The organism is Serratia sp. NCCP-200, assembly GCF_059697885.1.
The window spans coordinates 795,487-853,157 of sequence record NZ_BAAKUJ010000001.1; the positions used below are offsets into that span (position 1 = coordinate 795,487).

Consider the following 57,671-nt stretch of genomic DNA (forward strand, 5'->3'; position numbering starts at 1 on the left):
ATACTCGGTATCAATACCGATCGGGTGATCTCGCTGGTGTTTGTGATTGGCGCGGCGATGGCCGGGCTGGCCGGGGTGCTGGTCACCATGAACTACGGCACCTTCGATTTTTACGTGGGCTTTATTATCGGCGTCAAAGCCTTCACCGCAGCGGTGCTGGGGGGCATTGGCTCATTGCCCGGCGCGATGCTCGGAGGCTTGCTGCTTGGCGTGGCAGAGGCACAGTTCGCCGGCATGGTGAACTCGGATTACAAGGATGTGTTTTCATTCGGTCTGCTGGTGGTGATCCTGATTTTCCGCCCTCAGGGCCTGCTGGGGCGGCCAATGGTCGCTAAGGTGTGAGGGAAACTATGTCTCAATCCACAGTTCATCAAGGGCTGAGTATTAAACGCAGCCTGTTGGATGCCGTTCTCGCGGGCCTGATCGCGCTGATTGTGTTTGGCCCGATCGTCGGTATTGTGCTGGACGGCTACAGTTTCAACTTTGAGCCACACCGCCTGGTGGTGATTATCGCGGTAGTGATGGTGGGGCGACTGTTACTCAGCCTGTTTTTGCAAACGTCGTTGGGGCGCAGGGTGTCGGCGCGTTTTGAAGGGGGCAATGACGGTGTCTATGTTCGTCCAGTCGGAGCCAGGACGAGCCTGCGTTGGATCCTGCCACTACTGGTGGTGTTGGTATTACTGTTCCCATTTATGGCGACCAAATACCTGCTGACCGTGGCGATCCTCGGCCTGATTTATGTGTTGTTAGGGCTAGGATTGAACATTGTGGTGGGGCTGGCCGGGCTGCTCGATCTGGGTTACGTGGCGTTTTATGCCATTGGTGCCTACGGCCTGGCGCTGGGCTATCAGTATCTTGGCCTGGGCTTTTGGGCGATGTTGCCGCTGGGGGCGTTGATGGCGGCGCTGGCTGGGGCGTTGCTGGGATTCCCAGTGCTGCGTATGCACGGTGACTATCTGGCGATTGTGACGCTGGGTTTTGGTGAAATCATTCGCCTAGTGCTGAATAACTGGGTGTCGTTGACCGGCGGGCCAAACGGCGTTTCGGTTCCTGCTCCGACCCTGTTCGGCCTGGAATTTGGCCGCCGAGCCAAGGAAGGGGGAGTACCGATCCACGAGTTTCTTGGTATTACCTACAACCCCAACCTGAAGTTTATCTTTATCTACACGGTGCTGTGCCTGGTGGTGTTGCTGGTGCTGTTCGTCAAACATCGGTTGACGAGGATGCCGATAGGGCGGGCATGGGAAGCGTTACGGGAGGATGAAATCGCTTGCCGTTCGCTCGGGCTTAATCATGTGCTGGTCAAACTCTCGGCGTTTATGATGGGAGCTTCCACCGCGGGTATCGCCGGGGTGTTCTTTGCTACCTATCAAGGGTTCGTCAATCCAACATCGTTTACCTTCTTTGAATCGGCGCTGATCCTGGCGATCGTGGTGCTGGGGGGAATGGGATCGACTATCGGCGTCGTGCTGGCTGCCTTTGTGCTGACGGTGGCCCCGGAACTGCTGCGCAGCTTTGCCGAATATCGAGTGTTGCTGTTTGGCGTACTGATGGTGTTGATGATGATCTGGCGCCCACGCGGCCTGGTGCGTATCAGCCGTAGCAGCTTTACGCCACGCAAGGGGGTAGCACCATGAGCGATGCCATTTTGCGCGTTGAACATTTGATGATGCACTTCGGCGGCATCAAAGCGCTGAACGATGTGAACCTGGAAGTGGAACGTGGGTCGATCACCGCGTTGATCGGCCCGAACGGCGCGGGGAAAACTACGGTGTTTAACTGCCTGACGGGTTTTTATCATGCCAGCGGCGGGGCGATCCTGCTCAATACTCACAAACGACCCATCGATGTGATCCGTATCCTCGGGCAGAAATTCCGTGCAGGGGATTGGATTAACCCCGCGCAACTGGGGTCGCGCCTTTACTACAAAATGTTTGGTGGCACACATCTGGTGAACCGTGCCGGGCTTGCCCGCACCTTCCAGAATATCCGCCTGTTCCGTGAGATGTCGGTGGTGGAGAACCTGTTGGTGGCGCAACACCGTTTGAGTAACCGAAACCTGATTGCTGGCGTGCTCAATACGCCAGCCTATCGCCGGGCAGAAAATGAAGCACTGGACCGCGCATTTTACTGGCTGGAGGTGGTCGAGTTGGTGGACTGTGCCAACCGCCTGGCGGGGGAGATGTCCTACGGCCAGCAGCGGCGGCTGGAGATCGCCCGCGCGATGTGCACTACCCCGGAAATGATCTGCCTGGATGAGCCCGCCGCCGGGTTGAACCCGGTGGAAACCGCCACCCTGAGCCGGATCATCCGCTTTTTGCGCCAGCATCATGATATTACGGTGCTGCTGATCGAACATGATATGGGCATGGTGATGGAGATTTCCGACCGGGTGATCGTACTGGATCACGGCAATGTGATCGCCGAGGGGACGCCGCAGGAGATCCAACACAATGACAGCGTGATCGCCGCTTATCTGGGCGCAGACGAAGAGGAGCTGGCGGGATGAGCGAGGTGATGCTGGAATTTCGCGAGGTAGATGTCCATTACGGCCCAATCCAGGCGCTGGAACAGGTGTCATTACAGGTCAGGCAAGGGGAAACCGTAGCGTTGATCGGGGCCAACGGGGCGGGGAAATCCACCTTGCTGATGTCAATCTTTGGCCAACCCCGCATCAGCGGTGGGCAGATCCTGTTTCAGGGGACGGATATCAGCCAGCGGTCGACGCATTTTGTGGCCAGCAGTGGCATCGCGCAGGCCCCAGAAGGGCGGAGGATTTTCCCCGACATGAGCGTAGAGGAAAATCTGCTGATGGGCACCATCACCCTTGGTAACCGCTATGCCGCTGAAGATATGCAACGTATGTATGAGCTGTTTCCGCGCCTGAAAGAGCGGCGTAACCAGCGGGCGATGACCATGTCCGGCGGTGAGCAGCAAATGTTGGCGATAGCCCGTGCGCTGATGAGCCGGCCAAAGTTGCTGTTGCTGGATGAGCCGAGTCTGGGGCTGGCACCGATCATCGTCAAACAGATCTTCAGCATTCTGCGCGAACTGGCCAACGGCGGCATGACAATTTTCCTGGTGGAGCAAAACGCCAACCATGCGCTGAAGCTGTCCGATCGGGGCTATGTGATGGTCAATGGGCAAATCCGCCTGAGCGGCAGCGGTGCCGAACTGCTGAGCAATCAGGAGGTGAGAAAGGCTTATCTGGGAGGCGCATAAAGGTAACCGCCCCGATGAGGGGCGCATTGAACATCCTCGATCCTAGGGGCGTCAAATATGGCGCTCCTACTGTTGAAAAAAACAGCACTACAAAAACGTGATCTAGGTCGCATTCTGGTTACGGGTTAGTTAAAATGGCGCCACTGCCAGCCCCTGTTCCGGAACACCTACAATGGATGAAATCAGCACTTCCCGCTCGACCGCCTGGATGCGCGTGGTCGTCTTGGCCATTTCGGCATTTATCTTTAATACCACCGAATTTATCCCCGTCGGGTTATTGAGTGATATTGCCCAAAGCTTTGGGATGCAAACCGAGCAGGTGGGGCTGATCATCACGATTTATGCCTGGATCGTTGCCACGATGTCGCTGGTCTGTATGTTGCTGACCAGCAAGATTGAGCGGCGTAAGCTGCTGATCGGGGTATTTATCCTGTTTATTGCCAGCCATGTGCTCACCGCGGTGGCCTGGAACTTTACCACCTTGGTGATCTCGCGTGCCGGTGTGGCGCTGGCGCACTCGGTGTTCTGGTCGATCACCGCGTCATTGGCCATTCGTGTTGCACCCGCAGGCAAAAAGGCACAGGCGTTGAGTATGCTGGCGGGGGGAACCGCGCTGGCGATGGTGTTGGGTTTACCGTTAGGGCGAGTGGTGGGGCAGCTACTCGGTTGGCGTATGACGTTTATTGGCATTGCCGTGTGCGCCACCCTGGCGTTGGTGATGCTGTGGCGCTTGCTGCCGGTGCTGAAAAGCGAGCATTCCGGTTCACTGGCCAGCGTTCCCCTGTTGTTCAAACGCCCGGAGCTGGTCAGCCTGTATATGTTGACCATCATTGTGGTGACGGCGCACTTTACTGCCTACAGCTACATCGAGCCCTTTATCCAGACCGTGGCCGGGTTATCCGCCAACTTTACCACCTTGATGCTGTTACTGTTTGGTGCTGCGGGCATTGTCGGCAGCCTGCTATTCAGCCGCTACAGCGAACGTTTCCCGTCGGGTTTCTTCATGGGGGCAATTGGTCTGCTGGCCCTCAGCCTGTTATTGCTGTTGCCCGCTTCCGGTAATGAAACGACCTTGACGTTGCTGTGTGTGGTCTGGGGCATGGCCATCATGGCGATTGGTCTTTCGATGCAGGCGAAGGTGCTCAGTCTGGCACCGGATGCGACCGATGTCTCGATGGCGATCTTCTCCGGCTTGTATAACTTTGGGATCGGCGGCGGGGCGTTGCTGGGCAACCAGGTCAGCCTGCATCTGGGAATGCCAAACATTGGCTTCGTCGGAGCGCCGTTGGCCCTGATCGCCCTCGGCTGGTGTATCTTGAGTTTCTATCGTAACGAACGCTTGCAGCACCATCGGGCTTGATAGCTCTGGCAAACACCTCGTAGATACTCTCCATGCTGACAAACTTCAACCGGTTCTGAACGTAGGGGCGCTGCACGCTGCGCCCCTACGGTTGGACATGGTGTTGTTTTTAGGGACGCTGCAATGTGTGGGTATTCCCTCCTAGATGCTCACCGCACAGCCTGGTTATAGGTTTGCACCTATATAGCATTTAACCTATATTGGTCTAGGTTCAACGACAAAAAAGGAGTAGGCCATGGGCAGAACACTCGAACAAATCCTGGCGGAAGAAAAACCCGAGGTAGTGGCCAGCGCTGAGCGCATTGCGGCGGATACGCTGCTCAATATTCACCTGGCCGAACTACGTGAGCGGGTGCAGAAAACCCAGGTCGAAATGGCGCAGGCACTTGGCATCAAACAACCCACCGTGGCGGGCATGGAAAAACCTGGCCGCGATCTGAAGCTCTCCTCGCTCAAACGCTATATCGAGGCCGCAGGGGGCAAGCTGCGTCTGGATATCGAGCTGCCAGATGGTTCACACTATGGGTTTGTTATTTAATCAACTGGCTCGATGATTCAACCCTAAATCAATCGTGCATCGGTTTGAACGCTGTAGCTTGCCAGGCGACGGGTATATATTGTTTGCCTATCGTCGGTAACAGCAGCGTCTGAACTTTGCGCCATCTTATTAGGAGTTTGAATATGTCCAGCACTCATCTGTCAGGTACCTTTGCGCTCGGCACGCATACCGTCAAGCGGCTCGGCTATGGCGCCATGCAGCTCGCCGGGCCGGGGGTTTTCGGTCCGCCGAAGGATCCTGAAACGGCCATCGCGGTTCTGCGTGAAGTGGTTGCCAACGGGGTCAACCATATCGATACCAGCGATTTTTATGGCCCGCATTACACCAATCAAATTATTCGCCAGGCACTGCATCCTTATGCCGACGATCTGGTCATTGTCACCAAGATCGGCGCTCGCCGCGATGAGCAAGGCGCATGGTTGCCTGCATTTTCTCCGGCGGAGTTGACCCAGGCCGTGCATGACAACCTGCGTAATCTGGGGTTGGATGTGCTTGATGTGGTCAATCTGCGCTGCATGTTTGATGCACATGGTCCGGCAGAGGGGTCGCTTGAAGAGCCACTCTCCGTGTTAGCCGAGCTACAGCAGCAGGGGCTGGTCCGCCATATCGGGCTGAGCAATGTCACCTCGGCTCAGGTTGCGCAAGGGCAGAAGATTTGTGAGATTGTCTGCGTACAGAATAATTACAACCTGGTACATCGGGATGACGACGCACTGATCGACGAACTGGCTGGCAAGGGCATTGCCTATGTGCCGTTCTTCCCGCTGGGTGGATTCACGCCGTTGCAGTCTACGACGTTGTCGGAAGTTGCGCAGCAGGTGGGAGCCTCGCCTATGCAAGTGGCACTAGCCTGGTTGCTGCAGCGTTCACCCAACATTCTGCTGATCCCAGGGACATCCTCCTTGGCACATCTGAAAGAGAACCTTGCCGCAGCCCAACTCAAACTGCCGGGCGAAGCTATTGCGAAGTTGAATGCGATCTAAGGCAACGCGGCAACTGTAACCTCTGCGGGAGCCCTGGGTTCCCGCTAAAAATACATCCTCCCAGCATTCTCAGCCCTCTGCGTTTCAACGCCAGCCCTGTTTTCTTTAATGTATTAATAAAATCCATTCTCGTCAGGAAAGAGACAAATGTTGTCTTAAATGTGTCCATTTTATAAGATGATTGTTAATATGTTAACGAATGATCACCAAGACTCACGCCCACAACCGCTGAGGCGTTATTGATGATAAAGGAGCCGCTATGCCACCTGCCTTTACTAACCGGCCGCCACGATGGTTGATCCCGCTACTGGGATCGCTGGTGGCTTTTGGCCCACTGTCGATTGATATGTATCTACCTGCGTTACCCGCGATGGGGCAACAACTGCATGCCACACAGGGGCAGATGCAGCATACATTGGGGTCATTCTTTGCCGGTTTTTGCATCGGCATGTTGCTGTACGGGCCACTTAGCGATCGGCTAGGCAGGCGAAAGCTGTTGCTGAGCGGCATGCTGCTGTTTGTGATTGCCAGCGTGCTCTGTACGCAGGTCACGCAGGTTGAGCAACTGGTGATACTGCGGGCGTTACAGGCATTTGGTAGCGGGGCCGCTGTAGTGATGGCGCGCGCCATTGCCAGGGATGTTTATGCCTCGGATGAGCTGCCCCGAGTGTTATCGCTGATGACGCTGGTTACCATGATTGCACCGCTGCTGGCCCCGTTGTTAGGCGGTGCTTTGCTGACTATCTTCGACTGGCAAGCCATCTTCATGCTGTTGGCGGTGGTGGGTTGTATCAGTGGGTTATTGGTATTCTGGGTACTGCCGGAGACGTTAAAGACCCCGCCAGGGCAGTCAGGCAGCATCCTGAAAGCGTTTCATAACTATTGCCTGTTGGTCCGTGACAGAGAAGCAATGGGCATTATTGCTACCCTGGCGTTTTCCTTCGCGGGCATGTTTGCCTTTATCAGCGGTTCTCCCTTTGTCTACATCAGCTACTTCCAGGTTCCCGCTCAGTATTACGGGCTGCTGTTTGGCTGCAACGTTATAGGCATGATCGCCGTGCTGCTGCTGAACGTGCGGATGCTGAAGGTCTACAGCCTGCCGCGCCTATTGATGATACAAAGCAGCGCCCAGGTGTTGTTTGGGTTGTTGCTACTGGTGTTCCACCAGCAGAGCCTGTCCATCCTGGTGATTCTGGTGGTGTTGTTTATGTCGCTGGTGAATGCCATTGGCACCAACAGCCTGTCGCTATTGTTGCAACAGCGTGGCCAACAGGCTGGGAGCGCCAGTGCCTTGGCGATCTCTTTGCAGTTTGGTATGGGAGCGTTGGCAAGCCTGGCCGTTTCCTGGTTGCAGGATGACACGCCGTTTGCCATGACGTTGGTGATGGCCGTTTGCGCGGCGCTAGGTTGGGTAGGGCAGAGGGTATCTGTGGCGCGAATAGGTTCACGGCTGCATGAATAGGTAGGATGCGGTGGTGAGGTTTTCATGCGCATTGCCGTTGCTGACAATGCGCATGAGGTTTACCGATTTAAATTACTGACTATTGGCAATAATACCGCGCAACAGCTTCTTCAAAATGCCCACTTCGTCAGCCGAGAAGGCGGACAGGACCTGTTCTTGCTGTTTGGCGGCAATATCTCTCAGCACGCTGGCCTGGCGTTCGCCTGCCTCGGTCAAGTGATGGCCATTCTCGGTGCTGGACACCAGGCCTTTACGGTACAACGCTTCCTGCGCCTCTTCGATCTCTCTGGTTGGCATCGCCATTTCTGCCAGCAGGCAGGCCTTATCAAGGCAGGCGTCGCTGTCCAACACCAGCAGCATTCTGGCCTCGCTGGCCCGCAACCCGGTGGAGAGCTGCTTGGGCTGGTAGCTGCTTTGATAGCTGCGCAGCGCCTGGGTGAGCAAGTAGAAGACGTTGTTATTCAAGCGTTCCTGCCTGGCGCTGCCTACTGCATTCTGTGCAACGCGCTCCGCCACCTGCGGGTAAGGCAGCACCATGGAATAGGATCCCTGGTGATACACCAGCGGTGCGCGGCCCAGGTCGTCAAACGCGACCACTTTGCCAATCAGGATCCAATGGTCACCGCCGTCAACCTGCTGATATTTCTCACACTGAAAGCGCGCGGCACAGTCGGTAAGCAAAGGCACGTCACCCGCGCCGACCTCCACCTCAATCCCGGCAAATTTATCCTCGCTGGGGCGGGCGAAACGATTGGAAATATCCATCTGATCGGCGGCCAGCACGTTAATGGCGAAGTGGCTGGCTTGCTCAAAGATCGCGTAGCTGCCGGAGCGTTTATCAATGCTCCACAATACCAACGGCGGATCCAGTGATACCGAGTTAAAGCTGTTGGCCGTGACTCCCACGCGGGTGCCATCTGCGGTTGCTGCCGTCACTACCGTCACGCCGGTGGCGAAATTACCCAGCGCACGGCGAAATGCGCGGGGATCCAGGGCTGGTTCTGTGTGATGTGTCATTAAATAGGAACTCCTGCTCGTTACACCATCGTCGGATCGGGTTCTAACCCCATCAACTCGCGGCCTAATATCTGTGCGCAGACATCGTAATCGGTATAGGCATGTGCCCCGGTCATGTGTGAGTCGCGGAACAGGCGCTGGATCTCATTGCTTTCCATCCAGCTGGTTGCCCCAGCGGCGCTGAACAAGCGATCAACCGATTCGATGCACATTTTGACTGCGTAAGCCTGGTTGGTGCGCCAGAACGTCAATGTCTGATGAGAGGGATATTGGTGCTTACGGCCGTGTTCGGCATGTTCTTGCCAGGTTTTCTCCAAAAAGGCACGGGCGGCAGCAACCTGATGGGTGGACTCAGCCAGACGCATCAGCGCCGGGGTGGCCGTTCCCACGCTGGCTCCGGTATAGGCTCGCACGCGGTTTTGGGTTTTTTCTTTAAAGGCGACCAACATACGCTCCGCAACGCCAAGGCTGATGGCGGCAAAACCGCAGGCGAAATAGGGGCGATAGGGCGAGTAGAAGATATTACTGTCCGGGTAGAGGCCGAAACCTGCAGAGCGCCCATGCATCATATCCTGAGCGGCTTCAATGCGGTGGTTCGGTACGAAGGCATTTTTAATGACCAGCGTTTTGGAACCGCTGCCGCGCATGCCAACCGCAAACCAGTCATCACGGATTTCGTAATCGCTGCGTGGGATCACGCCAAAGCTGTAGAGCAGCTCACCTTCGGCGTTTTTGCGGCGAAAGCCGACAATTGCCCATTCGGCGTGGTCACAACCGCTGCTCCAGCCCATTTCACCGCTCAGATAGACACCGCCTTCGGCTTCCTCAATGCGGCCAAACGGGGCAATACTGCTGCTGGCGGTGGCGTCTGGATTTTCTCCCCAGATCTCTTGTTGCAGTTTGGCAGAAAACATCGCTATCTGATGGCTGTGGGTGCATAGCAGGCTGAAAGCCCAGGCCGTTCCGCCACAGGCTCCGGCCAGCGCGGCGACACAGTCGGTGAATTCTGGCAGGGAGATTTCCAGGCCACCGAATTTTTTCGGTTGGAATACCCGGTGCATACCTATGCTTTTTAACAAACGGATATTCTCATCCGGTACTTTTCGTTCGCTTTCCGCCTGTGCGGCGTTGGCAGCGATAAGTGGCAGAATGGGCAGTAATTTTTCCAGCATCGGGTTGCTAGTTTTCATCAGTTGGTTCCCTCGGTAGGGGTGGGCGTGGGATGAGTATGGGGGAAGGGTAATTTAATGGAATGTAACATTCAGGTAAAAAATTGTACTTTTCATGTTAAATGTTGAGGGTGTGATCTGGAGGCAGGTTTGAGGGGCTGGGTGTGAGGCTCTTGGTTAGCCACCTGATATGCGCTGGTTGAGATTGCATAAATTTTCTGCTCTTTTTTGGGGCGATTAGAATGGTGTTAGTTGAATAATTAAAAAGAGAGGCAGTGCATGCCTTTTTATCTTAACTACCTCCCTAATTTGGCTGTTTTTTAGTCTTGTTTATACATGGCCCCTGTATTTTCTTCATGGCGTACTAAAAGGAGATCGGTTGCTAGTTGTTTACTGTCCCGATTAAAAAGAGATAGAGTACCTATCGCTGTCTTCAGATCTTTAGTCTTGGGAGTTATTCCTTCAGTAGGTAAATTGGATTTATAACTGACAAAAGAAGATAACGTTTCTAATCTCGACCAATAATCTTTGCGCAATTTACGGCCGGCCAAAGGAGAACGAAGTAATACATGCATCGCCTGACCATAAAATGAAAGGGGATGAGAGCATGAGGTCATAAAGTAATCAGGGGATAAGAGGGAGGTGACCACATCCTGGACATGATTACGGCCACATGCATAAGTGGTCAGACGGAGGTCAAGACTCCCATGTAAGCGACAGTTAAGCTCGACTAGTGCTGGGCCATTTTCAGTCAGAATAACCTCAAGATGTGAAGGGCCATTACGGACGCCAAGAGCATTTAAAACAGCTGTTGCATACTCCCGAATTACAGTGTATTTCGGCAAGGTGTGATCAACTGTTTCCATATTATCAAGAAACGGCGATGACCCGTTGTCACGTTTGACAAGCCAAATACTGGTTAAGTAGTGTTTTCCATTTAACGATACGCTATCAAGAATATATTCCTTCCCAGCTAAGAAGCTTTGAATTAAAACAGTTGTATTTGGCTCTTCATAGTATGAAGACGAGTTCATTACCTTATTAAAGTACCGGTGTACTTCCTTAATAGAGCTACATTTAAAGACACCTTTTACTCCTGCGCTTTCAACTGGCTTTATAATAACAGGATACTGATTTCTGTTCCCGACCCAATTTAAGATGACTTGTATGTTATCTGATAATATCTGTTCTGGGGCTCGTAATCCTGCTTTTCTGACGGTTTCTATCATTTCAAACTTGTGCCGCCTAGCTAGATTTAACTCCGGCTCATTGACATATGTCAGATTCAACGCGTTGGCGATGGCTCCTGCCACTGCTAACGCTGAGTCCAAACCATGTAATACAGCTGAGATTTGCCATTTGGATAGACGCTCAAGGGTTTGCGTTATGTCACCCTGATGGGTCAAACATGCCACGTAATCTTGCTGATTGATCATTGCTCCAAAGTGACTGGCTATAACAGGATCGCTAAACAGATGGATGCAAGGAATGCCATAAGCTCGGAATAAAGGAGCATAACTTGCAGAAGTAGAAGCCCCATCGACAATAAGAATATAACTGATATTCATCTTAAACCCTCTTGATTTCAGACTCATAAAACATTGCATAGGTAAGGAGTGCTGTTATCAGCATGGTAAAGGCTGCAATAAGAAAGCCGGTGGCAGCTCCGACGTTTACTGGGAAATGTACGCCGGAGACAAGAAGCCCAAGCAACGCTACGCCAATAGCACCACCGATTTGACGCATGGAGTTAATCGCTGCTGAGGCGGTTGCCGTCTTATCGGCAGGTGCTGCATGAATGAAAGCCGAAATAAGCGTGGGCAAGGCAATTCCGCCACCTATCGGCATAAGAAATAGGAAACATACAAAAGCAAGATAACTCGCATCGGTATACGTAAGAAAAGCCAGAATAGTGTAGGTCACAGAGGCAGTAACCAGTCCGGTCGTGATGGTTAGGCGGGGGCCAAAGCGTTCAGACAAGTAACCGCTGGCAGTATTGGCCACAGCAATAATAGTGAAAGTCAGCAGAGCTAACCCTGTCATAACGGGTGAAAATTCGCGATAAACCTGAAAATAAATGGTTAATATAAAGATAGAACCATAAAATGAAAAATTCATGGTGGCGCCTAGAAGCAATCCCATTGAGAAAATGGGGGTTCGCAGTAAAGTTGGAGGTATAAAAGCATATTCATTATTTCTTAGGTGCCGAATTAACTGTGTCGCTGAAATGAAAAATAATATTATAAATGCAAGGTCAGAAAGGGAATATACGGATTTTTTTCCAAAATTGATAAGTAAAAACACCAGTGAAAAACTGGCTATAATAAAAATCACTATCCCTTTTGTATCGACTTTTTGGCGATGATGACATGGGGGTTCCTTGATAATATAAAGAGTAAAAATTAAACCAGCAAGACAGAACGGGATATTTATCAGAAAAAGTGCGTGCCAAGATAAATATTTTAATATAAGCCCTCCAATAAAAGGCCCTGCGGCACTAATAATGCCACCAATAGCACTCCACCATCCAATGGCTTTTGTACGGAGTACTGCATCGCCTTCGCTGACTGCAGAGAGCAATGCGAGTGATGAAGGAAGAATAAGGGCTGCACCTACCCCTTGTCCGATACGGCCAACAATCATAATATCAATTGAGGTAGCGGAAGCACAAATTAGCGATGCAAACAGGAAAATGACCATTCCAACGAGGTTGATTCTCCGACTGCCAAATCGATCGCTCAATCCGCCTGCTGCAAGCAGAAGGGCTGCAAAAACGATGACATACGCATCTGGGATCCACTGTAGCCCAGACATGTCAGCTTGGAATATTCTGGCAAAGGTCGGTAGGGCAACGTTGACGATAGTGACATCAAGCTGAACCACGATATAGCCAAGTGAAGTAACAAGAGCAGCTTGAAGAAGTGAAGGTCGATGTGCTTTCATTGCTCACTCCACCACAAGATAAACATAGGCTCGGCGCTCCCTTTCCGGAATGAACTGCGGTGCATATATCACTTTGATTTTAGAGTCCGTCAGTTGACTTGCTACAGGGACTTGCCATGATTCAGGATCACAACCAAGAAAAAACATTACTTGAGCAAATTTTTTTGGCTCACGTCGTCTAAAAATTTCAACGTGCTTCCCACTCAAGCGTTTTAATAGTGCATCCGCGATATCAAACATCCATGCATCTCGAATGATAGCGGTAATAAAGCTTCCGGCAATGCGCGGGTTAATTTCAATGATATATATCTGCTCTTCATTAATAATACAGTCTATATGTATAGGGCCCCACATCAGATTCAGTGAGGCTGTAATTTTCTCTGTCATGAGGATGAGTCTGTCAATCTGAGACTCTGTCAAATCAATATCAGAGCTGTAACCCCGTTCAATAAAGCGTGAGCTTGCACGCTTGTTTTTTTTCATAGTGCCAATAAAAACTCCATCAAATAGTTCAACACAATACTCCTGCCCTGCAACGAAGTGTTCAATCAGTACTGCGCCACCAGGGATAATTTCTGGCTGAGCCCTGTATTTAGCACTGAGGTGTTCAAGGTGGACTAAAGCTTCTTTCGTTGTCCGGCATAGACTGATCCCTTGGCTGGCCGAGCCTTCAACCGGTTTAATGACCACAGGATAACTTAAGGTCGCGATCAGGGATGCAGGTAGCTGTTCTGATAGAGAAACTCGAGTTGGAGAAGCTTGCTGAAAACCTAGGCGGCTAAGTGTCTCGCTCTGGTTAATTTTAGATACACAGTAAGCTACTGCTTTTTTATCAGGGCCGGGAACACCAAACCAATCGGCAACTTGAGCTGCAACTGTTGCATATAAGTCGTGTGTAGTTGTTATCAGTAATGCCGAGGTAAATACTACCAGGTTGTTTTTAATCCAATTTATAACGTTCTCAGTGGAAATATTCAATGAGATAACCTGCACGGCGTTTTCAAAAGCGCCATTGAGATTATCATGTTCAGCCGTTAACACGGTGACGCTATAACCATAGCGAATCGCCAGCGACACAAGATATAAGCTGGTGCCAGTATTTCTAGCACCTATAATGACGAGTTGCATTTCAGCCTCTTATTCATCAGTACATTTTTGATCTGCGGTGAGCAATTTAGCGTTGTAAATCCTTTCGCCTTGGCAACTAAAATTGCGGAAAGGCCATAAATTTTTAGTGACGAAAATACGCTGAACCCAGCGATAGGCTCGGCCATTTTCATCATAATTGGCTGTGAATTGATCGCGAGAATGCAGCATGAAATTGTTGTTGATTATCACCATTGTACCAGGAGTAATATGAATGCCTTCAGCCACACTCCGGATAGTGATATGTAATTTCTCTAATGCTTCTTGAGCCCTGCTATTAACGGGTATAACCATATCTGGGTAAAATGCCACGGTTATCCTAGGCGCATTTATCGGTCCAGAAACGACAGGGACTAACTCTGTATTATCTCTGGGAGTAACCGTGGCCGATCTCCAGCGATGAGGGACTTTGATAATGAAAGATCTTTCTCGTAATACAGCAATATCATCTGCAGAAAGTTGCTTAAGCGCTTTGCGAGCATCAGAGATTCGAGTTAATGGTTTTGCTTGTGTATCTTCCCTCACCCCTAGAAGTATGAGTACGAAAGGGGAAGTATCACCTTCCTCCTGATAAACTTGTGCTGCATTTTCAATATGAAAGTCAAGTTCGACTGCGGAGCCTAATCCGGTATAATCAGACGCTTTTTCTTTATGTGGGGTCAGGTTATTGACCAATTCATATCCTTCATGAGCAATGGAGTAGGGTTCTCCTAAAATAGCGCCCATGCCAACTAAAATATTCTCTGTTACAGAACCACTTTTGAATAGTCTACCTGTTTCATTGTTGTGAGGGCTACCTGTAATAACGCTATCAACAGGCAGATTTGTAACTTTAATACCTGCATATTCTGGAAATGGCTTTTTGAGGTCTTCTAGGGCATCAGTTAAGTGTTCAGGCAGAATACTCCACATCAGTTTTCTTATAGCTTTAATATATTCTGAACTTCCTTCTGGCGAATAGGTTAGCCCTGCTATTTTATCGAGAATTACTGATTTTTCTTCGTGACTAAGTTCGATTAACTTCAGTGTTTTTTCCTTATTCATAGCGATCTCCATATGAAAACATTAATTAATCACAGCTAGAATTACATGCGGTTTTTATGCTGTGGAAGTATCAAAAAGGAATAAAAAAGAATAGATTGGTTGTTAAATTGAATAAGAGTGATTTGTGAAATTAAACATCTTTCCAATCATGATTGTAAAATTCAAGTAAAAACATGCGGTTGTTTTAATTATATGATTACTTTCTTTTATTAATCATTAACCTCTTGACTTGTGGATTGATTAATCTACAATTCATGGTGGGCTTATATCACGATAAGAAAAAATAGTGGAAAATATGAAAAAAAATCTTGGTAGACCTCGAGAATTTCACCCGCAGGATTTTCTTGATGCTGCGCTTAGCGTGTTTTGGATGAAAGGTTTTCACGCCACATCAATGGCTGACTTAATGCAGGTATCGGGCTTGGCCAGCGCGAGCATCTACAAGCTATACCCGGATAAAAGGTCCATTTTTCTGGCTGCGTTAACGCAGTATATGGATGATGGTTTGCGGAGAATGGAAAAACGCGCAGGTGAGCAGGATCCTGAAAAAGCACTGAGAGAAACGCTGAATTACTGTGCTTTACTGTCTACCGGCGAAGATGGTACCCGGGGTTGCTTTACCATTGCTACGGCGAGTGAGTTGCTCCCAGATGACAAGGATATCTACGAAAAAGTCAGCTATATGTTCAGCGGAATTAAGAAAAACCTGTTGATCATAATCAAGCAGGGCCAAGAAAAAGGCATATTCAGGCTGGATGTCAAGGCCGAGATTATGGCTGAAAGCCTCTTCATAATGCTTGAAGGAATGCGTGTTTATGGCAAGGTCAAACCTGACTTTTCTGCCCTCAAACAGGCAAACGAATTCATTATGATGAGTGTATTAAAGATGGGGCAGACTAATAGCTCTGCTTTAGCAGGGGGCGGTTAATGTTTATGCCTGGGATGCTTGTACGCTTACGTAAACGACCTGCAATCATGGTCGTCAGTGGAACTACGTCTGATAAGGGGCTGGTGCATTGCTGTTGGTATTACCGGGGTGAGCGAAAACGGCAGACTTTTAGTGCAGAAGAGTTGACCGTTATTGAAGCCGGCTACAATCATCTGAGTTTTACTTGAATGCAATGACAAATGGTTTTTCTCGGTCGATAAATACGACTGGGGGATAGGGGCCGGGAATAGTAAGCTCGAATTCCATAAACAGAACAAAGCTATTTCCCAGTCGGGCCCGTCAGAACGGTTTTATTTTGTGTATTTTCACTGTCTAGACAAGATGATAGCGTATTTTTTAATCACAGTGCGATCTGGGTGACCAGCTCAAGCTGTTCTTTAAGTTCCCTGATCCTTTGTTCAGGAGTTAAAGGGGCAGGCGGTTGGCTCATGGGCAACTCCCGGCTGGAGAGATGGGGAAGACCTGGGGCCCAGTTAAGATGGCCATGCTTGCGCAACCAGGTCAGAACGGTCGAACGTCCCCGAATACCATAGCGCAGTTGAGCCTGTTTGTAGGTCATTTCGCCTTTATCAACCTGCTCAACAACAGCAATTTTAAAAGACAAAGGATAGTCACGTTGTGTACGTTTAAACTCGGCCATTATCACGTTCTCCGGATTTAAGTCGAAAACGTGTCAACGCTATTCAGGACGGGTCACTGAAAAGCAAAAAGCCCGCTTAAGTTTCCTTACGCGGGCTTCTCTAAATATGGCTCCTCTGACTGGACTCGAACCAGTGACATACGGATTAACAGTCCGCCGTTCTACCGACTGAACTACAGAGGAATCGTGTGAACGGGCGGAATCATAACGGGGTGCAGGGGGGAAGTCAAAGGGGATTACGCATTCTGCGTTTGTTTGCTTACAGAATGCGCAACCCGTTGAGCTTTTGGCAGATTTACCCCATAGATGCCCGCGTTAAGTTCAACCGATAGTGATAATGCCCGACGGCGGCGAGAAACAGAGCGAGATCACATCAGTGCCGTAAATGCGGTGATATCGAGACGGGAGTAGGGAATGGACATCGAAAAATCCCCGCCCGGAACCACGAGCGGGGAGTAAATTAAGGCTTACTCGTCGGCGAGGACAAACATGCCGAACGGATGGATTTGCAGGAAATAGCTGTCGCCCGGTTCGGGCTGCAACTGTGTAGCGTTTACCTGCAGCAGCAGCGACTGATCGTGCCAGTTCACCAGCACTTCATACTGCGGCCCCATATAGGCCACCTTGCTGATGGTGCAACGCTGACTTGGTTCCCCATGTTGGCTGAGGGTAATCGCCTCCGGGCGCACGCCCACGGTACATTGCTGCAAACCAGCAGCAAAGCCTTGTGGGCGTGGCACCGCGTAGCCAAAGATCTCTACGCCGCTGCTGGTCACCTTGGCCGGGAAGATGTTGGCATCCCCCATAAATCCGGCCATAAAGCGCGAGGCCGGGTAGCGGTACAGCGTTTGCGGTGCGCCAATCTGCATGATTTCCCCTTTGTTCATCACCAGCACGGTGTCGGAAACCGCAAAGGCTTCACTCTGATCGTGGGTGACATAGAGTGAGGTGATGTTGAACTGCTGCTGCAATTCGCGGATCTTTTCACGCATGCTGCGGCGCAGGTTGGCATCCAGGTTACTCAGCGGTTCATCGAACAGCAGCACCTTGGGTTTGAGGATCAGCGCACGTGCCAGGGCGACGCGTTGCTGCTGGCCGCCGGAGATCTGATCGACATAGCGCTCTTCAAAACCCTCCAGATCGACCAGCATCAGAGCTTCACGTACTCGATCGCGGATCTCCGCCTTGGGCCTTCCCAGCATTTTCAGGCCATAGCCGATGTTATCCCCCAGCGACATATGAGGGAACAGCGCGTAGGACTGGAACACCATACAGATGTCCCGCTGCTGAATGGAGCGATCGGTCACGTCCTCGCCGTCGATAAAGATCTGCCCGCCACTGGGTTTTTCCAGCCCGGCGACCAGGCGCAGGACCGTGGTTTTACCGCAGCCGGAAGGGCCAAGCAGCGTCACCATATCCCCACGGGGGATCGCCAGGCTCAGGTTTTCAATCACGGTGTTGTTGCCAAACCGCTTGGCGACGTTCTTCAGTTCAACAAAGTGCTTCTTATCTTGAATGTCAGACATGTTGTTCATCCTTCTCCGCCGGGTATCAGGCCGCATTCCGGGCTTTGGAACGCGCGACCCGCGCTTCGCCAACCAGGGCATCAAACAGGAAAATAATCGCCAGCATCACTACGATCAGGATCGAGCCGTAGGCGATGGCCACGCCATACTCGCCGTCCTCGACCCGGTTAAGGATGTAGGACGTCGCGACGCGCGTATCTGGCGTCACCAGGAAAACAATGGCGCTCACGGTGGTCATGGCACGGACAAAGCTGTAGACCAACGCCGAGAGGATCGCCGGGCGCAGCAAGGGCAGCAGGATATACACTATGGTGCGAAGCGAACCGGCACGCAGGCTGAGGGAGGCCTCATCCAGCGACTTGTCCAACTGCCCCAAACCGGCGATACCCGCGCGGATCCCCACCGGCACGTTGCGCATCACCATCGAAATGATCACGATGGCTGCCGTTCCGGTCAGGTAAACCGGCGCGCTGTTGAACGCCAGAATGTAGGAAACACCGGCCACGGTGCCTGGCACCGCGAAGCACAGCATGGTGCTGAACTCGATCACTTTTTTACCCTGGAACTGCTGGCGTACCACGATGTAGGCAATCAGCAGGCCGAAGATGGCAGTGATCGGTGCGGCAATCCCGGCATACAGCAAGGTATCGATCAGGGAAGGCCATGCGCCATCGCTGAAGCCTTGGCCGAACAGTTTGCTGAAGTTGTCCAGCGTCAGCGTGTAGTCCACGCCCCAGTTAACGGTAAAGCTGCCGTAGAAAATGCTGCCGTACAGCAAGATGTTGAAGGCAATCCAGACATACAGCATCAACGAGACGCCCCACACCAGCGTCACCGGTAGCGGCTGAACGTCGCCGTGGTTGGATTTGCCGGAAATGGTCACGTAGGAACGCTTGCCGATCCACATGTATTGCACGCAGAACACCAGCAGCGAGAACATCAGCAGCACCACGCCCAGCGTACTGGCTGCCTGATAATCAAGCTGCGCGCCGGTAATGTAGAAGTAGATCTGCGTGGCCAATACGTCGAAGTTGCCGCCGAGAACCAAGGGGTTACTGAAGTCTGCCAACGATTGAACAATGACGATCAGGAACGAGTTGGCCAATGCCGGTTTCAGCAACGGCATAAACACCTGGGTAAAGGTCTGGAAGCGGTTAGCGCGCAACGTGTAGGACGCCTCTTCCAGCGACGGATGGATGGTCTTGATAGCCCCATCGAGGATCATGAATGACATGGGCGTAAAGGCCAGCACCTGGGCCAACCAGATCCCGGTAAAACCGTAGAGCCAGTTGGTGTTGGTCAGGCCGAACCAGGTCACCATCAGCTCGGTGATGTAGCCGGAGCGGCCCATCATCAGGGTGACGCCTAAACCAACCACAAACGGCGGCGTGACGATCGGCAGGATCGAGAAAATACGGCCAATCACCGCTGAACGGCGGGCGATACGCGTGGTATAAATCGCCAGCACCATACCAAAGAAGGTACAGCCAATCCCGACGGCGACGGAGAGCAGGAAGGAGTTCCAGATCACCTGCAAGATATGCGCCTGCCCGAGCGTTTGCATAAATGCCAACGGGGCGAAGGCACCGGCCTCATCGGTGAACATCGGGATAAAGATGGCGATGCTGGGATAAATGATAAACAGCACGATCAGGGCGATCACCGCCACCAGCGAACCGAGTACGAAGCGATCGCCACCCAGCCATTCCAGCCTTGAGAGAGCAAGGGTGATCACTGCGCCCATTGCCACCAGCAGCGGCAAGGTAGCGAATCCCATCCCGGTACCGGTCGCGGCGGCGCTGATAAATACCAATAGCCCGCAGGCCAGAGCATAGCCAGCATCAAACAGATGGCGGTTGCGTTGCTTGCGGCCAGTGGCAATCTGCGGGCGTACAGCCAGCAGCAACGGGGCGGCAAACCACAGCATGGCCAAGCCTGCATGTGACCATCCGTAGGCCGCCAGCAGCTCTTCGCTGGTCGCCTCCAGCAGCCCGTAGTCCAGGCTGTAGGAAGGCAGTAGGGCAAAACCTGCCAGCGCCAGCAGCAACCAGTAGAAAATGGGATCCCGCCCCTGCGCCGTGCGCAAGGTGATGGTTTCAGACATGATATTCCCCGGAATAAACGAAAATTAAGCGGGCGTAGAGCCTACGCCCGATAGATGTGGGATGGGATCAGTGGCCCATCTTCACGTCGTTAACCCATTTGGTGATCAGCTTTTTACGCATGTCGGAAGCGCCGTAGGTATCCATGTCGTAATCGATCAGTTTCAGTTGATCCAGCTTCAGCGAGTTAGGGGAGGTCTCTGCCGTGGTGTTGGTCAGGATCTGGTAAGACTGCCCCTTTTTCCAGGAAAGCTCCTGGGCTTCTTTAGACAGCGCCCAATCCACGAACAGCTTGGCGTTTTCCATATTGCGGGCGTTTTTCAGGATGCTGATACCGCCGATTTCATAGCCAGACCCTTCGCATGGGGAAACCAGCGTCAGAGGTGCGCCTTTTTCTTTTTCCAGCGAATAGTCGTGCAGGAAGCCAATGCCGATCGTGGTTTCACCGCGCGCGGCGTTGCGGGCCGGGGCGATGCCGGATTTGGTGTACTGTGAGATATTGCCGTTCAGCTGTTTCAGGTAATCAAAGGCGGCCTCTTCGCCCCACAACTGCGCAAAGGTGGCCAGCGCGGTGTAGGCCGTACCGGAACTCTGTGGATCGGCGATCTGGATTTCCCCTTTGTAGATCGGGTTGGTCAGGTCCTTCCAGCACTTGGGTTCAGGCAGGTTTTTCTCTTTCAGGCGATCGGTGTTGACGCCGAAACCGAGAATGCCGATATACACCGCAGAGGAGTAGTTGCCTTTACGTTTGGCCGGATCGCGGAACTGCGGCATGATTTGCTCCAGGTTCGGCGAGGCGTAAGCCTCCAGCAGGTCCATTTCACCGGCCTGCGATTGAGGATCCAGCGTGCCGCCGTACCAGACGTCGGCCTGTGGGTTTTTCTTCTCCGCGTCTACCTTGGCCAGGGTGCTGCCAGAGCCGTTGCGGATAAAGCTGGTCTTGACGTCGTATTTTTCCCCGAAGGCTTTGGCTTCTTCCTCGCACATGGCGTTGGTGGCGCTGCAATAGATCACCAGACGGCCTTTGGCCTGCACGGTTCCGGCCAGGGCTGTCAGCGCCAGCGTGGTGGCCAGCAGGGTGTTGAGAGGTGTCAATTTCATGGTGTTGTCCTTTTTGTTGTTGTCTTTGTAGGGTAAAGCAAACCATTTTCCCCTCACCCCAACCCTCTCCCACAGGGAGAGGGAGCTGATCCGGTGTTGCTATTGGGTGCGAGGATCAATCTGTGGCACTTTTTATCCTCTGGCTCCAGTCCCTCTGATCTGACGTCCGACGCAGAAGATAATATGTTGCACATTCGGTCCCCTCTCCCTGTGGGAGAGGGTTAGGGTGAGGGGGATTCGACTAAAAACCCTCATCATCCTGTAAAATTCATGTCTTACTGTTGTCGTATCTGCCCGGCCATCAGCAGCGGCATCAACAGCAGGCCGACGCAGGTGGCTGCCAGCGCCAGCAGGGCAAAAAAGCCATACCAGCCGTAATGCTGCAATACCTGCGCCAGCGGCCAACCGGCCAGCGCGGCACCCAGGTAGGCGAACAAACCAAGAAACCCGGTCACGGCCCCGGCCGCGTCCTTGTGGCAGTGCTCCGTGGCGGCCAGCCCGATCAGCATCTGCGGCCCAAACACAAAAAAGCCGAGGCCGAAAAAGCAGGCCGAAAGCAGCCCGTAATGGTGCAGCGGGGCCAGCCATAGAGCGGTCGTCGTCACAAAGAGTCCGATGGAGAACAGCAGGATCATCGGTGCTCGCAGGCCGCGAAACAGCAGATCCGATCCCCACCCGGCAAACAGTGCGCCAAACAGCCCACCCAGTTCAAACAGTGACAACGTGGCGTTGGCCTTCATCAGGTTGACGCCGTGGCTCTCCGCCAGCCAGATGTTGCCCCAATCGTTCAGCGCAATACGTATCAGGTACACCAGGATGTAGGACACGCCCAGCAACCAGATGGTTGGGTTGCGCAAAATGGTGTCAAACAGCATCCGTCGCATCGGCATCGCCGGGCTTTGCTGCTCTTGCCACAGCTCCAGCGGATCGCGCCGCCAGTGGCCTACGCTGGGTAATCCTTGCTGCTGCGGTTTACCGCACAGTTGCCAGCACAACCATAGCCCAATCAGCATCCCGATGGCTCCCGGTAGCAACAGCGCAGCCTGCCAACCGTAGTGTGAAGCCATAAATCCGGACAGCAACGGCACGGCCGCACCGCCCAGGCTGATCGAAGTATTCCAGGTGCCCCACCAGAAGCCTCGCTCGTTGCGCGAATACCAACTGGTGAGCATCTTGGCGCAGGGCGGCCAGCCCCAGCCCTGAAAGAAACCGTTTAACGTCCAGACCACCAGCAACGCCGTCAGCGAATGGCAAAAGGCGAACACGATGTTCAGCACGCCGGTGATAAACAGCCCGACGCCCATAAACCAGCGGGCCTGGCTGCGATCGCTGACGATGCCGGAGACAAACTTCGAGCCGCCATAGGCCAGGTAAAACAGCGTACCCAGCAGGCCGATATCCCCTTTGTCCAACCCCAGTTCGAGCTGCATCACCGGCATGGCATAGCTGACGCTCTTGCGTGTCAGATAAAATGCGCCGTAGCCGACGATCATCGAAAACATCAGGCGTGGTCGCCAGTAGCGGTAACGAGCGCTGATTTGTTCCGCGGTTAACGTGGCCGATGTCATGAGTTCCTCCGGACAGTGAGAGCAGTGTAGGGTGTTGAAAACAGGATTGGATGAGACAAGGTTTTAGGCACCTAAGACTTAGTCCTAGTCAGACGGAGTTTTTGTTCAGTTTTGTGGGCAGGTTAACAATTATGCGCGTGCCATTACGCCGATGGAGCCGCCAATCGCCCCCCAATGCGCGCACTCGCTCTTCGATACCGCGCAGGCCAAAGCCGCTGGTAGGTTGCAACGGCATACCCTGGCCGTCGTCACGGACTTCCAGAGTGATCGTCTGGTGGGTTTGCGTCAGGCTTAAATGCACATGGCTGGCGCAGGCGTGTTTGCTGATGTTATTGAGCAGTTCCTGTGCCACGCGGTAGAGGGTAAATACCAGGGTTTCATCATCTGGCGTGGCTGGCAGGCGGTAATCCAGCTGGAAGCTGATCCCCTGTTCGGCAAAGGAAAACTCGTCGGCCAGGTGATGTAGGGCCTTGTCCAGCTCCATCTCTTCCAACACCGGTGGACGCAGTTGCCGTAGCAGGGTGCGGGTGGTGTGGTGGATGCGTTGCGATAGCGAATCGATCTGCTCCGCGGCCAGGCGGGTGGCCGGGGCGGTGGCGCTGCGGTTCACCAACATTGCCTGGATCTGAATGGCGGTAATATTCTGGCCGATCTCGTCATGCAACTCGCGAGCGATGGCCTTGCGCACCTCTTCTTCGGTACCCACCAGCCGTTCCATCAGGTGTCTTTTGGCCGCCAGTTCCTGCTCCAACTGCTGACGATAGCGCTGTAGTTTTTGCGCCAATTGCTGCTGACGGCTGATGGCAATCCCCAGACCAATCCCCAACAGCGCCTGGGTAGAAAGGAATAGCTCCAACTCTTGCAGACCCTGAAACGCGCCACCAGCCTGGCGGGTGAGGGTGATCATCACGCTGCCAAACAGCGCCGCCAGGACGCCCCCTTGCCAGCCAAAGCGATAAGCCATGAACACGTTGGGCAGAAAGATAAAGATCAGCAGCAGCCGCTCCATCTGCGGGGCGATCGCCAGTTGCACGCAAATCCCCATGGTGAGAAACAGTGAACACCACAGCAGAAGAGAGGTGCGTAGCTGTGGTGTCGAGGGGCGCGGAACGGGCATCGACGTCACCAGTTGCTGGCGCAGGTAGGTATAAATCAGATAGACGAAAGGCACCAGCAGTACGCCGCCGGTAAAGCTGGTCAGCAAGGTTTGACTGATACTGGATGGCAGCCAGACTCCTGCCAACAACCCGCACAGCAACGCATTGGCCGCGATGGCCGCCAGCAATAGCGATAGCCGTTGCCAATACAGGTGATAGCGATACCACAGCCGCTGAGTGCCCCATGCTGGTAGCAGGCTTAACAACGGTAGCAATAGCACCAAGCGATCGCTCAGCAATTGCTGGTCATACAGCCATAGCAGCGTAGCGGCTTCCGCCAATAACAGCGTGGGCCAGTAACGCCGGGGCAGCAGGATCAGCAGCGCTAGTCGCAGCCCTTGGGGAAACAGCAGCACGGCCTGCTCGCCGTCATGGCTCAGGTGCAGGCTAATGGTCCACAGGGCTAGCCAACTGAGCGTAAAAAACAGCGCCAGAAACAGCGAAAGCGCCAGGCGGCGCACCATTGGCGGCACCGGCTAACTCCCGGCAAGCAGTTGATGTTGCAGAGCGAAATGCACCAGTTCCACGGTCGTGTCGCAATGCAGTTTGCCGAGGATGTTGGCGCGGTGCACCTGCACGGTCTTATGGCTTAAGGTCAACTGTTGGGCGATGGTTTTGACACTCAGGCCGTTGACCAGCAGATCGAAGATCTCTTTCTCGCGCGGGGTGAGTACCTGCAATTCTTTCGGTGGCTGCGGAGTATGGCGCAGCGCGCGCAAGGCATCCGCGCACAGGTAAAGCCCACCGCTGCTGACGGCGCGCACCGCCTGCACCAATTCATGGGGGCCGCAGCGTTTGGTGAGATAACCACCGGCCCCGGCATCGATAGCGCTTTGCACGAAGGCATTGGTGTCATAGATGCTGAGGATGATGGCGCGAAAGGTGGGACGCTGTTGGCGTAAACGCTGGAGCAGGCTAAGGCCACTTTCGTTCGGCATGGCGATATCCAGCACCGCCACGTCGATCGGATCGCGCAGCAAGTGTGGCCATGCCTGTGCCGCCGAGTCGAACTGGCCGACGATACGGATATCCTCTTCCAACGACAGTAACTGGGCAAACCCGGAACGAACCACCACGTGGTCGTCTATCAGCGCAACGTTAATCATAGGCCTGTAACAAAGTGTGAGATTTTCCGCATCATGCGCAGGAAAACTCTGGCTGGCAACTGTTGCGCTGCAAAATGGAAGGGAGTTAACAGATTGGCATTAAAATGGCCTGCCGCATCGATCCAGAGTATCCCTGTCACCAGCGCTGTTATTGCCTTCCTGACGGTTATTTTTACGCATTTCGCCTCGTTTATCCCCTCAGGAGCATGACCCCCGTCGCAAACCGGGAAGGTTGCAAGTTTGTCCATATAAATAGCATTCAAAGATATGGGGGAAATCGCTATCGAGGCTGTAGAGTCCCCCTACGGGAATGTTGTACAGATGTAAAATCGGCATCCCGGTAAATCGTCACTAACAATAAAATATAAATAATACCAATGAGTTACCTCGCTATTTGGCGGTTATGCCTCAACCTACATTAGATCCGGGAGTGTTAGATGAAAAAATTGAGTGTGAAAACGTTATTGGCGGCTAGCCTGTTCAGCATGCTGGTGGGCTCGGGCGGTGCATTGGCGCAAGAAGTGGAAGTCGTCAATATTTCGAAAATCGCGGGAATGCCCTGGTTCAACCGCATGGGTGAAGGTGTGGAACGTGCCGGTAAAGACCTGGGTATCAAAGCCTATCAAGTCGGCCCATCCAGTACCGATGCTCCACAACAGGTTAAAATTATTGAAGATTTAATCGCCAAGAAAGTCAGTGCCATCAGTATCGTGCCGAACGATGCCGATGTATTGGAGCCCGTCTTCAAGAAAGCGCGTGACGCCGGTATCGTGGTATTAACCAACGAATCACCAGGGCAGCCTAGCGCTAACTGGGATATTGAAATCATTGATAACGCCAAATTTGCCGCCGACAACGTGGAAGAAATGGCAAAAGCGATGGGCGGCAAGGGTGGGTATGTCATTTATGTCGGCAGCCTAACCGTGCCACAGCATAACCTGTGGGCAGATTTGTTTGTTAAGTACCAGAAAGCGCATTATCCGGAAATGTTTGAAGTGACTAGCCGTATGCCCGTCGCCGAGAGCATTGATGACTCACGCCGCACCACACTGGATCTGATGAAAGCGCATAGCGACCTGAAAGGGATTGTGGCCTTCGGTTCACAAGGCCCAATTGGTGCAGGCCGTGCAGTGAAAGAGAAGCGGGCGAAAAACAATGTCCACGTATTCGGCATGATGATCCCCTCTCAGGCAGCCTCGCTGATTAAAAGTGGTGATATCGCCATGGGTGTCACTTATGACCCAGGTTCTGCTGGATATGCACTGACCGCCGTTGCTGACAAAGTGCTTAAAGGTGAGAAGATCGAAACAGGCATGGAGATCCCTGGGGTGGGTAAAGCGGAGGTTGATCAGGATAAACACCTGATTCAGTTCCACAATGTACTGCGAGTTACCAAAGATAACGTGGATTCTCTGTATTAATTCCCCCGCATTACCGCAGAGCCGGACCCCTTGTTCGGCTCTGTAAACAATGCCCGCCTGGAGTAAGAGGATGTATGCAGCCATTTATTACCCTGGAAAATATCAGTAAAACCTTTTATGGCGTCAAGGCGCTGAATAAGGTGGCTATGACCCTGTTACCGGGTGAGGTACATTGCCTCGCTGGGCAGAACGGTTGTGGCAAATCAACACTGATCAAGATTATCTCCGGTGTTTACCAACCCGATAGAGATGCCGCCATTATTATTGATGGCAAAACCTATTCAACCCTGACCCCTATTGAGTCTGTACGCTTGGGGATCCAGGTCATTTATCAGGATTTATCCTTATTCCCGAATCTGACCGTGGCTGAGAATATCGCCATGAACCATTATCACCATCAGCTGTGGGTGAATAAACGTCAGATGCGGGAGACCGCCGAGCGCGTCATTAACAGCATTGATGCCCACCTTAATCTGGACGAATTGGTTGAGAATTTATCCATCGCCCAGAAACAGTTAGTCGCTATCTGCCGTGCACTGGCACAAGATGCCCGCCTCATTGTGATGGATGAACCAACCGCGTCGCTGACACGGCAAGAAGTTAACGGCTTGCTACGGGTGGTGCATGAGCTGAAATCACGCAATATCTGCGTGGTATTTGTGAGCCACCGGTTGAGCGAAGTGCTGGAGATTTCAGACCGTATTACCGTGCTGAAAGATGGCCAGTGGGTTGGAACCCACCCCGCCGCTGAAGTGGATAATCAACGCCTAGCCTGGCTGATGACGGATATGAAATTTGATTTTCAGGTGCTACCGCCTTATAGCGCAGCACGCCCGGTCGTGATGGCAGTGGAAGCGCTTTCCCGTGGCAATGAATATCAGGATATCTCACTGGCTTTGCATCCTGGCGAAATTGTCGCGCTGGTTGGTTTGCTGGGGTCTGGCCGCACAGAGCTGTGCCTCAGTCTATTTGGTTTAACCAAACCCGAGTCGGGCAGCATCAGTATCAATGGTAAGCCAATGCGGTTCGCCAGTAACCGCGATGCCATTGCTGCCGGTGTGGGCTATGTCTCGGAAGACCGGATGAGCACTGGGCTGATTATGGAGCAATCAATCCGCGACAATATCAGTGCCACGGTATTACACCGGCTTAAAAATGCCTTGCACCTGATGCGGGCCGAGCGAGTCGACACACTGGTCGAAGACATGGTGAAACACCTGTCGATCAAAATCGGTAATAGCGACCTGCCGGTCAATACGTTATCCGGTGGAAATGCCCAGCGTATTGCCATCGCCAAATGGCTGGCAACCGACCCGCAAATACTGATCCTCGACTCGCCGACCGTTGGGGTCGACATCGCCAACAAGGCAGGCATTTATAATATTATCAATGCATTGGCGGCGCGGGGGATTGCGGTATTAATGGTTTGTGATGAGATTGATGAAGCTTACTTTAATAGCCACCGTATTCTGGTTATGCGGTCCGGCCGGCTTGTCCAGGAGTTCTTGCCGAGTAACTGCAGCGAAGCTGCCATTGCGGAGGTAGTCAATGGCTAATCCCCATGCACTCAATAAGCCTGATGTAGGCAAAACAGGTTTATTTAATAAAGAGCATCTAAAACGCCACGAAGTTATGTTGGCTTTTACCCTATTGATTATTTCGACTTATCTTGCTTTCACCAGCCCAGAATTTCTGACGCTCGCCAATATTTATGACTTGATAAATAACTATGCCATGCTGACCATTTTGGCGTGTGGGTTTTTTATCGTTTTGATTTCTGGCGGTATTGACATTTCATTCCCGGCGATGACCATTATCTCGCAATATGTCATGGTGACATTCATTGCGAAGTTTGGCGGTAATTTCCCGGTGGCTTTCGCGTTGGCAGGAGGCATCGGCTTGTTGCTGGGGTTGATCAACGCGCTCTTGGTTAATCGCCTGCGGGTACCGTCCATCATTATTACCATTTCCACGCTGAATATCTTCTACGGGTTGCTGCTGTATCTCAGCCGGGGCGTCTGGCTGTATACCTATCCGGAATGGTTCGAACATGGGCCAATGCTGTTCTCCTTCACCGCCGCTGACGGCTATGACTATGGCCTTTCGCTGCCCATTTTGACCTTGCTGGCGACGATTATTGTCACTGCTTTGGTGATGACTCGCACCAGCATTGGCCGGCAAATTTATGCGTTGGGCGGTAATCAGGAGGCGGCATCCCGCATGGGGTTCAGCATTGTTAAGCTGCAACTGTTTGTTTATGGCTATATGGGTTTTTTATCCGGCATCGCCGGTGTGGTGCAGTCCTATACCGTTTTGACGGTGGCACCGGACTCGTTGCTCGGTTATGAACTCACCGTGCTGGCGGCGGTGGTGCTGGGCGGAACCAGTATTGTTGGCGGGCGCGGGACCCTAACCGGCACTCTGCTCGGAGTGATCTTGCTGGCAATATTGCAAAATGGTCTGAATTTACTGGGTATTTCGTCGTACTGGCATAGCGTGGTGATCGGTCTGGTGATAGTCATCAGTATCAGTGTGACAGCCTGGGGCCAACGTCATAAGGTAGGGATATAACCATGTCGAAAACAACTCAACGTGATCATACCGAGCGCTGGTTGGTGGCACTGCTGGTGCTGGTGGCGGGCGTGTTCAGTGTGCTGATCCCACAGGTATTCTGGTCTGCGGCCAATTTCCAATCCATCGCCTCACAGATCCCCGTCGTGGGGATATTGACGCTGGCAATGGCGATCACCATGCTGACCGGTGGCATCAACTTATCCATTATTGCCACTGCGAATGCCAGTGCGCTGGTCATGGCCTGGGTGTGTACCCATCTTGAGCCAACGTTCATTTCAATGATGGTGATGCTGTTGGCGGGAGTATCGGTTGCCTTGGTAGTGGGGATCATTAATGGGGTGCTTATCTCGGTGGTTCGGGTATCCCCCATTCTGGCAACACTCGGCATCATGACTTTGCTCAAAGGGATCAATGTGCTGATCTCCAAAGGCTCGGCGATTTCAAACTTTCCGAGCTATGTGCTGGCATTGGATCGCAGCTATTTCCTCGGGGTTCCAGTCCCGCTTTATCTGTTTGCTGTGGTGGCGTTGCTGCTTTGGCTTGTGTTGGCCAAGACCCCGCTAGGCCGTCAGATATACCTGTCCGGCTCCAACGAGAAAGCCACCTTTTTCTCTGGCATTAATACCCGCCGCACGCTGATTTGGGTTTATGTAATTTCCTCGTTACTGTGCGCCGTCGCGGCGTTGCTGATGATGTCCAAACTCAACTCGGCCAAAGCCTCCTACGGCGAGTCACTGTTGCTTATCACTATCCTGGCGACGGTATTGGGCGGGGTAAATCCTGATGGTGGATTTGGTAAGGTCTTCGGCATTGTGCTAGCGCTATTCCTGTTGCAAATGCTGGAGAGCGGGCTAAATATCATGGGGGTCAGTAGTTATATCACCATGGCACTGTGGGGTTCGCTACTGCTGGCGTTTATCTTTGTCAAAGGTGCGAAGGTCCCGGCATTGCGTTTCTTAAGGCAGAACAAGCCGTTGTAGTGATAGTGCAAGTTCACCAAACAGGTTCGACAGCCCCAGGAGCAGCCCACTACATCACTGTATGTTGGGCGCTCCTGTTTAACCATGGCTTGCTGAACGATAGATCCGCTGGGGTCTGCCCACCTTGCCGTAAATAATCTCCGCCACTAATTGATCGTTGGCGCTAAAAAACTCCAGGTAGCGCCGGGCGGTGGTGCGGCTCAGCCCAATTTGTTGTGCCACGCTTTCTGCCGTATGACGCACTTGCGGATCTTCGAACAAAGCGCGGATCTTCATCAGCGTCAGCTCATCAATGCCGGTGGGCAATGCGGCCTGATCGCCACCGCGGGCGTAGGTGTTGAACATCTCATCGATACGGCGTTGGTTGACCCGCGCCTTGTCTTTCAGCGCTTCGCGCCGTTGGCTAAAGCGTTGCAGGGTTTGCGCCAGGCGGTCATAGGCCAGGGGTTTGATCAGGTAATCGAACACGCCATAGCGCAGCGCTTCGGCCACGGTGTCCATATCGCTGGCGGCGGTGATAAACACAATGCCACCGCTGTAGCCTTGTAGCGTCAGTTCGCGCAGTAGTTCTATGCCTTGGCCGTCCGGCAGGAAATTATCCAGCAGGATCAGATCGGGTTTGAAACGCTCGGTCATCGTGCGTGCCTGTGCCAGGGTACCCGCCAGCCAAATCTGCCGGCATCCGCCATTCTGCTTGATGAATTCCGCATGCATTTCTGCCAACGGCGTTTCATCCTCAACAATCAGAATATTTAGCCACTCCATGTTAATTCCCCGTTGCTTAATTACGTTGCTAATTAAATCTCAGCGAGATGGTTATTTAATTAAACACTATGTCGCTAATAAAAACTATAAAAATAATTAAGAAAATAAAAACCATTAAACAACTTATTTACTGCGGGTAGATTGTGAAATAGGTCAATAATCAGGGCGTTATTTGTGTTTAACATGGCGCCATTAAATACCCCGTTCGTGTTATGGACCATTTCAACTCGATGGTTTTTAAGGTTTTTATTACACCTTAATGTTAACTGTAATGGGATTTTGTATTTCAAATGTTATTGATAAGTTATTTTAGAGAGACTGACATGCTGGGCGATACCGTATTTACTCGGGTGAAAAGATCGGATCACAAAAATATAGCGGCAATTAATGCTTTTTTGCGTAGTAACGATCTGAATATTGATACCACGGTCGAGGTTTTTATCACCGTGACCCAGGGCGAGCAATTGGTTGCCTGCGGAGGTATCGCCGAAAATATTATCAAATGCGTGGCCATCAGCCCGCAAATGCGCGGTGAAGGCCTGGCGTTATCATTGGCGACCGAACTGGTGAATCTGGCCTATGAGCGCCATCACACCCAGCTGTTTATCTACACCAAAGTGCAGAATGAGGCGCTGTTTCGCCAGTGCGGTTTCTATCCGATTGCCAGCGTGCCGGGCATCGTGGTGCTGATGGAAAACAGCCCGTGTCGCCTGAAGCGTTACGCCGCGCAACTGGCCAGCGAGCGCCAGCCGGGCGACACCATTGGCAGCATCGTGATGAATGCCAACCCCTTTACCCGTGGCCATCAATATCTGGTACGGGAAGCCGCCGCCCAATGTGACTGGCTGCATCTGTTCCTGGTGAAGGAAAACACCTCGCGCTTCCCGTATGAAGATCGCCGCGATCTGGTACTGAAGGGCACCGAGGGGATCACCAATCTGACGGTGCATGAGGGGTCGCAATACGTGATCTCCCGTGCCACTTTCCCTTGCTACTTCATTAAAGAGCAGGGGGTTGCCGACGACTGTTACACCGAAATCGATCTGAAAATCTTCCGCCAGTATCTGGCCCCCGCGTTGGGCATCACGCATCGATTTGTCGGCAACGAACCGTTCTGCGCCGTAACGGCGAAATACAACCGCGACATGCGTTATTGGCTGGAAACTCCGGCGCTGCCTAGCCCACCGATCGAACTGGTGGAAATTGAGCGCTTGCAGTACCAGGGCACGGCGATCTCTGCCTCCTGGGTGCGCAAGCTGCTGGCCGCGGGAGACTTTCACGCCGCCGCGCCTTTGGTGCCGAAAGACACGCTGTACTACCTGCAGGATCTGCAGGATCTGCAGGCACAGCGCCGGGCCAAGCCAGTACCGCAAGAATTTGAGTCCGCACAATCAGGTGAACAATGAAAATAATCCGAGAAGCAATGGCCGGCACGCTGGAATCCAGCGATGTCATGGTCCGTATCGCGCCAGCAGAGGGCCCGGAACACGATCTGCTGATTGCCAGCAGCGTGGAAAAACAGTTCGGCGATGCCATCCGCCACACACTGTTGCAGGTTTTGCAGCAGTACGACGTGCCGCCGGTGCAGGTGATTGTCGACGATAAAGGCGCACTGGACTGTGTGCTGCGTGCACGGCTGGAAACCGCGCTGATGCGTGCCAGCGAAACCGCCACGCTGCCTTGGGAGGAACGCCGTGAAAACGCTGAATAAACACCGCATGCGCCGCAGCATGCTTTTCGTACCGGGGGCAAATGCCGCCATGGTCAGCAACGCCTTTATCTATCAGGCCGATGCGTTGATGTTCGATCTGGAAGACTCGGTGATCCTGCGTGAGAAAGACGCGGCCCGTCGCCTGGTGTATCACGCGCTGCAACACCCGCTGTATCAGGAAGTTGAAACCATTGTGCGCGTTAACGCCTTGGATTCAGCCTATGGCCTGGCGGATCTGCAAGCGGTGGTGCGGGGCGGGGCGGATATCGTCCGTCTGCCAAAAACCGACACCGCGCAGGACGTGGTGGATATGGAGCGTGAAATCGCCGCCATTGAACGTGCCTGTGGTCGCCCGGTCGGCAGCACTGGCCTGCTGGCGGCGATCGAGTCCGCACAGGGCATCACCAACGCGGTGGCGATTGCGCAGGCTTCCCCAAGGTTGATCGGGATTGCGCTGGGTGCCGAAGACTATGTGCGTAATCTGCGTACCGAGCGCTCGCCGGAAGGCATTGAACTGCTGTTCGCCCGTTGCTCACTGTTGCAGGCTGCCCGCTCGGCCGGGATCCAGGCGTTCGATACCGTCTATTCCGATGCCAACAATGAAGCGGGTTTCCTACAGGAAGCGGCGCTGATCAAACAGCTGGGTTTTGACGGTAAATCCCTGATTAACCCACGCCAGATCGAACTATTGCACAACCTGTATGCGCCAACCGCCAAAGAAGTGGCTCATGCCCAGCGAGTGGTCGATGCGGCAGAAGCGGCAGAAAAAGAGGGGCGCGGCGTGGTTTCGCTGAACGGCAAGATGGTCGATAGCCCGGTGATTGAACGGGCCCGTCTGGTACTGCAACGCGCAGCGCTTTCCGGCGTGCGTGAAGAACCGAACCACAGCGAGGAAGCATGATGAAACGCCAACAACGCCTGATGACCTTGAACAATCACGCCGAGATGCGGCTTTATCAGGAAGCCTCCAAGGCCAACCTGCAGGCGCGTAAACCGCGCGATATCAAACGTTGTGAGTCGCTGGAAGTGGCGATCCGCCGCAGCGGCCTGCAGGACGGCATGACCATCTCTTTCCACCACGCATTCCGTGGCGGCGATCTGGCCCTCAACCAGGTGATGGATGTGCTGGCGAAGATGGGCTTCCGCAACCTGACGCTGGCCTCCAGTTCATTGACCGATTGCCATGCGCCGCTGGTCGGCCATATCCGCAACGGGGTGGTAAGCCGTATTTATACCTCCGGCCTGCGTGGGCCGTTGGCAGACGCCATTTCGCGCGGCCTGCTGAAAGAGCCGGTGCAGGTTCACTCGCACGGTGGCCGGGTCAACCTGGTCGAGTCGGGTGAGTTGCAGATCGACGTTGCCTTCCTCGGAGTGCCAACCTGCGATGAGTTCGGCAATGCCAACGGTTATACCGGCGATGCCTGCTGCGGTTCGCTCGGCTATGCCAAGGTGGATGCCGCAGCGGCCCGTAGCGTGGTGCTGCTGACCGAAGCGATCGTGCCTTATCCGCATCATCCCGCCAGCCTGGCACAGGATCAGGTCGATCTGATCGTGCAGTTGGAGCGAGTAGGGGATGCGGACAAGATCGGGGCCGATGCCACGCGTATGACCTCCAACCCGCGTGAGCTGCTGATTGCCCGCCGTGCTGCCGAAGTGATCGTCGACTCTGGCTACTTTACCGAAGGCTTTTCCCTCCAGACCGGCACCGGTGGCGCTTCGTTGGCCGTAACCCGCTTCCTGGAAGACAAGATGCGCGCTCGTGGCGTTCGCGCCGGTTTTGCACTGGGCGGCATCACCTCCACCATGGTGGATCTGCATGAGAAAGGCCTGATCGGTAAGCTGCTGGACGTGCAGAGCTTTGACCGTGCGGCAGCTATGTCATTGGCTCGTAATCCAAACCATATCGAGATCAGCGCCAATCAGTACGCCAACTTCAGCTCCAAGGGCGCGTCGGTTGATCGTCTGGACGTGGTGGTGCTGAGCGCGCTGGAAATTGACACCGGCTTTAACGTTAACGTGCTGACCGGCTCCGACGGGGTGATCCGTGGCGCTTCCGGTGGCCACTGTGATACCGCAGCGGCGGCACGGTTGGCGATTATTGTCGCGCCATTGGTGCGTGGCCGCATTCCTACGCTGGTTGAGCAGGTGACTACCTGCGTTACGCCGGGCTCCAGCATCGACATTCTGGTGACCGACCACGGTATTGCCGTAAACCCTGCTCGCCCAGAACTGGCGCAGAGATTACGTGATGCTGGCCTGCAGGTGGTCACCATCGAATGGCTGCGTGAGCGTGCGCTGGTACTGACCGGCGAACCGAAACCAATCGCCTTTACCGACAACGTGGTGGCCGTGGTGCGCTATCGCGACGGTTCGGTGATTGACGTCGTACATCAGGTCGCGGAGTAACGCTATGGCTTACATCTCCCCCGAATTGGCCGCCAGCCGCGCCGTAAGTTTGCCCGAACTGCTTTCCAGCCGTGAATGCCGGCAGGCACGGCAACAGGAGTGGCTGGCGCGCCATCCTACCGCCACGTTGGTGGTGCTCACACTCGTGGTGCCGGGGGCGGTGAAAGACAGCCCCATGACGCGGCGCGTGTTCAATCTGGGAAGGCAAGCGCTGCAGCAGATGTATCGCCAGCAAGGTTGGCTTTGTTTGCAGCAGAAGACCCTGGCGCTGCCCACTGGCTGCGAAGGCTATTTGGCGCTGCAAGCCGATGCCCGCGCGGTGAAAGAGGCCACCATCCAACTGGAAATCCAGCAGCCGATTGGCCGCCTGTGGGATATCGATGTGCTGACCCCGCAAGGGAAGATCCTGTCGCGGCGCGAACTTGGGCTGCCTGAACGCAGCTGTCTGCTGTGCAATCAGCCAGCCAAGATTTGCGCCCGCCAACAGAGCCACAGCACCGAACAACTGCTCAATGCAATGGAAAGGATGCTCAATGATGCACTCCCAGCCTGATTGGCAGCCGACGGTTACAGATCTTTCGCACAGCCAGCGCTTTGCCCGCGACGCCTATCGGGCGCTGTTGGTGGAGGTCAACCTGACGCCGAAACCGGGGTTGGTCGATCGCCATAACAACGGCGCGCATCGCGACATGGATATTGGCCATTTCTACCGTAGCTCAAGGGCGATTGGCCGGTGGCTGCCCTATTTTATCCGCCAGGGTATGGCCGATGCCGCTTTGCCTGCCGAGCAGCAGCTTGCACGTCTGCGCCCATTGGGGATGGCCTGTGAAGAACAGATGTTCCACGCCACCGGCGGCATCAACACCCATAAAGGCAGCGTGTTCTCGCTGGGGCTGTTGTGCTGCGCCTCCGGCCGCTTACAGCAACAACAACGGCAGATTGACGCCCAAAGCCTGTGTGGCGAAGTAGCCGAGATGTGCCGTGGGTTGGTCAGCCGGGAGCTGCAACGTAACAACGCGGGCCAGACGGCAGGGCAACGGCTATTTGCCGAGTTTGGCCTGAGCGGTGCCCGTGGTGAGGCTGAATCCGGCTTTCAGCGGGTGATCGGCGGTGCGTTACCGCTGTATCACCAGAGGATCGCCAGTGGTTGTGGAGAACAGGTCGCGCTGCTGGACAGCCTGCTGTGGCTGATGGCGCATAACGATGATACCAACGTCGCCTCGCGGGGCGGCATTAAAGGGCTGCGCTGGTTACAACACTATGCCAGCCAGTTATTGGCACAGGGAGGGGCAGGTACGGCGCAAGGAATTGCCCGTTTGCGGCAGTTCGACGTTGCGTGCATCGCCCGCAATCTTAGCCCCGGCGGCAGTGCCGATTTATTGATAGTCACCTGGCTGTTGGCGCAGTTGCCGCAGGCGGGGGCTTAAAAAAATAACGAAGCCTTCAGGAGAAGTGTCCATGTCCGAAACCAAAGAGAAAATCTGGAAAGCGATCGCCCCGTTGGTGGTGCTTGCCGTCCTGTTAATGATACCCACGCCGGAGGGCATGCCACCGCAAGCCTGGCGTTACTTTGCCATCTTTGTGGCGATGATCGTCGGTATGATCCTGGAGCCGATCCCGGCCACGGCGATCAGCTTTATTGCCGTGACCGTTAGCGTGCTCAGTTCTAACTGGGTGCTGTTTGGCGCCGAAGAGCTGGCCAATCCCAGCTTTAAAGCCGGTAAAGAGGCGCTCAAATGGGGGCTGGCCGGATTCTCCAGTACCACCGTCTGGCTGGTGTTTGGGGCCTTTATCTTCGCGCTGGGCTACGAGGCCACCGGGTTAGGGCGCCGCATCGCGCTGTTCCTGGTGAAGTTCATGGGCAAACGCACCCTGACGCTGGGCTACGCGGTGGTGATCATCGATATCATGTTGGCGCCGTTTACCCCGTCCAATACCGCGCGTACCGGTGGCACCGTGTTCCCGGTGGTGAAGAACCTGCCGCCGCTGTTTGATTCCTTCCCTAACGATCCTTCCTCACGCCGCATTGGTGGTTACCTGATGTGGATGATGGTGGTGGGGACCAGCATCAGTTCCTCCATGTTTGTGACCGGCGCGGCACCTAACGTGTTGGGCATCGAGTTCGTCAACAAGATTGCCGGGATCAATATCACCTGGATGCAATGGTTCCTGGCCTTCCTGCCAGTTGGGCTGTTGCTGCTGATCGTTGCGCCGTTGATTTCCTACTACCTGTATAAGCCAGGTGTAACCCACAGCAACGAAGTGGCTGGCTGGGCCAGTACGGCACTGGGGGAAATGGGTAAACTGACCCGCAAAGAATATACCTTGATCGGTCTGGTGTTACTCAGCCTGTGTCTGTGGGTGTTCGGCGGTAAAATTTTGGATGCGACCACGGTGTGCTTGCTGGCGGTATCGCTGATGCTTGCCCTGCACGTGGTCAGTTGGAAAGACATCACCAAATACTCCAGCGCCTGGAATACCCTGGTTAACCTGGCAACCTTGGTGGTGATGGCCAGCGGCCTGAGCCGCTCCGGCTTTATCGACTGGTTTGCCACCACCATGAGCACCCATCTGGACGGTTTCTCACCGAAGATGACGGTCGTCCTGCTGGTGCTGGTGTTCTACTACGCGCACTACCTGTTTGCCAGCCTGTCGGCCCACACCGCGACCATGTTGCCGATGATCCTGGCGGTAGGGAAAGGCTTGCCGGGCGTGCCGATGGAACACCTTTCCATCCTGCTGGTGCTGTCTATCGGTATCATGGGGGTATTGACCCCATATGCCACTGGCCCTGGGGTAATCATCTATGGCTGCGGCTATGTGAAGTCGAAAGACTACTGGCGTCTTGGTGGCATCCTCGGCGTGGTGTATATCGCGGCGCTGCTGTTGATCGGCTGGCCAATTCTTAGCCTGTGGTATTAAGTTAATCGGCGGCCATCCACGGATGGCCGCTGTTGCAATCCCTTCCCCCGTGACGCCCGTCACACACTTTCATGTCGAACGCCGTCATTATACAAATCCAACGTTAACCTATTCAAAATAATCATATTTAGGGAGCCTCTGCGGATGAGAAAAAAAACGTTATTACTTTGCCTGCCTTTGCTGTTCAGCGGCACCGCCTTTGCCGAGAACGACGGTTATCAACTGGAGCAGGTGCTGGTGATGAGCCGCCACAACCTGCGAGCACCGCTGGCGAACAACGGCAGCGTGCTGGCACAGTCCACGCCGAAAGCCTGGCCACAGTGGGATACGCCAGGTGGCTTGCTGACCACCAAGGGCGGCGTGCTGGAAGTGTATATGGGCCACTATTTCAACGCGTGGCTCAAGCAGGCGGGCATTTTGCCGCAGGAAGGTTGCCCAGCCGCTGACAGCGTTTACGTGTATGCCAACAGCCTGCAACGCACGGTAGCCACCGCGCAGTTCTTTACCAACGGCGCATTCCCAGGCTGCGACATCAGCGTGCATCATCAGGAGAAAATGGGGGAGATGGATCCTACCTTCAACCCGATTATCACCAACAGCAGCGAAACCTTTAACCAGCAGGCGTTGAGCGCCATGAATGCCGAGCTGGCATCGCTGAAGCTGGACGCCTCCTACAAGCAGCTCGAGCAGATCATCGACTACAAAGATTCTCCCGCTTGCAAGATCGACAAGCAGTGCAACCTGGCCACTGAACAGAATAAAATGAGTGCGGTACCGGGGAAAGAGCCAGGCGTTTCTGGCCCGCTGAAAGTGGGTAACTCGCTGGTGGATGCCTTTATGCTGCAGTATTACGAAGGCTTCCCGATGAAAGACGTGGCCTGGGGCAAGATTGTGACGCCGCACCAGTGGCAGCAGTTGGCCAAGCTGAAAGATGGCTATCAGGATTCGCTGTTCACCTCGTCGGTCGTTGCCCAGAACGTAGCCAAACCGCTCCTGACCTACATCAACTCGGCGCTGATTAGCGAGCGCAAGGCGGATTCACCGAAGCTGACCGTGCTGGTGGGGCATGATTCCAACATCGCTTCCTTGCTGTCAGCGATGAAGTTCAAGCCGTATGCGTTGCCGAAGCAGTATGAGAAGACCCCGATTGGCGGCAAGCTGGTGTTTCAACGCTGGCATGATGGCAAGGGCGATCGCGATCTGTTGAAGATTGAGTATGTCTACCAGTCCACCGAACAGTTGCGTAATGCCGAACCGCTGACGCTGAGCACCCCGCCGCAGCGCGTCACCCTGACGCTGGAAGGCTGTCCGGTAGATAAAGACGGCTTCTGTGCCTGGAGCGACTTTGAAAAAACCATGAAGGACGTCTTGCAATAACCGTGCTGCCGGGGCGAACCGTTTCGCCCCGGCCTGCCGCGCGGTATATACTGTCTCAACGGACCCCTTGTCACGGATGAAACGTGCTCTCTTCTTTTATTCTCAATGCTGAATTATTGCCGGTTGACGGTTTTGCTGGCCTGATCGCGCAGTGTCACTTCTCTGTCGCGGATTATCACGACGATCTATTTGCTGCCGCCGGTATCGATTTCCCTGAACATGTCGCACCCGCAGTCGCCAAACGTAAGGCGGAATATCTGGCCGGGCGCTATCTGGCGCGCTGGGTGCTGGCAGAGTTGGGCCATCAGGATTTCACTTTATTGCGCGGGGAGAAACGTGAACCGCTCTGGCCCGCCGGAATTGCCGGGGCGATCAGCCACAACAATGATACGGCGCTGTGTGCCGCTCAGCATGAGGATGGGGCAGGTGGCGTGGGCATTGATGTGGAAACGCAGATGCCATCTGTACGAGCAGAAGAGTTGTGGAGCGGCATCGTCAATGAGAACGAATGCCAGTGGTTACGCCAACATCCACAGCCCTTTAATCTGCTGTTGACGCTGGTATTTTCCGCCAAGGAAAGCCTGTTCAAGGCGCTTTACCCGCAGGTACGCTGCTACTTTGATTTTCTGGATGCGCGGATCGTCGGGTTGGATATGCAGGCGCAGACCTTTGAGCTGGAGTTGCTAACAACGTTGACGCCACGATGCCAAGCAGGCCGCCGGTTTAAAGGACGTTTCTGGCTGCAAGGTGACGCTGTCACAACATTGATTTATTTTTAAAATCAATAAATTGCCTGAAAAAAGATGCTCAACCGTAGGGGCGCCGCATGCTGCGCCCATTGAGCTGCAAGAAGCCTCGCCCTACGTCATGAGCCCAGTTTTCAGCATTACATTCTTCTGCGTAGCAGATGGCGCGCACCTTCCAGCACCAGTAACATTACCGCCAGCCAGATCGGGATATAGGTCAGCCATTGGTTGGCGTTAATGGTTTCACCCAATAGCAGCGCGACGATCACCAGCAATACCGGTTCTACATAGCTCAGCAGGCCAAACAGGCTGAAGGGGAGCAGGCGGCTGGCCAGGATATAGCACACCAGCGCCAGCGCGCTGATAATGCCCAACAGCGGGATCTGCAAATACAGCAGCGGTTTGGCCGTCAGTGCCGCCAGCGGTTCTGAGCCACCAAGGGCAAACAGGGCAGCAACTGGCAGCATCAGCGTCAGTTCACACCACAACCCGCCCAGATGATCGGTGCCCAAGCGGCGACGCAGAATAAAGTAAACCGGATAACCTAGCGCGACAACCAGCGTTGACCAGGAAACCCCGCCCACCAGGATCAGCTCATTACCCACGCCGACCAATGCGCATAGGGCCGCCATTTTTTGCAGCACAGACAGGCGATCGCGGAAAAACACTCGCCCTGCCAACACCATGGTCAGCGGCAGCAGGAAATAGCCGAGTGAGACATCCAGCGCCATCCCGTGCAGCGGTGCCCACAGGAATAGCCACAGTTGCACGCCCAGCAGGGAAGTGGTGAGCAGCAACAACAGCACGCGTTGCGGACGCTGCCGTAGCCAGTGCAGTATCTCTTTCACCCGCGCCCAGTCGCCGGAAAACAGCATAAACAGCGTCAGAAACGGCAGCGTCAGCAGGGTGCGCCAGCCATAGATTTCCTCGCCGTCGAGTGGGGTTAGCATTGAGGTGTAGTAATACATCACGCCGAACAGCAGTGAAGCGACGACGGAAAGTATGATGCCTTTGATCACCAGCGTTCCTGATTATTAATGGAATTTCCTGCGGCTACTCTAAGGCTATTTAGCTCTAACAACAATGGATTACGCTGGACTGGACAACAACGGCCAAGCGGTTAGAATTACACCTGTGTATTTATCCAGGTGATGACGATGACAATCGATCTGTTTGAAGATGCGCTGCCGCCGCCCTGGCGTGAGGAAATCGCGCCGGGGGCGGTGGTATTGCACGGCTTTGTTCGCGATCATGGGCCGGAACTGCTGGCGGCGGTCAACGGCGTGGTGGCACAGGTGCCTTGGCGGCATATGACTACGCCGGGCGGTTTCACCATGTCGGTGGCCATGAGCTGGTGCGGCAACGGCTGGAACAGCGATAGCAATGGCTACCGCTATTCGCAACGCGATCCCGGTACTGGCAAAAGTTGGCCAGAAATCCCGGCAATTTTGCTGGCTTTGGCCGATGAAGCTGCTTTGCAGGCCGGGTTCGGTCATTACGTCCCAGACTCCTGCCTGATGAACCGCTACGATCCGGGCAGTAAGCTTTCACTGCATCAGGATAAAGACGAGCATGATTTTACGGCACCGATCGTTTCGGTATCGCTTGGGCTACCGGCCGTTTTTCAGTTTGGTGGTCTGCAGCGCAGCGACAGAACGCGGCGCATCCCGCTGGCCCACGGTGACGTGGTGGTCTGGGGCGGCCCGTCGCGATTATGTTTCCACGGCATCATGCCGGTGAAAGAGGGCTATCATTCGCTGGTGGGGTCACACCGCATCAATATCACCCTGCGCAAGGCGCTTTAACGCGGGTTCCTGGCCTAAACTGGCCACCAGATAATCGATAAACACTCGCAGCTTGGGGGGCAGATGCTGCGTTGGAGCATACAACAGCCACAGATCGCCATGATAGCTGCTGAGGAAATCCCACTCTGGCAACACCTGCACAATCTCACCGCTGGCTAGCGCCTGGCGGGCGGTAAAGTAGGGTAGGCTGCCAATACCGATGTGCTGTCTCACCGCATCCAGCCGAACCCCGGTGTGGTTGGCGGCATAGCGCCCCCGCACATTGACCGAAACCGTCTTGCCGTTGCGGCGAAAACGCCAGCGTGCGTCGCTGGGCGTCTCCCCCAGATAAATACAGCTATGCTCCGTCAGGTCTCGTGGGTGAAGCGGCGTGCCCTGTTGGGCCAGGTAATGCGGAGTGGCGCATAGCAAATGTTCGATGGTCATCAACGGGCGGCCGATCAGGCCCGGTGACGGTCGGTCAGTGATGCGCAGCGCCAGATCGACCCGATCGTCGATCAGATCCATATAACGGTCCTCCAGCCGCAGATGGACATCCACCTGCGGATAGCGCCGTAAGAACTCCGGCATGTGAGGGTGCAGGACAAAGTGCCCGACGGCCTTCGGTACGCTGACGCTGATTGTGCCTTCCGGCTCTGAGCTGCTCTGGCCGCTGATGGTCAACACTGAGTTGGCGGCATCCAGCATGCTGCGGCAGCGCTGAAACACGGCTTCGCCTTGCTCACTCAGGCGCAGTTTGCGGGTGGTGCGGTGCAACAGCCGTACGTTCAGCGCTTGTTCCAACCTGGCAACGCTGCGGCTGGTGGCAGAAGGCGAGCTGCCTAACTGGCGGGCGGCGGCGGAGAAGCTGCCGCTTTCCACCACCTGAACAAAAACGGCCATTTCAACCAGCAGTGCGGTGGAAAGATTTGTGCTCACAGCGCAAAGGTCCATTGTAGTGAAGACGGATTATCAGCCGATTATGGCACGAATATAATAACGGCGTTAACCAGGAGAAAGCCCATGACCGAACGACTTTATTATTATCACGATGATTTGCAGCTCCAGGCACGGGTGTTGTCCTGCACGGCGCAAGAGGATGGCAGCTATGCGGTGCAGTTGGATGCCACGCTGTTTCACCCACAGGGCGGCGGGCAGCCGAGCGATAGCGGCACGATCGGCGGTGTAGCGGTATTACGTGTTGCCGCGCAGGGCGAGCAACTGCTCCATTATCTGGCCGAGCCGTTGCCCTGTGGCCCGGTCACTCTGGAGATCGACGGCGAGCAACGCCACTTGCATACCCGCTGGCATTCTGCCGGGCATCTGATTGGCTGGCTCGGGGAAAACCGGGGCTGGCAGCCGGTGAAAGCGCACCACTGGCCGGGGGAAGGGCGTATTACCTTTGCACCGGGTGCACAGGCAACAGAACTGCAACCAGAATATTTGCAACAACGGCTGACGGACTTGATCGCCGCCGACTTGCCACGCAGGCAGCAGGAACAGCAAGGCGTCCGTCAGGTTGGGTTTGGCGATCTGCCTGCTTATGGCTGCGGTGGCACCCATGTGCGTTCGCTGGCGGAGTTGGGCAAGGTGCAAATTACCGCCGTCAAGATGAAGAAAGGGCAGTTGATTGTGCAGTATCAGGTGGATTGATGGGGCGTACAGGCGTGCCCAGCCACGGCTTGGCGCGTTACTGCTTTTTTCATCATTAGTTAGCTAAATTAGTTCGTTCAACTCCGTGCCGTTTTGGTTTGTTATCTAACCCATAACAAACCGACATAAAGAAGGCACGGCACCCATGTTTAATTTTCCTTTCAAGACGTTAACCAGCGGACTGGCGGTGGTATTAGGCGCTGCGGCTGCGGCGAGCCCGGCCATCGCGGCGGTGCAGGGCGGCACGCTGATCTATCTGGAGCAGCAGGCCCATACCAATCTGTATCCCCCTTCAGGTGGGTTTTACCCCAACGGCGGTATCCTTAACCAGATCACCGACAAGCTGACCTACCAGAACCCGAAAACGCTGGAGATCGAACCCTGGATCGCCGAGTCCTGGTCCAGCAACCCCGATAAAACGGAATATACCTTCAAACTGCGCCCCGGAGTGACCTTCTCCGACGGGACACCGCTGGATGCCAACGCGGTGGCCAAGAACTTTGATACCTACGGCTTGGGCAATAAAGCGCTGCGCTTGCCGGTTTCCGAGGTGATCAATAACTATGACCACAGTGAGGTCATCGATCCGCTGACGGTCAAATTCTATTTCAAACGCTCGTCCCCGGGCTTCCTGCAAGGTACGGCGACCATCGGCTCCGGGCTGGTATCGCTCAGCACGCTGAACCGCCAATACGATGAACTGGGTGATGCGCGCCATATTATCGGCTCTGGCCCGTTTGTGGTGAGCGGTGAAAACCTGGGGCGGGAGGTCGATCTCAGCGTACGCCAAGACTATAGTTGGGGGCCCGCCAAGCTGCCTCAGCAAGGGCGGGCCAATCTGGATGCCATCAAGGTGATCGTCACCCCGGAAGACAGTGTGCGAATTGGCGCGTTGCAGGCCGGGCAGGCGGACTTTATTCGCCAGATCCAGGCTTACGATGAGAAGCAAACCCAAGACCAGGGCTTTACGATCTATGCCGCGCCAACCCGTGGCGTAAACGACAGCATTGCCTTCAGGCCAGACAATCCGCTGGTGGCCGATATCCGCGTGCGGCAAGCGCTGCTGCATGCCACCGACAGCAAACAGATCGTCGATACGCTGTTCTCCGCCAACTATCCACAAGCCAAATCGGTGATTGCCTCCTCGGCAGCCGGTTTTGTCGATCTCTCCGATAAATTGACCTTCGATTTGGCGAAGGCCAACCGCCTGCTAGATGACGCCGGTTGGCAAAAGGGCAGCGATGGTCTGCGCCAGAAAGACGGTAAAAAGCTGTTGTTAACGGTGTACGAGTCGTTGCCGCAGCCGCAAAACAAGGCGGTGCTGCAATTGGTCTCGCAGCAATGGGGCAAGGTGGGGGCTCGGCTGAATATCTTGGCAGGCGATGCGGGCAGCCGGGTGGCAGATAACCTCGATCCGCAAAAGACCCCGGCTTCGGTGGTCGAAGTGGGCCGTGCCGATCCCGATGTGATTAAAAGCCAGTTTTATCCCACCAATCGTGATGGCCTGTTGCAGCAAGGGGGCACTAGCCAGAACAGTAAATTTATCGACAACTCGCTGAACCAACTGCTGCTGGGGATCGCCTCTGAGGTGGATCCGGCCAAGCGCTTGCAGATCGCCGGTGAGGCTCAAAAGTATCTGCTGGATCAGGCCTATGTGATCCCGTTCTTTGAAGAGCCACAGGTCTTTGCCGGTGCTCCCTATCTGAAAGGCGTCAACTTTGAAGCGGTGGGTCGGCCAAGCTTCTATGGCGCGTGGTTAGAGAAACGCTAAGCCCGAGCTGCCTGCACCCCTCACCCCAACCCTCTCCCCAAAAAGGAGAGGGAGTCAGTTCAGCGTGGTGGTCAGGTGCGGAGTAAATCGAGGTACGGACAGTTCTGCCGATATGAGCACCAGTATAAAACGTGGCACGGATTGTCCCCTCTCCCTGTGGGAGAGGGTTAGGGTGAGGGGCCCAACGCCATATTCGAGGAGATAAAGATGCTGAAATACCTGAGTGGCCGAACCGGACAGGCGTTGCTGGTGCTGTGGGCGGCATTTACCCTGTCGTTTATCTTGCTACAGGTACTGCCCGGCGACGCGATCCTGATTAAATTCCAGAACCCGGATATGGGGCTTAGCCCGGATCAGATCGCCGACATGCGCGCCGCCTACGGTGCCGATGTGCCCCTGTGGCAGCAATATCTGCATACGTTGGGGAATTTCCTGCGTGGTGATTTGGGCTATTCGATCCAGAACGGCGTGCCGGTCAGTGCTTTGCTTGCTGCCAATCTGCCCGCGACCCTGCAATTAGCGGTGCTGGGTTTCACGCTGGCCTTGCTGTTGGCGCTGGTCATTGCCTTTGTCTCCAATCTGATCGGTTTTGGCTGGCTGAAATCGGCGCTGCAATCGCTGCCTGCGCTGTTTGTATCGGTTCCCACCTTCTGGCTTGGCATCGTGTTGATCCAGATCTTTTCATTCCGGCTGAAACTGGTGCCGATCATCAATCCAGGGGAGTGGATTGGGCTGCTGTTGCCGATCGCCACCCTGGCAATCCCAATCTCTGCCCCGTTGGCGCAGATCCTGATCCGCAGCATCGATAGCGTGCAAACCCAGCCGTTTGTGGCGGTGGCGCGAGCCAAAGGGGCTAGCCGTAGCGGAGTGCTGTGGCGGCATGTGGCGCGTAACGCGATGCTGCCGGTGCTGACTATCGCGGGCATTCTGTTTGGCGAACTGATCGCCGGGGCGTTGATCACAGAAACCGTATTTGGCCGCAGTGGCCTGGGGCAACTGACGCAGCAGGCGGTCGTGAACCAGGACGTGGCGGTGTTACAGGCGGTAGTGATGATCTCTGCCGCCGCCTTTGTCTTCCTCAATCTGCTGGTCGATCTGCTGTTCCCGCTGCTCGATCCCAGATTGAAATCCTATGCAGGAGCGACCCGATGAGCAGTATTCCGTTGGAAAAATCCGTGATGCCGGAACGCGATCTGTCCGGCGGGGAAACCGAAGGTAGTTTACCCACCGCCAGGCGCGCTCAGCGGCGTTATCCGCTCAGCCTGGGGCTGGCCTGGGCCGTGCTGGCGATCGCTGTGCTTTGGGCGATCGCCCCTGAGATCTTTACTGCGTACAGCGGCACGGAAGGAATTGCCGGAGCACAGCGTCTGGCACCGGGTGGTGAACATTGGCTGGGCACAGACCCACTGGGCCGCGATCTCTACGCCCGGATCGTGTATGGCGCATCGCACACTTTATCCGCAGCGTTGGTTGCCGTGGCGTTGGGGCTGGTTGTTGGGACGTTGCTGGGCGTAGTCGCCGGGGCTTTGGGCGGTATCGCCGATGATGTTGTGATGCGCTTGGTTGATGTTTTGCTGTCGATCCCTGGGCTGCTGCTTTCTTTGAGCGTAATTATCCTGCTGGGTTTTGGCACAGTGAATGCGGCGCTGGCGGTGGGGATCTCGTCGGTGGCCAACTTTGCGCGTCTGGCTCGTGCGGAGGTGCTGCGGGTGCGGCACAGCGACTACGTTGAGGCGGCTTACGGTAGCGGCGGACACTTTTGGGCGGTGCTATGGCGCCATATTCTGCCTAATTCACTGACCTCGGTGATTGCATTCTCTGCCCTACAGTTTGGCAATGCCATTCTGGCGATCGCCACCCTGAGCTTCCTGGGGTACGGCACGCCACCGCCCACGCCGGAGTGGGGCTTGCTGATCGCCGAAGGGCGTAACTACATCTCAACGGCCTGGTGGCTGACGACCTTCCCCGGCCTGATGGTGGTTGCCGTGGTGCTGGCGGCCAACCGAATCAGCCATGCATTAGGGAGCGCGCGCCGATGACCCCACAGACAACCGTTTCACCCGCGCCACTGCTGGAGCTGGATAACGTTTCTATCGCCTATCAGCAGGGCAACAGTAATCAGCGGGTGGTGCACAACGTTTCTTTTACCATTCAGCCAGGGGAGGTCGTTGCCCTGGTGGGGGAATCGGGATCGGGTAAAACCACCACGGCCCAGGCGATAATCGGCCTGCTGGCGGAAAATGGCCGCCTGGAGCAGGGGGCGATCCGGCTTAATGGCACCGATATTGCGCACTGGTCTACGCGCCAGTTGGATGCGGTGCGTGGCGCTCAGATAAGCCTGATCCCGCAAGATCCCGCCAGTTCGCTGAACCCGGTTAAAACCATCGGTGAGCAGGTTGCCGAGATCATCAATATTCACCAGCGTCTGCCACGCAAGCTGGTACAGCTTCGGGTAGTGGAGTTACTCACCCGTGTGGGGCTGACTCATTCTGAATTGCGCGCGCGCCAATATCCGCATGAGCTTTCCGGCGGCATGAAACAACGGGTGCTGATTGCCATCGCCATTGCGTTACGGCCCGCGTTGATTATTGCCGATGAACCGACCAGCGCGCTGGACGTCACGGTGCAAAAACGCATCCTCGATCTGATCGACGAACTGCGTCAGGAGTTTGGCACGGCGGTGCTGTTTGTCACCCATGATTTGGGCGTGGCGGCGGAACGGGCCGATAGGCTACTGGTGTTTCGTCAGGGCAGAGTGCAAGAGCAGGGGCAAACGGCGGCGGTGTTGCAGGCACCGACGCATGAGTATACCCGCCGCTTGTTTGCCGATGTGCCTTCGCTGGCCTCCGTTGCTCCGCCAATTATCATCCGTAAGGCGGAACCGGCGATCGTCGTCAACGAGCTGGTGAAGGATTTCCGTTTTGCTGGCAGAGGCGGGCAGGCGTTCCGGGCGTTGGATCGGGTGTCGTTCAGCGTGCAGCGCGGCACTACTCATGCGTTGGTCGGCGAGTCTGGCTCCGGTAAAACCACTTTGGCCCGCTGCCTGCTGGGTTTTCAGCGGCCGGATGCGGGGCAAATCATCATCGACGGCGTCGATTTTACCCGGCTGAAGGGCGAGGCGTTGCGCCAGTTTCGGCGACGTATTCAACTGGTCTATCAAAACCCCTTTGCTTCGCTCGATCCCGCGCAAACCCTGTATCAGGCGATTGAAGAGCCGTTGCTCAACTTTGAGCCTGTCGCCAAAGCAGAGCGTTACCGGCGGGTGCGGGAATTGTTCGAACGAGTCGCTCTGCCTGCCGAACTTCTGACGCGCAAACCGCGTGAGCTTTCAGGGGGCCAACGCCAACGGGTTGCCATCGCTCGTGCTCTGATATTGCAACCTCGGGTGCTGGTATTGGATGAAGCTACCTCGGCGTTGGACGTCACCGTGCAGGCGCAAATCCTGCGCTTATTAGAGCAGCTACAGCGAGAGTTGGGGCTGACCTACCTGTTTATCTCGCACGATCTGGCTACGGTGCGGCAAATCTCGCACAGCGTCTCGGTGCTGTGCCGTGGGCAACAGGTAGATGCAGGCACTACCGCCGAGATATTTGCCCGGCCCGGCAGTGACTATACCCGCCAATTGATTGCGGCCATTCCTGGCCGTGCGATGTACCAAACTTTAAAGGATGCCTCATGAGCGCTAAACGTCTCGGCTTTTTTACCCGCCTGCTGGATAACGGCAGTGCCCAGGAACGTTACCGTCTGGCCACTGAGCAGATTGTCCATGCCGAACGCGCCGGGTTCGATACCGCCTGGGTAGCGCAGCACCATTTTCATCAGGATGAGGGCGGCTTGCCTTCACCACTGGTTTTTTTGGCTCAGGCTGCGGCGCATACCCGGCATATTCGTTTGGGGACTGGAGTGATCACCTTGCCGATGGAGTCTGCCGTTCGCGTGGCGGAAGATACGGCGGTGTTGGATCTGCTCTCTGGTGGCCGGCTGGAAGTGGGGCTGGCGGCAGGGGGAACCCCGTCTTCGTTTAGCGCTTTTGGTATTGATGCCGAGCGGCGTAATGCGGCGTTTAACGATAATTTACGCATTCTGCTGGACGCCTGGAGTGGTGAGGCGCTCGGCAACTCTGCCAACCGTCTTTATCCGGCCGCTCCCCAACTGAAAAAACGCGTCTGGCAAGCCACCTTCTCGGTTGACGGTGGGATCCGGGCTGGTAAGGCTGGAGATGGGCTGATGTTGTCACGCACTCAACCCAGGCCGTCAGATGCGCCGGATACGCCACTCGATGAGCTGCAAAATCCGATTATTGATGCCTATCTCGCCGCGCTGCCGCCTGGGGTAGAGCCCCGGATCATGGGATCGCGCACCGCTTTTGTGACTGAAGATCAGAACCGTGCGCGGGATTTTGCTGCACAGGGGCTTAGCCGTGGATTGGAGCGCTTACGCGCCAGTGGGCATCAGGTGCGGGATGAGTCGCTCGACGGTTTGATCCGCGCTTTTGATATGCATCTCGGTACGCCAGAGCAGGTGATCGCCTCGTTGCAACGCGATAGCGCGCTGGCCCGTGTCACCGATCTGGCGTTTCAGGTGCACTCTATCGATCCGCCACACGCCTATATTTTGCGCTCCATTGAGCTGATAGCTCGCGACGTTGCACCGGCACTGGGCTGGCAGCGGCGCAATCCTGCCACGTTGGCTTATTCACATCACGCAGAGGAAAACGTATGACCGATACCCGGGATCATCTGACCAGACTGGCTGAAATCGGCCCAGACTCTCCTTTGGCACAGGCCAGAGCAACACGTCAGGGGGCAACCGACGGGATTGAGGCCAGCTATCAGAGGCTGTTCGCGCCACAGGATGTGGGCGGTTTTGGGATTGCGGAACGCCTGCTGTTGGCGCAACGTATCAGCGAATGGCACGGAGATCGGCAGTTGGCGGCGCATTATGCTCAACTGCAGCAGACTCCGCCCGCAGACGGCCCACGTTTGCAGGCCGCATTGGATCACGCAGAACGCCTGGCCTTCAAACCTGCCGGGGCAGAAGCCAAACACTTACAGGCTCTGCAACAGGCGGGGTGGTCATTGGATGACATCGTCACGCTTTCACAGCTGATCGCCTTTGTCAGTTTCCAGAGCCGTCTGCTGTACGGCTATCGCTTGCTGGCAGGATTGCCGGTAGCGACCAGTGGCCGTGCTCCCGTTCGAGCTTCCGCCTGGCGCACGGCGAGCCATACAGCCAGTGGCCGCCATGCACCGCCTGCGTTCACCAGCCAGGAGTTGGGATGGGAGCCCTGGATTGCGGCTAAACCCTTGGAGGCGTTTGACGAACCGGGAAAAGCCTTGTTGACCAAGTTCGGTCACGCGGATTCTGACTATTTCCGTTTGTTGGCGCGCGATCATGCGGTGCTGGAACAGCGAACCATCACGGATAGGGCCATTTTCTACACCGCGGGTGGCCTGGCCCGCCAGGATAGGGAGTTGGCTGCGGCGGTGGCCAGCAAGGTGAATGGCTGTATTTACTGTGCCTCGGTGCATGCGCGTAAAGCGGCGCAGTTATCCAAAAGGGCTGAAGAGGTGCAGCGCCTGCTGGATGTCGCGCCTGGAGGGTTCTTGAGCGAGGGGCAGGGTGAGGATTGGCGTACGCAAATAGACTTTGCCGCAGCGCTTTCGGCCACGCCACCGCAGGCCAATGCGGCTCAGCTGGTTGCGTTACGCGAACAAGGGCTAGGCGAACTGGAGTTGTTGGACCTGGTGCAGGCGACGGCCTTCTTTGCCTGGGCCAACCGGTTGATGCTGACGCTCGGCGAGCCTTATGACGATTGAGTCACCCGGTGTTAAACAGCAAAAAGCCCGCTTAGTTGCCTAAGCGGGCTTTTCTAAATATGGCTCCTCTGACTGGACTCGAACCAGTGACATACGGATTAACAGTCCGCCGTTCTACCGACTGAACTACAGAGGAATCGTGTGAACGGGGCGAATAATAGCGGTGCTAATGGGGCTTGTAAAGCATGAAAATACACAAATGTTCCGTTTGTTGAGGTTGTGAGCAAATTGGCTTGTTTTCCAGCAGGTTAAACTTTATCACTGACAGACAGGCCGCTATCATTGCAGACCGGGCGCACCTTGTAAGTTAATCCCGAATTTTTCGGGGTGCTGATATTTTAAAGGCTATACCCAAGAAAATTCCTAATTATAGAGCGGTGGAGTGAGCCTGCCTGATAAGATATTTCCTGTAATTTTCATGGATTACTCCTAGTGAACGATGGAAAAATAAGTTTAAGGATTATTATCAAGTCCTGTATTTTTAATACAACAATCCGAGTACCTCGGATAAATCTTTAGATTGCGCTGTCGCTATGGAAAAACATCCGGACACGTGTGGAGTAAATCGCCAAAAAATGCGTTTTTAATAATATAAATATCTATTTTTAATCATGAGGGATAGTCATTTTCATTAGGAAAAACGGGTGTTGCGATGACAGCGGCGGTAATTGTCAGATCATCATACATATCATTGTTTTTAATCTGTTTTTTTATTTTTTTGGCGCTTTTTTTTACCAAGAGATCAGAATAAATGCTGCTGTATGCGGGAGTGTGTCTTTGTCCTTACTTGGCGGTAAGCACCGTTTTTGCCCCGCAACTCGGCGTTAAGGCCCGCTTGCAGAGTTGCTGGATATAAAAAATACCAGTATTATTTTGCACTTCATAAACGTCGTGGGCAGGTTAAATCGCTGGCAAGTTGCAGGCGCCTTATTGCGCTATGCAGGTCACCGATGAAACCCGGTTAAGTATTCGTTAAGTTAATAGACCATGGCGAACGTTGCAAGAGTAGGGGGCAATGAGCGGCCATAGTATAGTTCCAGTGAATGTTTGCTACTGAAGAGCCACCCCTATATCATTGCTGAAAAATGCTCATATTATTTATCCAGGATATAGCCGATCTGGTCTGAGTTGACCTGTCGGTAACGGAATTTTTTGAAAGGAATTTTCGATGATAAGCACCCAAAAGAACCTCTGTTTAGGCGTAATACTGTGCAGTGGTTTGTTGCTGGCAGGCTGCCAGAAAACCGCACAGACCCGTTCGCAAGAAGACTCGCCAGCGACTACCGTACAAGCTCCCCCTCAGCAGATCAGCGTGTCCCCGCCACCACAACCGGCTGCCGCAGAAACCAAAACCAGCAAGATTGGCCTTTGTCAAAGTGAGTTGGCGTCGCTCAAGCAGGTCAATCCGAAGGCTTACGCGATCAAGCAGGCCAATTTCAACCGTCTGGTGAACAATGCCTCGGTTTATAGCGCGGTGCGCGGCGATGTCAATTCGACAACCAAAGACACCCTTGATGCATTGTACAAATACAAGACCAATCAGTTGTGTGCCGAGATCGAACGTGACGTCCTGCAAGGCCTGATCCAGAGAGGGGAAAGCGTGAAATGAAACGCAGGATATATTGCGGTGCCTTGTTGACGTTGGCGTTGCCGCTAGGAGTAGTAAGGGCTGAGGAGGCGGTTACTCCCGATGCCCATGCGTTGAATTCACTGGACGCGATCACACGCCAGGTGGATGAGGCTCCGGCGCTCCTGTTTCTGACGCCTTCACAACTGGATACAGCAGAACCTGCAAGACCCAAAAGTAGTAAACCTGCCAGCAGCAAACCTAACGCACTGGCAAAGTCGGCGGATGAGAGGGGCAGTGAGCGTATTCGCGAAATGAAGACGCTGCAGGCAACCATCAATCAGCTGAAAGCCAAAGTCACCAGCCAGGAAGCGGCTCTCGAGCAGTTGCGTAAAACGCAATCTCAGTCAGCGGGCTCTTCTGCAGAGTTGGCGCGTCTGCAACAGGCCATTGAGCAAAGCCAGCGGGAAAATGCGCGGCTGCAGCAGCAGCTTGCCGCACAGGCCAAGGAAAGCGAGCGGCAGATGCAGCAAATGAAGCTGCAACAGCAGGAGCAACGTAACAGTGCGCAATTGCAGCAACAGTTGGCAGCGCAAACCAAAGATAACGAACAAAAAGCGCAACAGATCAAACAACTGCAGCAAACGTTACAGCAAAATCAGCAGGCCATAGCCCAACTGCAGGATCAGCTGTCAGCGCGTAGCAAAGAGAATGAACAGAAGTCTCAGCAGGCGATGGCGAAGCTGCAGGAGCAACTGGCTGCGCAAACCAAAGACAGCCAGCAGAAAGCCGAGCAGGTGAAACAGCTGCAACAGGCTGGTGCCAAGTTGCAAGAGCAACTAACGGCGTATGCTAAAACTAACGATGAAAAAGCCCAGCAGGCCAAACAGCTGCAGCAAAACCAGCAGGTGTTGGCGAAGCTCCAAGAGCAGTTAGCCACCCAGACCAAAGACAGTGAATACAAAGCCCAACTGGTCAAACAGCTGCAAGAACAGCTGACGACACGTAACAAAGAATCGGCGCAAAAAAGCCAGCAGGCGATGGCAAAGCTGCAAGAACAGTTGGCTGCTCAAACCAAAGACAACGAGCAGAAAGCCGAACAAATTAAGCAGTTGCAGCAGGCCAGCGCCAAGCTGCAGGAGCAACAGATCGCGGCTCAAACCAAAACTATCGATGAAAAAGCGCAGTTGGCTGCACAACTGCAGCAAAACCAGCAGGCGTTGGTGAAGCTGCAGGAACAGTTGGCTGCCCAGACCAAAGAGCGTGAGCAAAAGGCCCTGCAGGTAACACAGCTGCAAGATCAACTGGCGGCACGCAGCAAAGAGAACGATCAGAAGACCCAACAGGCGATGGCGAAGCTGCAAGACCAGCTGGCCGCTCAAACCAAAGACAGCGAGCAGAAAGCCGAACAGGTGAAGCAGCTGCAGCAGGCCAGCGCCAAGTTGCAGGAGCAATTGACGGCACAAGCCAAAGTCAACGATGAAAAAGCCCAATTGGCTACACAGCTACAGCAAAACCAGCAGGCGTTGGCGAAGCTGCAGGAACAGTTGGCTGCCCAGACCAAAGAGCGTGAGCAAAAGGCCCTGCAGGTAACACAACTGCAAGATCAGTTGGCGGCTCGTAGCAAAGAGAACGAACAAAAGACGCAACAGGCGATGGCGAAGCTGCAAGATCAGCTGGCCGCTCAGACCAAAGACAGCGAGCAGAAAGCCGAACAGGTGAAGCAGCTGCAACAGGCGAGCGCCAAGTTGCAGGAGCAGTTGACGGCACAAGCCAAAGTTAACGATGAAAAAGCCCAGTTGGCTGCACAGCTACAGCAAAACCAGCAGGCATTGGCGAAGCTGCAAGAACAGTTGGCTGCCCAGACCAAAGAGCGTGAGCAAAAGGCCCTGCAGTTAACACAGTTGCAAGATCAGTTGGCGGCGCGCAGCAAAGAGAATGAGCAGAAGACCCAGCAAGCGGTGGCTAAGCTGCAAGATCAACTGGCCGCACAGACCAAAGACAGCGAGCAGAAAGCTGAGCAGGTGAAGCAACTGCAACAGGCGAGCGCCAAGTTGCAGGAGCAACTGAGCGCGCAAACCAAAGATAATGAGCAGAAAGCGCAGCAAGTGATGCAGCTGCAACAAAATAAGCAAACCGTCGCGGAGTTGCAGGCACAGCTAGTCATCCAGACCAAAGACAGCGAGCAAAAAGCCGAGCAGGTGAAACAGTTGCAACAGGCCACTAGCAAGCTGCAAGAGCAACTAGCCGCACAAACTAAAGCCAATGATGAGAAAGCGCAACAGCTGAAACAGCTGCAGCAAAACCAGCAAGAGCTGGCCAAGCTGCAGGCTCAGTTAGCGACTCAGGCCAAGGACAGCGAGCAGAAAGTGCAGCAGGTCAAACAGCTGCAGGAACAGTTGGCGGCTTCCAGTAAGGATAATGAGCAGAAAGCCCAGCAGGTGAAGCAACTCCAGCAAGGCCAGCAAGAGTTGGCCAAGTTGCAGACTCAACTGGCTGCCCAGGCCAAGGATAGCGAACAAAAAGCGCTACAGGCCAAGCAGTTGCAGGAGCAATTGGCGCTTAATAACAAAGATTTCGTGCAACAAGCTCAGCAAATGAAGAAATTGCAGCAAGATCTGCTAACGATGGCGAAACTGCAAGATCAACTGACCGTGCAGACCAAAGACAGTGAACAGAAAGCGCAGCAGATAAAGCAGCTGCAAGAACAGTTGACGGTTTATGGCAAAGACAACGATCAGAAGGCTCAGCAGGTTAAACAACTCCAGCAAAGCCAGCAGGAATTGGCGAAGTTGCAGGAGCAGTTAGCCGCTCAGACCAAAGACAGTGAGCAGAAAGCGCAGCAGATTGCCCAGTTGCAGCAGGCCAGTCAGCAGTCGAACACCAAGCTGCAGGAGCAGTTAGCCGCTCAGACCAAAGACAGTGAGCAGAAAGCGCAGCAGATTGCCCAGTTGCAGCAGGCCAGTCAGCAGTCGAACACCAAGCTGCAAGAGCAGTTGGCCGCACAAACCAAAGACATCGAGCAGAAAGCCCAGCAGATCGCCAAGTTGCAGCAGGCGAGTCAGCAGGAGAGCGCCAAGCTGCAGGAGCAGTTAGCTGCTCAGACCAAAGACAGCGAGCAGAAAGCGCAGCAGATCGCTCAGTTGCAGAAGGCGAGTCAGCAGGAGAGTGCGAAGCTGCAGGAACAGTTGGCCGCCCAGACTAAAGACAGCGAGCAGAAAGCGCAGCAGATCGCCCAGTTGCAGCAGGCGAGTCAGAAGGAGAGTGCGAAGCTGCAGGAACAGTTGGCCGCCCAGACTAAAGACAGCGAGCAGAAAGCGCAGCAGATCGCTCAGTTGCAGCAGGCGAGTCAGCAGGAGAGTGCCAAGCTGCAGGAGCAGTTAGCGGCTCAGACCAAAGACAATGAGCAGAAGGCGCAGGAACTTGCCCAGCTACAGCAAAAGCTGACTGCAGCCGAGAAAAAGCAAACGGCTGGCACGTCTGTGGTCACGGAGCCTAAAACGCAGGTGGAAAAACGCGATTATGCGATCGGTACCGCGTTGGGTAATGACATCCTGGATTTGCTCAACAGCAAAAAGACGCAGGGTGTAGATGTGAACCGCCAACTGGCGCTGGCAGGTGTCACTGATGTGATCAATGGCCAGACCAAACTGGCCAAAGAACAGATTGCCAAAGCCTTGTATGAAAGCGAGTTGGAGCTGAACAATCAGCATAAAAAGATCAAACAGCAGAACGAAAAGCAAGGCAGCAGCTATATCGATAAGTTCAAGAAGCAGCCACGCGTCGTTCAGTCTAAGCAAGGCTTCTATTACCGCATCGATTATGTTGGCGATAGCGTGATTGGTGAGGGTGATACCGTCGCCGTGGTGGTTAAAGAGAGCTTGACCGACGGTAAAGTGATCAAGGATATGGATCTGGCTGGCACTTCAATTTCGCAGCCGTTGAGCGCCTATCCACCGCTGTTCCGCGAAGCGCTAGGTAAGTTGAAGAACCACGGTAACATGACGCTGGTGGTGCCACCTGAACTGGCCTATGGCGAGAAAGGTATGGCACCGGATATCCCACCGGGCGCGACCATGGTCTATAACGTACGCATCCTGGATGTGATACCGGCCTCCGAGCAAAAAGCTCCGTAACCCTATAACTAACCCGCCAGACGATTGGCGGGTTTTTTTAGCTGAACCACGCTGGGGACTGTCAATGCCCCAGCGTGGTGCAGAACCCGGCTTTACCTTTTCTCCCAATCCCGCCATATCGTTACATTTCATTATTTTTTAATCACTTAGGCTGATAATGCACCGCTTGTTCTGCCTGGCCCGTTTTTTGCTGTAGTTGCAGTAGTTGATATTGAATGCAGTTAACCGCAGCTAGGAGCCACGATGAATTTCAGACGCCTGAAGTATTTCGTAAAGATCGTCGATATCGGCAGCCTGACTCAGGCGGCAGAGGTGTTGCATATTGCGCAGCCTGCGCTGAGCCAGCAAGTTGCCACTCTGGAAGGGGAACTGAAACAGCAATTGCTGATCCGTACCAAGCGCGGAGTGATGCCCACGGAGGCCGGCAATCTTCTTTATGCGCATGCGCAAACCATTCTTCAACAGTGCGAGCAGGCTCAGCAAGCGGTGATCGGCAGTGGGGAAACGCTGGCTGGGCAGGTGACGGTCGGCCTGGTGCAAGGCAGTGCGGCCTCGCAGTTGGCATTGCCGCTGTTGCAAGCGGTACGCGAGCGGCATCCTGGGATTTTGCTGAGCCTGAATGAGAATATCGGCAACGCGTTGAGCCAGCAGGTGGCGACGCAGGCTCTGGATATGGCGGTGATGTACGGGCAGAACATGCCACCGAACCTGAACGTTACGGTGTTGGCGAAAGAGGATTTGTATCTGGTCGCGGCAAGAAGCATCCCTCATCCGGGCAACAGCATGGATTTATCGGCGGTGAGCCGGTTTAATCTGTTCTTGCCACGTGAGGGGGATGTGGTGCGCGACCTGGTCGATGAGGCTCTGGCGTTGCGCCAACTCACGCCGAATGTGATTGGTGAGATCGAATCACACAGCATGCTTTGCGCCGCTATTGCTAGCGGAATGGGGGCGACGATCCTGCCAGAATCGATTGCCAGGGCGA

At 54.5% G+C, this 57,671-nt stretch carries 48 protein-coding genes, 2 tRNA genes and 1 pseudogene (2 of these 51 only partly in view); 33 read left to right on the plus strand and 18 right to left on the minus strand.

Annotated features, from left to right (window positions below):
- From AC6HVW_RS03690 to AC6HVW_RS03725, 8 genes are all read left to right on the plus strand, one after another.
- Window positions 1-342, plus strand: partial view of an ABC transporter permease subunit gene (locus AC6HVW_RS03690; protein WP_186486309.1) — the final stretch only. It extends 573 nt beyond the left edge of the window; the window shows 342 of its 915 coding nt (coding positions 574-915); the start codon falls outside the window, past its left edge; it ends in the stop codon at window positions 340-342.
- Between the two features lie 8 nt (window positions 343-350).
- Window positions 351-1,637, plus strand: a complete 1,287-nt coding sequence (gene livM, locus AC6HVW_RS03695; protein WP_071680982.1) for a high-affinity branched-chain amino acid ABC transporter permease LivM — start codon at window positions 351-353, stop codon at window positions 1,635-1,637.
- Window positions 1,634-2,509 carry an ABC transporter ATP-binding protein gene (locus tag AC6HVW_RS03700; protein ID WP_071680981.1) on the plus strand — a complete coding sequence of 292 codons (876 nt, stop codon included), beginning with the start codon at window positions 1,634-1,636 and terminating at the stop codon, window positions 2,507-2,509. Before livM ends, AC6HVW_RS03700 begins: the two co-directional genes overlap by 4 nt.
- Window positions 2,506-3,222: an ABC transporter ATP-binding protein gene (locus AC6HVW_RS03705; protein WP_071680980.1), complete on the plus strand. Its 717-nt coding sequence runs from the start codon at window positions 2,506-2,508 to the stop codon at window positions 3,220-3,222. Before AC6HVW_RS03700 ends, AC6HVW_RS03705 begins: the two co-directional genes overlap by 4 nt.
- Before the next feature lie 172 nt (window positions 3,223-3,394).
- Window positions 3,395-4,582, plus strand: a complete 1,188-nt coding sequence (locus tag AC6HVW_RS03710; protein ID WP_021805810.1) for a sugar transporter — start codon at window positions 3,395-3,397, stop codon at window positions 4,580-4,582.
- A 235-nt stretch (window positions 4,583-4,817) separates the two neighbouring features.
- Window positions 4,818-5,120, plus strand: coding sequence for a transcriptional regulator ProR (gene proR, locus AC6HVW_RS03715; protein WP_021180280.1), 303 nt, complete (start codon window positions 4,818-4,820; stop codon window positions 5,118-5,120).
- A gap of 143 nt (window positions 5,121-5,263) precedes the next feature.
- Complete coding sequence (locus AC6HVW_RS03720) at window positions 5,264-6,124, plus strand: aldo/keto reductase family oxidoreductase (protein WP_071680979.1); 861 nt, start codon at window positions 5,264-5,266, stop codon at window positions 6,122-6,124.
- 259 nt (window positions 6,125-6,383) lie between these two features.
- A complete protein-coding gene (locus tag AC6HVW_RS03725) occupies window positions 6,384-7,586 on the plus strand; it encodes a Bcr/CflA family multidrug efflux MFS transporter (RefSeq protein WP_081366980.1) in 1,203 nt (400 codons plus the stop codon).
- Between the two features lie 72 nt (window positions 7,587-7,658).
- Here the strand turns inward: AC6HVW_RS03725 and AC6HVW_RS03730 are convergent, their stop codons facing one another.
- The 6 genes from AC6HVW_RS03730 to AC6HVW_RS03755 form a co-directional block, all read right to left on the minus strand.
- Window positions 7,659-8,603: a p-hydroxyphenylacetate 3-hydroxylase reductase component gene (locus AC6HVW_RS03730; protein WP_071680978.1), complete on the minus strand. Its 945-nt coding sequence runs from the start codon at window positions 8,601-8,603 to the stop codon at window positions 7,659-7,661.
- Between the two features lie 20 nt (window positions 8,604-8,623).
- Window positions 8,624-9,793, minus strand: coding sequence for a p-hydroxyphenylacetate 3-hydroxylase oxygenase component (locus AC6HVW_RS03735; protein WP_071680977.1), 1,170 nt, complete (start codon window positions 9,791-9,793; stop codon window positions 8,624-8,626).
- A 299-nt stretch (window positions 9,794-10,092) separates the two neighbouring features.
- Complete coding sequence (locus tag AC6HVW_RS03740) at window positions 10,093-11,340, minus strand: ATP-grasp domain-containing protein (protein ID WP_071680976.1); 1,248 nt, start codon at window positions 11,338-11,340, stop codon at window positions 10,093-10,095.
- A gap of 1 nt (window position 11,341) precedes the next feature.
- Window positions 11,342-12,715: an MFS transporter gene (locus AC6HVW_RS03745; RefSeq protein ID WP_071680975.1), complete on the minus strand. Its 1,374-nt coding sequence runs from the start codon at window positions 12,713-12,715 to the stop codon at window positions 11,342-11,344.
- 3 nt (window positions 12,716-12,718) lie between these two features.
- Window positions 12,719-13,843: an ATP-grasp domain-containing protein gene (locus AC6HVW_RS03750; RefSeq protein ID WP_497569272.1), complete on the minus strand. Its 1,125-nt coding sequence runs from the start codon at window positions 13,841-13,843 to the stop codon at window positions 12,719-12,721.
- 9 nt (window positions 13,844-13,852) lie between these two features.
- The gene (locus tag AC6HVW_RS03755; RefSeq protein ID WP_071680973.1) at window positions 13,853-14,905 is read right to left on the minus strand and encodes a Fe(II)-2OG oxygenase family protein; all 1,053 of its coding nucleotides are present in this window, start codon (window positions 14,903-14,905) and stop codon (window positions 13,853-13,855) included.
- A gap of 295 nt (window positions 14,906-15,200) precedes the next feature.
- On the opposite strand from AC6HVW_RS03755, the gene AC6HVW_RS03760 reads away from it, so the two are divergent.
- Window positions 15,201-15,833: a TetR/AcrR family transcriptional regulator gene (locus tag AC6HVW_RS03760; RefSeq protein ID WP_059201165.1), complete on the plus strand. Its 633-nt coding sequence runs from the start codon at window positions 15,201-15,203 to the stop codon at window positions 15,831-15,833.
- 385 nt (window positions 15,834-16,218) lie between these two features.
- Here the strand turns inward: AC6HVW_RS03760 and AC6HVW_RS03765 are convergent.
- The 8 genes and pseudogenes from AC6HVW_RS03765 to AC6HVW_RS03800 form a co-directional block, all read right to left on the minus strand.
- Window positions 16,219-16,494: pseudogene (locus AC6HVW_RS03765) on the minus strand (IS3 family transposase); the annotation flags it as partial.
- A 107-nt stretch (window positions 16,495-16,601) separates the two neighbouring features.
- Window positions 16,602-16,677, minus strand: a tRNA-Asn gene (locus AC6HVW_RS03770).
- 284 nt (window positions 16,678-16,961) lie between these two features.
- Window positions 16,962-18,020: a ferric ABC transporter ATP-binding protein gene (gene fbpC / locus AC6HVW_RS03775; RefSeq protein WP_039995816.1), complete on the minus strand. Its 1,059-nt coding sequence runs from the start codon at window positions 18,018-18,020 to the stop codon at window positions 16,962-16,964.
- A 25-nt stretch (window positions 18,021-18,045) separates the two neighbouring features.
- Window positions 18,046-20,124 (minus strand): ABC transporter permease, encoded by a 2,079-nt coding sequence (locus AC6HVW_RS03780; RefSeq protein ID WP_071680972.1) that lies wholly within the window; start codon window positions 20,122-20,124, stop codon window positions 18,046-18,048.
- Window positions 20,125-20,191: 67 nt separating this feature from the next.
- Entirely contained in the window at window positions 20,192-21,223 is a 1,032-nt protein-coding gene (locus AC6HVW_RS03785; protein ID WP_021180290.1) for an ABC transporter substrate-binding protein, read from the minus strand.
- Window positions 21,224-21,498: 275 nt separating this feature from the next.
- The gene (gene uhpC, locus AC6HVW_RS03790; protein ID WP_071680971.1) at window positions 21,499-22,791 is read right to left on the minus strand and encodes an MFS transporter family glucose-6-phosphate receptor UhpC; all 1,293 of its coding nucleotides are present in this window, start codon (window positions 22,789-22,791) and stop codon (window positions 21,499-21,501) included.
- Window positions 22,792-22,879: 88 nt separating this feature from the next.
- Entirely contained in the window at window positions 22,880-24,412 is a 1,533-nt protein-coding gene (locus AC6HVW_RS03795) for an MASE1 domain-containing sensor histidine kinase (RefSeq protein WP_071680970.1), read from the minus strand.
- A gap of 12 nt (window positions 24,413-24,424) precedes the next feature.
- Window positions 24,425-25,054: a response regulator transcription factor gene (locus AC6HVW_RS03800; RefSeq protein WP_024486492.1), complete on the minus strand. Its 630-nt coding sequence runs from the start codon at window positions 25,052-25,054 to the stop codon at window positions 24,425-24,427.
- Between the two features lie 485 nt (window positions 25,055-25,539).
- On the opposite strand from AC6HVW_RS03800, the gene AC6HVW_RS03805 reads away from it, so the two are divergent.
- The 4 genes from AC6HVW_RS03805 to AC6HVW_RS03820 all read left to right on the plus strand — a co-directional run bounded on the left by AC6HVW_RS03805 (window position 25,540) and on the right by AC6HVW_RS03820 (window position 30,029).
- On the plus strand, window positions 25,540-26,475 hold the full coding sequence (locus AC6HVW_RS03805) for an autoinducer 2 ABC transporter substrate-binding protein (protein ID WP_223499675.1): 936 nt from the start codon (window positions 25,540-25,542) through the stop codon (window positions 26,473-26,475).
- 74 nt (window positions 26,476-26,549) lie between these two features.
- Window positions 26,550-28,031 (plus strand): sugar ABC transporter ATP-binding protein, encoded by a 1,482-nt coding sequence (locus AC6HVW_RS03810; protein ID WP_071680968.1) that lies wholly within the window; start codon window positions 26,550-26,552, stop codon window positions 28,029-28,031.
- A gap of 76 nt (window positions 28,032-28,107) precedes the next feature.
- Window positions 28,108-29,046 carry an ABC transporter permease gene (locus AC6HVW_RS03815; protein ID WP_037375581.1) on the plus strand — a complete coding sequence of 313 codons (939 nt, stop codon included), beginning with the start codon at window positions 28,108-28,110 and terminating at the stop codon, window positions 29,044-29,046.
- Between the two features lie 2 nt (window positions 29,047-29,048).
- On the plus strand, window positions 29,049-30,029 hold the full coding sequence (locus tag AC6HVW_RS03820) for an ABC transporter permease (RefSeq protein WP_071680967.1): 981 nt from the start codon (window positions 29,049-29,051) through the stop codon (window positions 30,027-30,029).
- Window positions 30,030-30,107: 78 nt separating this feature from the next.
- On the opposite strand, the gene dpiA is transcribed toward AC6HVW_RS03820, so the two are convergent.
- A complete protein-coding gene (gene dpiA / locus AC6HVW_RS03825; RefSeq protein ID WP_071680966.1) occupies window positions 30,108-30,794 on the minus strand; it encodes a two-component response regulator DpiA in 687 nt (228 codons plus the stop codon).
- A gap of 323 nt (window positions 30,795-31,117) precedes the next feature.
- On the opposite strand from dpiA, the gene citC reads away from it, so the two are divergent.
- From citC to AC6HVW_RS03870, 9 genes are all read left to right on the plus strand, one after another.
- Window positions 31,118-32,200, plus strand: coding sequence for a [citrate (pro-3S)-lyase] ligase (gene citC / locus AC6HVW_RS03830; protein WP_497569273.1), 1,083 nt, complete (start codon window positions 31,118-31,120; stop codon window positions 32,198-32,200).
- The gene (gene citD / locus AC6HVW_RS03835) at window positions 32,197-32,505 is read left to right on the plus strand and encodes a citrate lyase acyl carrier protein (protein ID WP_071680964.1); all 309 of its coding nucleotides are present in this window, start codon (window positions 32,197-32,199) and stop codon (window positions 32,503-32,505) included. The genes citC and citD overlap by 4 nt, the downstream gene beginning before the upstream one ends.
- A 7-nt stretch (window positions 32,506-32,512) precedes the next feature.
- Window positions 32,513-33,406, plus strand: a complete 894-nt coding sequence (gene citE / locus AC6HVW_RS03840) for a citrate (pro-3S)-lyase subunit beta (protein ID WP_059202058.1) — start codon at window positions 32,513-32,515, stop codon at window positions 33,404-33,406.
- Entirely contained in the window at window positions 33,406-34,911 is a 1,506-nt protein-coding gene (gene citF, locus AC6HVW_RS03845) for a citrate lyase subunit alpha (protein ID WP_021180303.1), read from the plus strand. The genes citE and citF overlap by 1 nt, the downstream gene beginning before the upstream one ends.
- 4 nt (window positions 34,912-34,915) lie before the next feature.
- Window positions 34,916-35,464 carry a citrate lyase holo-[acyl-carrier protein] synthase gene (gene citX / locus AC6HVW_RS03850; protein WP_071680962.1) on the plus strand — a complete coding sequence of 183 codons (549 nt, stop codon included), beginning with the start codon at window positions 34,916-34,918 and terminating at the stop codon, window positions 35,462-35,464.
- On the plus strand, window positions 35,445-36,338 hold the full coding sequence (gene citG / locus AC6HVW_RS03855) for a triphosphoribosyl-dephospho-CoA synthase CitG (RefSeq protein ID WP_497569274.1): 894 nt from the start codon (window positions 35,445-35,447) through the stop codon (window positions 36,336-36,338). The genes citX and citG overlap by 20 nt, the downstream gene beginning before the upstream one ends.
- Before the next feature lie 31 nt (window positions 36,339-36,369).
- A complete protein-coding gene (locus AC6HVW_RS03860) occupies window positions 36,370-37,833 on the plus strand; it encodes an anion permease (protein ID WP_071680960.1) in 1,464 nt (487 codons plus the stop codon).
- Between the two features lie 144 nt (window positions 37,834-37,977).
- Entirely contained in the window at window positions 37,978-39,210 is a 1,233-nt protein-coding gene (agp, locus tag AC6HVW_RS03865) for a bifunctional glucose-1-phosphatase/inositol phosphatase (RefSeq protein WP_186486306.1), read from the plus strand.
- Window positions 39,211-39,293: 83 nt separating this feature from the next.
- Window positions 39,294-39,989, plus strand: a complete 696-nt coding sequence (locus AC6HVW_RS03870; RefSeq protein ID WP_071680959.1) for a 4'-phosphopantetheinyl transferase family protein — start codon at window positions 39,294-39,296, stop codon at window positions 39,987-39,989.
- A gap of 107 nt (window positions 39,990-40,096) precedes the next feature.
- On the opposite strand, the gene rarD is transcribed toward AC6HVW_RS03870, so the two are convergent.
- On the minus strand, window positions 40,097-40,975 hold the full coding sequence (rarD, locus tag AC6HVW_RS03875; protein WP_071680958.1) for an EamA family transporter RarD: 879 nt from the start codon (window positions 40,973-40,975) through the stop codon (window positions 40,097-40,099).
- Window positions 40,976-41,113: 138 nt separating this feature from the next.
- Between rarD and alkB the strand changes: the two genes are divergently transcribed.
- A complete protein-coding gene (alkB, locus tag AC6HVW_RS03880; RefSeq protein ID WP_021180310.1) occupies window positions 41,114-41,761 on the plus strand; it encodes a DNA oxidative demethylase AlkB in 648 nt (215 codons plus the stop codon).
- Here alkB and AC6HVW_RS03885 read toward each other — a convergent pair.
- Complete coding sequence (locus AC6HVW_RS03885) at window positions 41,723-42,679, minus strand: LysR family transcriptional regulator (protein ID WP_217497031.1); 957 nt, start codon at window positions 42,677-42,679, stop codon at window positions 41,723-41,725. The two genes, alkB and AC6HVW_RS03885, sit on opposite strands and share 39 nt — an antisense overlap.
- Before the next feature lie 84 nt (window positions 42,680-42,763).
- On the opposite strand from AC6HVW_RS03885, the gene AC6HVW_RS03890 reads away from it, so the two are divergent.
- From AC6HVW_RS03890 to AC6HVW_RS03920, 7 genes are all read left to right on the plus strand, one after another.
- Window positions 42,764-43,393: an alanyl-tRNA editing protein gene (locus AC6HVW_RS03890; RefSeq protein WP_071680956.1), complete on the plus strand. Its 630-nt coding sequence runs from the start codon at window positions 42,764-42,766 to the stop codon at window positions 43,391-43,393.
- Between the two features lie 145 nt (window positions 43,394-43,538).
- Window positions 43,539-45,164, plus strand: coding sequence for a TIGR04028 family ABC transporter substrate-binding protein (locus AC6HVW_RS03895; protein ID WP_071680955.1), 1,626 nt, complete (start codon window positions 43,539-43,541; stop codon window positions 45,162-45,164).
- Between the two features lie 207 nt (window positions 45,165-45,371).
- The gene (locus AC6HVW_RS03900; protein ID WP_071680954.1) at window positions 45,372-46,316 is read left to right on the plus strand and encodes an ABC transporter permease; all 945 of its coding nucleotides are present in this window, start codon (window positions 45,372-45,374) and stop codon (window positions 46,314-46,316) included.
- On the plus strand, window positions 46,313-47,203 hold the full coding sequence (locus AC6HVW_RS03905; RefSeq protein WP_021805774.1) for an ABC transporter permease: 891 nt from the start codon (window positions 46,313-46,315) through the stop codon (window positions 47,201-47,203). Before AC6HVW_RS03900 ends, AC6HVW_RS03905 begins: the two co-directional genes overlap by 4 nt.
- Window positions 47,200-48,843, plus strand: coding sequence for a dipeptide ABC transporter ATP-binding protein (locus AC6HVW_RS03910; RefSeq protein ID WP_071680953.1), 1,644 nt, complete (start codon window positions 47,200-47,202; stop codon window positions 48,841-48,843). Before AC6HVW_RS03905 ends, AC6HVW_RS03910 begins: the two co-directional genes overlap by 4 nt.
- Complete coding sequence (locus tag AC6HVW_RS03915; RefSeq protein WP_071680952.1) at window positions 48,840-49,886, plus strand: putative FMN-dependent luciferase-like monooxygenase; 1,047 nt, start codon at window positions 48,840-48,842, stop codon at window positions 49,884-49,886. The genes AC6HVW_RS03910 and AC6HVW_RS03915 overlap by 4 nt, the downstream gene beginning before the upstream one ends.
- The gene (locus AC6HVW_RS03920; protein ID WP_071680951.1) at window positions 49,883-50,983 is read left to right on the plus strand and encodes an alkylhydroperoxidase domain protein; all 1,101 of its coding nucleotides are present in this window, start codon (window positions 49,883-49,885) and stop codon (window positions 50,981-50,983) included. Before AC6HVW_RS03915 ends, AC6HVW_RS03920 begins: the two co-directional genes overlap by 4 nt.
- 60 nt (window positions 50,984-51,043) lie before the next feature.
- Here AC6HVW_RS03920 and AC6HVW_RS03925 read toward each other — a convergent pair.
- A tRNA-Asn gene (locus AC6HVW_RS03925) sits at window positions 51,044-51,119 on the minus strand.
- A 1,032-nt stretch (window positions 51,120-52,151) separates the two neighbouring features.
- On the opposite strand from AC6HVW_RS03925, the gene AC6HVW_RS03930 reads away from it, so the two are divergent.
- The 3 genes from AC6HVW_RS03930 to nac all read left to right on the plus strand — a co-directional run.
- Entirely contained in the window at window positions 52,152-52,592 is a 441-nt protein-coding gene (locus AC6HVW_RS03930; protein WP_071680950.1) for a YuaE family lipoprotein, read from the plus strand.
- A complete protein-coding gene (locus AC6HVW_RS03935) occupies window positions 52,589-56,686 on the plus strand; it encodes an FKBP-type peptidyl-prolyl cis-trans isomerase N-terminal domain-containing protein (RefSeq protein ID WP_497569275.1) in 4,098 nt (1,365 codons plus the stop codon). Before AC6HVW_RS03930 ends, AC6HVW_RS03935 begins: the two co-directional genes overlap by 4 nt.
- Before the next feature lie 243 nt (window positions 56,687-56,929).
- Window positions 56,930-57,671: the 5' portion of a nitrogen assimilation transcriptional regulator NAC gene (nac, locus tag AC6HVW_RS03940; RefSeq protein ID WP_071680947.1), read on the plus strand. It continues 182 nt past the right edge of the window; the window shows 742 of its 924 coding nt (coding positions 1-742); the start codon lies at window positions 56,930-56,932; its stop codon lies off the right edge, out of view.

Coding starts and splice junctions, on each gene's coding strand:
- livM (WP_071680982.1), top strand. CDS start 351: ATGTCTCAATCCACAGTTCATCAAGGGCTGAGTATTAAACGCAGCCTG.
- AC6HVW_RS03700 (WP_071680981.1), top strand. CDS start 1,634: ATGAGCGATGCCATTTTGCGCGTTGAACATTTGATGATGCACTTCGGC.
- AC6HVW_RS03705 (WP_071680980.1), top strand. CDS start 2,506: ATGAGCGAGGTGATGCTGGAATTTCGCGAGGTAGATGTCCATTACGGC.
- AC6HVW_RS03710 (WP_021805810.1), top strand. CDS start 3,395: ATGGATGAAATCAGCACTTCCCGCTCGACCGCCTGGATGCGCGTGGTC.
- proR (WP_021180280.1), top strand. CDS start 4,818: ATGGGCAGAACACTCGAACAAATCCTGGCGGAAGAAAAACCCGAGGTA.
- AC6HVW_RS03720 (WP_071680979.1), top strand. CDS start 5,264: ATGTCCAGCACTCATCTGTCAGGTACCTTTGCGCTCGGCACGCATACC.
- AC6HVW_RS03725 (WP_081366980.1), top strand. CDS start 6,384: ATGCCACCTGCCTTTACTAACCGGCCGCCACGATGGTTGATCCCGCTA.
- AC6HVW_RS03730 (WP_071680978.1), bottom strand. CDS start 8,603: ATGACACATCACACAGAACCAGCCCTGGATCCCCGCGCATTTCGCCGT.
- AC6HVW_RS03735 (WP_071680977.1), bottom strand. CDS start 9,793: ATGAAAACTAGCAACCCGATGCTGGAAAAATTACTGCCCATTCTGCCA.
- AC6HVW_RS03740 (WP_071680976.1), bottom strand. CDS start 11,340: ATGAATATCAGTTATATTCTTATTGTCGATGGGGCTTCTACTTCTGCA.
- AC6HVW_RS03745 (WP_071680975.1), bottom strand. CDS start 12,715: ATGAAAGCACATCGACCTTCACTTCTTCAAGCTGCTCTTGTTACTTCA.
- AC6HVW_RS03750 (WP_497569272.1), bottom strand. CDS start 13,843: ATGCAACTCGTCATTATAGGTGCTAGAAATACTGGCACCAGCTTATAT.
- AC6HVW_RS03755 (WP_071680973.1), bottom strand. CDS start 14,905: ATGAATAAGGAAAAAACACTGAAGTTAATCGAACTTAGTCACGAAGAA.
- AC6HVW_RS03760 (WP_059201165.1), top strand. CDS start 15,201: ATGAAAAAAAATCTTGGTAGACCTCGAGAATTTCACCCGCAGGATTTT.
- fbpC (WP_039995816.1), bottom strand. CDS start 18,020: ATGTCTGACATTCAAGATAAGAAGCACTTTGTTGAACTGAAGAACGTC.
- AC6HVW_RS03780 (WP_071680972.1), bottom strand. CDS start 20,124: ATGTCTGAAACCATCACCTTGCGCACGGCGCAGGGGCGGGATCCCATT.
- AC6HVW_RS03785 (WP_021180290.1), bottom strand. CDS start 21,223: ATGAAATTGACACCTCTCAACACCCTGCTGGCCACCACGCTGGCGCTG.
- uhpC (WP_071680971.1), bottom strand. CDS start 22,791: ATGACATCGGCCACGTTAACCGCGGAACAAATCAGCGCTCGTTACCGC.
- AC6HVW_RS03795 (WP_071680970.1), bottom strand. CDS start 24,412: ATGGTGCGCCGCCTGGCGCTTTCGCTGTTTCTGGCGCTGTTTTTTACG.
- AC6HVW_RS03800 (WP_024486492.1), bottom strand. CDS start 25,054: ATGATTAACGTTGCGCTGATAGACGACCACGTGGTGGTTCGTTCCGGG.
- AC6HVW_RS03805 (WP_223499675.1), top strand. CDS start 25,540: ATGCTGGTGGGCTCGGGCGGTGCATTGGCGCAAGAAGTGGAAGTCGTC.
- AC6HVW_RS03810 (WP_071680968.1), top strand. CDS start 26,550: ATGCAGCCATTTATTACCCTGGAAAATATCAGTAAAACCTTTTATGGC.
- AC6HVW_RS03815 (WP_037375581.1), top strand. CDS start 28,108: ATGTTGGCTTTTACCCTATTGATTATTTCGACTTATCTTGCTTTCACC.
- AC6HVW_RS03820 (WP_071680967.1), top strand. CDS start 29,049: ATGTCGAAAACAACTCAACGTGATCATACCGAGCGCTGGTTGGTGGCA.
- dpiA (WP_071680966.1), bottom strand. CDS start 30,794: ATGGAGTGGCTAAATATTCTGATTGTTGAGGATGAAACGCCGTTGGCA.
- citC (WP_497569273.1), top strand. CDS start 31,118: ATGCTGGGCGATACCGTATTTACTCGGGTGAAAAGATCGGATCACAAA.
- citD (WP_071680964.1), top strand. CDS start 32,197: ATGAAAATAATCCGAGAAGCAATGGCCGGCACGCTGGAATCCAGCGAT.
- citE (WP_059202058.1), top strand. CDS start 32,513: ATGCGCCGCAGCATGCTTTTCGTACCGGGGGCAAATGCCGCCATGGTC.
- citF (WP_021180303.1), top strand. CDS start 33,406: ATGAAACGCCAACAACGCCTGATGACCTTGAACAATCACGCCGAGATG.
- citX (WP_071680962.1), top strand. CDS start 34,916: ATGGCTTACATCTCCCCCGAATTGGCCGCCAGCCGCGCCGTAAGTTTG.
- citG (WP_497569274.1), top strand. CDS start 35,445: ATGATGCACTCCCAGCCTGATTGGCAGCCGACGGTTACAGATCTTTCG.
- AC6HVW_RS03860 (WP_071680960.1), top strand. CDS start 36,370: ATGTCCGAAACCAAAGAGAAAATCTGGAAAGCGATCGCCCCGTTGGTG.
- agp (WP_186486306.1), top strand. CDS start 37,978: ATGAGAAAAAAAACGTTATTACTTTGCCTGCCTTTGCTGTTCAGCGGC.
- alkB (WP_021180310.1), top strand. CDS start 41,114: ATGACAATCGATCTGTTTGAAGATGCGCTGCCGCCGCCCTGGCGTGAG.
- AC6HVW_RS03890 (WP_071680956.1), top strand. CDS start 42,764: ATGACCGAACGACTTTATTATTATCACGATGATTTGCAGCTCCAGGCA.
- AC6HVW_RS03895 (WP_071680955.1), top strand. CDS start 43,539: ATGTTTAATTTTCCTTTCAAGACGTTAACCAGCGGACTGGCGGTGGTA.
- AC6HVW_RS03900 (WP_071680954.1), top strand. CDS start 45,372: ATGCTGAAATACCTGAGTGGCCGAACCGGACAGGCGTTGCTGGTGCTG.
- AC6HVW_RS03905 (WP_021805774.1), top strand. CDS start 46,313: ATGAGCAGTATTCCGTTGGAAAAATCCGTGATGCCGGAACGCGATCTG.
- AC6HVW_RS03910 (WP_071680953.1), top strand. CDS start 47,200: ATGACCCCACAGACAACCGTTTCACCCGCGCCACTGCTGGAGCTGGAT.
- AC6HVW_RS03915 (WP_071680952.1), top strand. CDS start 48,840: ATGAGCGCTAAACGTCTCGGCTTTTTTACCCGCCTGCTGGATAACGGC.
- AC6HVW_RS03920 (WP_071680951.1), top strand. CDS start 49,883: ATGACCGATACCCGGGATCATCTGACCAGACTGGCTGAAATCGGCCCA.
- AC6HVW_RS03930 (WP_071680950.1), top strand. CDS start 52,152: ATGATAAGCACCCAAAAGAACCTCTGTTTAGGCGTAATACTGTGCAGT.
- AC6HVW_RS03935 (WP_497569275.1), top strand. CDS start 52,589: ATGAAACGCAGGATATATTGCGGTGCCTTGTTGACGTTGGCGTTGCCG.